The organism is Saprospira sp. CCB-QB6 (genome assembly GCF_028464065.1).
Taxonomy (GTDB): domain Bacteria; phylum Bacteroidota; class Bacteroidia; order Chitinophagales; family Saprospiraceae; genus Saprospira.
Genome location: NZ_CP116808.1, coordinates 2757501 through 2815171, shown reverse-complemented (window position 1 = coordinate 2815171; position 57671 = coordinate 2757501). Strand labels below are relative to the sequence as shown.

Genomic DNA, 57671 nt, shown 5'->3' with positions numbered 1-57671 from the left:
TGTTTCCAAGCTAAATAGGCCAGCTGATAATTGAAGGCTAGGCAATTCAATGCTAGACTGTCCATTTTCGTAAGTATAATCTACTTCTGCAGCCCCATTAATTGTCCCTAGAGCTACTGTTGCATCAGCGCCCAAGGCCAAATCAAAGTTTTCTCCATTTTTGCTGAGTAGACCATCGATAGCACTGACTGTAAAGCCAGGCAATAATTCCATAGCTCCAGTAGAGCTAACATTTATAGTTTCGAAATCAAAACCAGTTTGATTAAACGTAATTCCTGTAGCTGTAGCCTGCAAATCGCCACCTTCTAGCAATTCGCTAGCAGTAATCTGCACTTGGTCCACATTCAACTCATCAGTTTCAGAAGCGTAGCTCACGCCTGTACCGCTAAGGCCGACACCGCCAATTTCTGCATCAATTTGGCCATTGAGCAATTCCATTTCGGTTCCTTCTGAGCCAGCGCTTATGCGAAGGTCTCCAGAAGCTGTAGTATTGGGTACATTCAGGCCAATTGTGCCTTGCGTTTCTGTTTGCCAGCCCGTTTCTGCATAATCAAAAGTAGAACTGGGGTTGCTTACCGTCAAAGCGCCACCAACAAGGCTAATTTCACCAGCCAAATCGAGAGTTCCGCCTTCTACAGCTAGGCTATCGCCTACGGTAATTCCCGTGGCTGTAGCTGTGGCGGCTACTCCGCCAAACTCGGGCAGACTAGCAGAAAAATTCGTTACGCGCAGCCCAGCATCTGTCAATTCCATGCTCTCGCTGCCTGCTACGATATCGCCAGCAGCACCAATATTGTGCACGGTAATTTGAGATTCTCCCAAAGTCGTTTGTCCAGCCGTATGGCTCAAACTTCCCACAGAAATACCCAAAGCGGGATGTTCTAAGGCAATACTTTGGGCCTCAATTGAGCTCCCCGTACTATTGTAATAATACTGCAAACCAGCTACGGTTCCTGTAGCGGCGCCATAAGTCATGGCAATTTGTTGGCCTTCGGCATCAAAGGCAAAGCCTTCTCCTTCTTGGCGCAATTCGCCGCTTAGGCTGCCAACAGAAAGGCCTGGCAACAAATCTACAGGCGCCAAAGTATTCATCTGAATGCTGTCAAAAGCAAAACCATCAGGACCCAAACGCAGGCCATTTCCAGTACCTTGCATTTGAAATTGCTCCAAATCAGCCAATAATTCGGCAGTACTAATATTCAATTGGTCAGAAGTTGTGTCATAAGTTAGCCCTTGTCCAGAAAAGCTAAAAGGACCAACTGTAGAGCTCCAGCTTCCGCCCTCTACAGCCAAATTGGAGGTTTCTCCAGTAGCTGTATAACGAGCCATCAAACCAGTTACCTGATGGGGGCCATCCTGAAAATCAGCTGTAGCGGCTACATCCACCATCCAGCTATCAGCGCTCAAGTTAATGGCGCCAGTAAAGCCAGAAAGCTGAGCCTTTCCACCCAACAACTCCAAAGTCGAATCCTGACGCAAAACGCCAGCCCCCGTTGCTCCCGTGGCAGTGATATTTAAATCTGTAAAATCAGCAGTCATACGCTGCCCCATAATTTCGGGCAACTGCAAGCCAGCACTAGCAATCTGCAAACCTTGAGGAGTCAAACGCCCAGCAGAAAGTTCTACATTTTCGCCACTGACACTATCAAAAGTAGCATCGATAAAATTACCGCTGCTATCCAAATTCATTTGTACGCCAGCCGCCGTAAAAGCATGCCCCATCAATTCGCCAGAAGCGCCCCCAGCAGTCACCTGCCAGTTGCCACCACTGCCCGAAAGGCTAAGCTGTGCATTCGTAATCTCAAATTGTTGGCCCATAGCCAAACGAGCCAACTGCACCTGCAGACTCTCCAGTCCACCACTCCCCACAGCCACATGATTGAGCGTGAGGTTCTCCGTTTGCAAACTTCCTAAGTTCGCCTGCAAAGGATAAGCGCCATCAAAACTAACTCGGTAATCTTCCCCCTCCTTCATCACCTGAAGAACACCTGGAGGAATTTCATTATTATTTTCAAATAAACGCAAAGATGCGCTCATGTTCTCTGTCGGATCTCCCGAAGCAGATTTCAACTCAAATGGACCATAATTAATGTTTATGGGCGCCATAGAGGTTTCCGCTGCGGATTCTTGAATTTCTTCAGCCATAGTATTAGGCAGATATTATAGTGCATGAAAAGTTCGGTTCCAATCGGCTTCTAAATTAGGCTTTTTTTTTAGACTTTTCAATTTTGAAGCGAAAAAATACCCGCTTTGTCAGTTAATCCTCCCCCCCTTTCTTTAAGCTTCGCTTTAGCCCTCAACAACAGCATACAATTACATTATTTACAAGCACTTAGGGCTTTTTTAACTTTATTCAATAGTCTATTCACAAATAGCTTTATGCCCCTTAAAGACTTAACCATAATTTGTTTTTTTAGGGGCTGCCCCTCCCTTCGGTCGGGTCGGGCTGTCTCGCAGCTCGCTCTTCGCTCGGCCCTGCGGCGGCTTTGCCGCCTAGGTCTGGCCTACGGCCACTGCTGCCCATCCCTCAGCCTGCGGCTTCGCCGCCCTGCTGCAAAGGACTAGGGCCAAAGCGCTCTACAGCAAAACAAAAAGGGGGAAGAGCTATAGCTCTTCCCCCTTTGCACAACTAAGGCCCAACTTAAGCCGCTACTTCTCGATTTCCTCTTTTATAGAACAAAAAGTAATAGGCCAACAACAAGCTTAGTGGTACCGCCAAGGTCCATACCCAAAGCAACCAATTGCTCCCCGCTTGCAAGGGTTGGGTTTGGCCAAGCTGCACAAAGGCCGCCCAAAAAGCAGGATGAGCCGACCAACTTTTGCTGTTTTCCAAATAAGTAATTTTGGCCTGTTGTAGGGCCATAGATTTTGTCATTCCCGACTGCAAGCCCTTATAATAAGCTTCCATAATATAGGCTGTACTCTGGTCATTTACCTGCCAAAGACTCATCAATAAAGAAGGGGTGCCCGCATAGCGAAATGCCCGCGCCAAAGACAAACTGCCTTCTCCTGTTTGTAGCTTACCCTCTCCAGTTTGGCAAGCAGAAAGGACCACTAGTTCAGCTCCTAAATCTAGCTCCGCAATTTCATGCGCCTGCAACAACCCATCTTCATTTTTATCTGCACTAAAGGCCATAGCCGAAAGCATAGGGTTTTTGTCATTGAGCAAACCGTGCATGGCCAAATGCAAAATGCGATAATCTTTGGCCTCTTGCTTAAAATCACTTTCCTTAGCTCCTGCATTATAATCGCCTCCCATCAATTGAGCGAGCTTTTGCGCTTCTATATTCGCTGAGGGTAAGGGCGACAAACCTGTTCCCTCATAGTTGGCCGTCATGGCCCAAAATAGTTTCTGGGCCGAAGAGGCATAGCTTTGCTCGGCCTGCATCCACAACTCCGCCGAATAGCTATAGCTAATGGGGTAGTTACGGACCAAATAAGAAAGCTGCTCAAAATCTTCTCCCTTTTGATCGGTCAATAATACCTCAAAGGGTAAAAGAGCAAAGCTTCCCTCATTCACAAAAATGAGTTCTTGGCCTGCAGCGGGCATCTGCTCAGGAAAAAGAAATTGGTAAAGTGCATGCGCCCGCTGTTTAAAGAGCTGTATATCCTGCGATTTCAAGCCGCTATAATCGGTCAGCATCTTGCGCAAAGCCATAATCTGCTGCTCCAAGCTATCCTGTATAATCGGTAACCGGACCAAAGAAAGCCGCTTTTGACTCAACTCCATACGGTAAGCTGCAGAATCCGATTGAAGGAAAATCATCATTGTTCTATTAGGCCCTAATAAATTTTGTATGGCCTCTACAGAAATACTAGCCTCACTATAATTTAGTTGATGATAATCTGGAAATTGTTCTCTGAGCTCATCTTGAAATTGACTATAGGCAATTTGGGCCTGATTATAAGCCTTTTGAGCGGCATCTTCCTCTGCTCGACCAGCATTGATAAGCGCTAGTTTGGCTGCTTTTTGCGCCTGACGCAAATCGTCTTCTTTTTTGGCCCAATCTGCAGGCAGTTGCAACAAGCTAAGCTGCTCATTTTTACGCAACTTGCTGCGCAGAAGTGCAGCCAGGCCTTCTTCCGCAAAATAAAGCCCTTCTTGGAAAGGCTTAGCAGATTTCTTTTTAGCATAAGCTTCCGAAGCTGCCCATAGGCCTAAATTGGCCCACTCTCCTTTGTATTTCAAGGCTGTATAAAGGTCATTTTCATCCTCAAAGCGGAGCAAATAACGATTCTGCATGGCCATAGCAGTTTGCGCTATTACTAGCTGCCCATCTGGGTTAATGCCTTTCAAAGCATAATAATAGGCCTCTAATCCATCCCATACTGGTACCTCTGAAATATAATCGGCAGTTAAAATAGCTTCCTTCCAGTTTTCATCCAACTGATCACTCAACTGAGGGAGCTGGCAATCTTCTCGAAGACAGCGCAAGGCATAAGCCGCAGCTTTTTCACTATTCCCCAGCTCGTTCTCTAAGTGGGATAAGTTGTAGAGAATAGAAAAATAGAAAGAATAAGGGTCAGCCTTATCATAGGCTAAGCTATCGCTCTCTAAAGCGAGTAGAAAGTATTTTCGAGTGTTCTCAAAGTCTTTTTTGGCATGATAGGCACGGCCTAGATTCAAGTAATATAAGGGAAGACTTTTGTAGGGATCTTTATGGAATTTCTCAATTTCAATGGCTTCCAAATAGTTTTTAATGGCCTTATCCCATTTTTTCTGATCATAATAAACCAAAGAGATATTATTGAGTCCCACAGAACGGCTAAGACTATTGGATTTTCCTTTTCGGGCTTCTCGGTCCAGATACTCCTGATAATAAAGCTCTGCCGAAAGTAGATCTTTCATAGAGTGATGGACCCCTGCCAAGCCATTTAGAATGTCTAAGTACCGATCAGAGGCTGTTCCATTAGGTTGGCTAGCCACCAAGCTACGGGCCTCAAAATAAAGTTGTTTGGCTTTTTGGTACTCAAAAAGGCAAGCATAAACTCTGGCTAAGCCAAAAATGACATCTTGATATAAATCTGGCTCTTCTTCTGCTTTGACCTGCTTTAAAAGTTGAAGATATTCTTTTTCGGCAGCTTTGCATTCCCCGGCCCAATAAAGGGCATTAGCTAGGCTATCGGGGGTGGTTTGGGCGGAGAGCGAAGAGGATAGGCCAAAACACAGAAAAATGCCTAGCGCTAGTTGGCCTAGCGCTGCGGAGCGGGTGCCGCGAAGCGGCAGACCGAGCAAAAAAGCTGCGCTTTTTTGTGAAGGGCCGAGCGAATAGCGAGCCCCGTAGCATAGCGCCCGACAGCTGCTGAGTAGGCCTTTAGGCCGTAGGAGGCAGCTAGGCGGGAGGCCCATAAAACCAATAAATAAAAGTGTGGAGATTTTTTATACATAAAAATGATTTCACTAAAGGGGGTTAAACAATAGGCCTTAAAAGAAGGCGGCCAAAAATGCGTACCTTTGGTTAATACAGTACTAACTCAAAAGTTATTATTTTTTTCTACATACAACTACTTACTTATGTTAAAACAATTTTTATTCACCTTCTTGCTACTTTTTGTGGGCTGTAGCTTGATGGCACAGACTACAGATTTGGGTCAGCCCAAAAGTTGGAACCAAAAAGTAACGGCTTTGCAGACCGTCCCCGTATATAGTATGCCTGCTTTTGATCTAGAAGAGCAGCATAGAATTGATGCCATCAATGAGGCCGAAAAAATTGGTCCTTGGCGCTTTGGTTATGAATTTCCAGTGAGTTATGGCCTAAATCAAGGCGGAATTTGGACGACTTTACCCAATGGTGATCGCATTTGGCGCATTAGCTTCCGCTCGGAAGGTGCCTTGACCATGAACCTCATTTTTGATGACTATTTGCTTCCTCAAGGTGCTCAAGTGCAACTCTACAGCCTAGATCGTAAAACTCGACTGGGGGCTTATACCGCCAAAAATAATCATCCTGATGAAATGTTGGGAACAAGTCTGCTTAAAGGCGAGTCGGTTGTAGTGGAATACTATGAGCCCGCTGCTGTTGCTGGACAAGGGAAACTGCATATCGGGACCTTGGTGCATGGCTACCGCGATATTCGTCCCTATGCAGAAGAATTGATTAAGGGCCTTAATGGTTCTGACAAATGTAATATTGATGTCAATTGCCCTCTAGGCAACAACTGGCGCAATCAAATTAACGCTGTAGGGATTATGATGACGGGTGGATCTGGCTTTTGTACTGGGGCCCTTATCAATAATACCGCTCAAGATGGCACCCCCTATTTCTTAACGGCCAACCACTGTATGAGTGGTAGCCCCGCCGCTTGGGTATTTCGCTTCAATTGGGAAAGCCCCAATGCCGTTTGTGCTCAAAACCAAGCTAGTACAGACCCTGGCGCTCCCTATAATGAAGTGAATGGAGCAACCCTTCGCGCAAGTAGTGCTGGAACTGACTTTGCCCTTCTTGAGCTCAACAGCCTACCCGCAACCCCCTACTATTTAGCTGGCTGGGACCGCAGCAGCACCGCCTCCAATGGCGCTATCTGTATCCATCACCCTAGCGGAGATGTGAAGAAGATTTCTAAAGAAAATCAAACCCTAACTGCCTCTACCTTTAGTAGTGCCGATACTTGGCAAGTCCCCAACTGGGACGAAGGAACAACTGAACCAGGCTCTTCTGGCTCTCCCCTATTCAACCTCAATGGACTAATCGTTGGACAACTATATGGCGGGAGCGCAGCCTGCTCTGGCTTAGTCAATAACGGCTCAGCGGATTACTATGGCCGCTTTGATCTCTCTTGGGATGGTGCTGGCACAAGCAGTAGCCGCCTAAAAGATTGGCTAGACCCTAACAACCTCGATCCACAAACCCTTAACGGAGACGGCCCCAATGCAGTTGTTCCCGTAGCCAATGATGCCGGATTGAACAACGACCCCGCTATTGCTGGCGTTGTTTGCGGAATGACAAGCATTAGCCCAGCTATCGAAATTTATAACAATGGAAGCAGCCCCCTTACTTCTGCAACTATTCTCTATAACCTAAACGGAGGAAGTAACCAATCTTATAGCTGGACGGGCAACCTAGCTAGCAACAGCAGCGAAACGGTCAACCTCAGTAGCCTAAACATCACTAGCCCCGGTACTCAAAACTTTAGCGCTACAGTGACCGTCCCCAATGGCCAAGTTGACTCTAATAGCATCAATGATATTATCAGCGCGGATTTCTATGCGATTACACAGCCAATTAGCTTCCAACTAGACCTCAAAACAGACTGCTTCGCTACAGAAACCTCTTGGGAAGTTCGAGCTGCTAACGGTTTCCTCCTCTACAGTAAAGACGACTACACAAGCAATACCCCTACTCTTCATAGTGAGCAGCTCTGCCTACAAGAAGATGATTGCTATGATTTTACCATTTTTGACGCCTATGGCGATGGTATCCAAGGAACCCTCTACAACTGTGCAGAAGATGGCGATTACCATATTATTTCGCCAGCAAATGATACTGCAGTCAGCATGAGCAGCGCCGCCTTTGGAAGCAGTAGCACACATAATTTCTGCGCCTCTTTGGTCTCTTCGGTCCAAACCCAAAGTCTCCTACGCAATGTTCAGCTCTATCCCAACCCGACTAAGGGCCAAATGCAGCTAGAACTTAGCCTAGAAGCCGCTCAAGAGGTCCGCCTAGCCCTCTATAATAGCCTCGGCCAAATTATCTGGCAACAAAATTATGGCGAACTAATCGAGCAAAATATTCAACTCGATTTTAGCCAGTTTGCCGCCGGTGCTTATTACCTCCAAATTCTCCTCCCCCAAGAACAACTGGGCCAAAAAATTATCCTACAAGACTAATCCTTAGGATATCATCCATCTACTCCCCTTCTGTATTTACTGCTGAAGGGGAGTTTTTTTTGGGGCCTCCGCAGCAAAGCTGCGGCGCTACGCTTTGGGGCTCGCTATTCGCTCGGCCCTTCGCCAGCAAGCTGGCTCGGTCTGGCCTGACGGCCACCCCGCCGCATCGCTAGGCCAAAATGAGCCCACAGCCCAATGTTGGAGAGTGGTTTTAGGCCTGTGGCCACCACAGCCCAATATTGAAGGGAAGGGGCAAAATATCAGGACAAAGGAAGGCATAAAAAAAGGGCTGTCGGGAATGCCGACAGCCCTTTTAGGTGCTAAGTTCCTGCTAAGCCTCTTGGGCCAAGCGTTCTGCAATGCGAACGATCAGTTTAGTTGCTAGCTCCATAGATTCTAGGGCGACATACTCATATCGGCCATGGAAATTCATTCCACCAGCAAAGATATTGGGACAAGGGAGGCCCATATAAGAAAGGCGAGAGCCATCGGTTCCCCCTCGGATGGGTTTAATTTTAGGGGCAATATCCAAATCTTTCATAGCGGCCTCAACAAGGTCTACAATATGCATAACGGGTTCAATTTTCTCGCGCATATTATAATATTGGTCCTTCATTTCAAGGCTCAGGCAGTTATTATGTTGCCCGTTAAATTCGGCGACCTTCTGCTCAAAGAACTTTTTGCGTTCTTCAAACTTTTGGCGATCATGATCTCTAATAATATAGAGCATTTCGGCTTGGTCTACAGAGGCTTGCATATTATTGAGGTGATAGAAGCCCTCATAATCTTGGGTATGTTCTGGCGTTTCCTCTAGTGGCAGGCTCAACATAAATTGGGCGGCCAAATAGTGAGAATTGACCATTTTGCCTTTAGCATAGCCGGGGTGGACGCTTTTGCCTTGTACAGTTACCTTAGCGTAGGCGGCATTAAAATTCTCGTATTCGAGTTCGCCTACTTCGGAGCCGTCCATAGTATAGGCCCAATCTGCGCCAAATTTTTCCACATCGAAAAGGTCGGCTCCGCGGCCTACTTCTTCATCGGGAGTAAAGCAGATGCGGATTTTACCGTGTTCGATTTCGGGATGTTCGATCAGGTAGTGCATAGCCGACATAATTTCGGTCACACCGGCCTTATCATCTGCGGAGAGCAAGGTATTTCCGCTAGTTGTGATTAGCGTTTGGCCCTTATACTGTAGCATTTCGGGAAACTCTTCGGGAGAGAGGTAAATGCCTGCTTCTTCATCGAGGGCAAGGGCTTGGCCTTGATAATTGGGCCATACTTTGGGGCGGACATCATCCGAGATAAAGTCGGGGGAGCTATCGATATGGGCGACAAAGCCGATAGTGGGTAGGCTTTTGTTGCTATTGCTGGGGAGGGTAGCCATTAGGTAGCAGTGTTCATCTAGTTCTACCTCTTGCATGCCCATGGCTTTGAGTTCGGCCTCGAGGACCTTAGCCATATCCCATTGTTTTTCGGTACTGGGAATTTTGTCTACGCCAAATTCTGACATAGAATCGATTTTCACGTAGCGCAGAAAGCGCTCTAAGATTTGCTCTTTCATTAAGTTGTTTTAAGTGTATTCATTAGCAAGGCGGCTGAGGGGCTCGATGCCCTTCAGCCGCCTTATGGCCTAGCGATGTGCAGGGGTGGCCGTAGGCCAGACCGAGCAGGCGAAGCCTGCGAAGGGCCGAGCGAACAGCGAGCCCCGGAACGTAGCGCCGCCGCAGGCGGCAGGCCCCAAAAAAGGCTAGGCAAAAATATCGTCTTGTTCCAAGAAGGCGTCAAGCGTATCTATTCTGTCGATAACGATGCGGCCTCGTTCATCTCTTTTAACGGTAGCGGCTTCGGCAGATTTGGCATGTTCAAAGACCAAGATCCATTCTTCGGCCAGGGCTCTTTCTAGGAAATAGGCCTTTTCGATTAGGGTTTGGGCTGGGTGCATATCGTAAGCCATCACGTAAGGGATGCGGATATGGCTGGGAGAGGGAATAAGGTCGGCGCAATAGACCACCTTTTTGCCGTCGATCATGAGGTAGGGCAAAATCATTCCGTTAGTGTGGCCATAGGCGAAGAGGAGATTGAAATTGCTAAACCAGCGAGTTTGGGCATCGTAGGGGGCGGCCTCAATAAATTTGAGTTGGCCGGAAGCCTCTAGGGGGAGTAAATTCTCGAGTAAGAAAGAGGCTTGTTCGCGGGGGTTAGGCATTGTTGCCTCGGCCCATTGTTTATCGCTACACCAGTAAGTGGCGTTAGGGAAACTGAGGACGGGATTGCCGTCTACATCATGTTTCACGGCACCGCCTACGTGGTCAAAATGCAAATGCGTAAGCAAGACATCGGTAATATCGTGCGGGGTGAGGCCGTGCATAGCCAAAGAGCTATAGAGCGAGGCATCGCCATGAGGTTGATAATGGGAGAAAAACTTCTCGGATTGCTTGGTCCCGATGCCGGTATCGATCAGGATATTTCGGCCGTGTTCGGTTTGGACCAAGAGGCAGCGCATCGCCCAGGTGCAGAGATTATCTTCATCGGGTTCTTCTAGGCGTTGCCAGATTGTTTTTGGGACAACGCCGAACATGGCGCCTCCGTCTAGTTTAAAGAAGCCCGTATCGATTACACGGACAGTCATTTTTAAGCTCATGAGTATATTTGTTTAAAGTCCAAAAGAGAATCCAATCTTCTTTTCGGTGCTGCTCAAGTTTTTGCGCAGTGCGGCCATTTGGATAGCGGTAACGGCGGCTTCAACGCCTTTGTTACCATGTTGTCCGCCGGCTCTATCTAGGGCTTGTTGCATACTATTGGGGGTAAGCACGCCAAAGATAAAGGGTTTGGCTGAGGCGATAGACAATTGTTGCAGGGCCATGGCCACAGATTGGTTAATATATTCATTGTGGGAGGTTTCCCCCTTAATTACGCAGCCCAAACAAATCACGGCATCCACTTTTTTGGCTTGGGCCAAAAGGCGGGCGGCGGTGGGCAATTCAAAGGTGCCGGGTACCCAGACCGAGTGAATTTGTTCGGCAGAGCAGCCATGCTCTAGAAGTGTATTTTTGCAGCCCTCATAAAGAGCGCCTGTAATATCTTGGTTCCAGGCAGCGGTTACAATACCAAAGCTGAAATTCTCGGCCGAGGGGATTTCCTCGGGGCGGTAGTCGGATAGATTTTTATCTGCACTGCTCATATACAAAAATTTAATATTTAGGGGAAAAGATACAAAAACTAGGGGAAGATACCAGCCTTTTGGTGGGAAATCCCTTTAGGCGGAACAGAGGGGCGGGGAGATTGTTTTAGGGACTAGCTTCCTTAGGTGGAACGAAGAAAAAAATAGAGGCTGCCGACCAAAAGTCGGTAGCCTCTATGCGTTTATGGGTTGCGGCTAATTAGCCTTGCATTTTTTGGTAAACCAGATCTGTATTTTCTCCGGTGAAGAAAGGGCCAACATGTTGGGCGGTGAGGTAGATGGCTTTAAGTTGTAGTGCGCGATCATCCTTGCCATCGAGTTGGCGGTAAGCGATTGCATTTTTCAGGCTTTGTTGCATGATGGCTACTTCTTTTTCGGTAGCGGCTCGCTTTTCTTTTTTGAGGAAATAAGCTTCGGCTAGTTCTTGGGCTAAAGACTTTTTGTTCTTTTTGACAGCTAGGGCGAGTTTAGCCATTTCTTTGGCCTGGCCTTCTAGTTGTTGAAAAGCCGAGTTAAATCCCGCTTGCACCTTTTTGTGGGCGCCTTCATAATCCTTTTTAAAGGTTTGGAAAGCGGCTTGGGCGGCTTTTAGTTGTTTGATGGCTTTATTGCCTGCTTTGCCTGCTTTAAACTTGGGCAAAACTTCTTTTTTCACTTGTAGGAACTGTTCTTTGAGTTTGAGGAGGCTTTCTTTCAGGGTTTTTCCTTGGCCTTCTAGGGCTTCCTTGGCTTTTTGCATTTTGGCGGCTGCTGCGCCAGCGCCAGCAGCGGCTGTAGCGGCTGTAGCGGCTACGGCTTCTTCGGCTCCGAGGTTTTCGCTCAACTCTGGATTGAGTTTTACCTTTTTGAAGAGGACCTTATCTGCAATTTTGAGGTGCTTGGCGGTGAGTTTACCGTCATTTAGTTCAAAGTGAAAATTTTGCAGGCCATTTTCGGTAGCGCCGAAAGAGACTTTACCTTTGCTAAAATCTTTATTGGGGCGTTTTTTGGCTTCTGTTTTATAAAACTTGGTCCAGCTACTGCCCAAGGTACCGACAACGATAAAGGGAATCTTTTTGCCTTTGAGGTCGGCAAATTCAAATTCGCTTAGCATGAGGTATTCGGTTTGCTCTCCTTGAGGAAAGCCATCTTTCATGCGTTTGAGTTCTTTATAGAAAAGTTTGCGATAGTCTGCGAACTTTAAGCCTTCGAGGATTTCTGGTTGTAATTTCGGTTTCATAAGTATAGTGAACTAGGGTATTTGTACTCTTTTTGACCTTTGAATATAAGTGCTTTTTATGGCTTTTACAATTTGTTGCCTAGTATTTTGGCTCAATTGCGACTTGCTGTAGTATTTATCTTGTTTAAAGCTTATTAATGGGGTCTTCAAACATCTTCTTCAGGGCGGGTTTATTGACCTTTCCCATAGCGTTTCGGGGAAGCTCTTGGAGCAATAGAAAGCGGCGCACGAGTTTGTAGGCGGGTAGTTTTTGGCGCAACCATTCGTTGAGTAGAGGTTGTAGAGTTTCTGGTTCTTGAGTATTGGGGATGACGGCTGCTGCTACAATTTCGCCCCATTCGATATTTTCTAGGCCCAGTACGGCGCAATCTTTTACGAGGGGATGTTCTCGCATAATTTCCTCTAGTTCTAGGGCTGAAATTTTATATCCACCAGACTTAATAATATCGATTGATTTGCGGCCCATAATGCGGTAGCTTCCATTTTCTAGGATAGCGATATCTCCGGTTTGGAACCAGCCATCTTCTGTAAAGGAGTTGCTGGTATATTCGGGGCGGTTCCAGTATTCCTTAAATATAGTTGGTCCTTTCACTTGAATTTCTCCGGCTTGGTTTTCAGTAGTGACGACGGCTGTATTTTCTTCATCCCAGAGGCGGAGTTCTACGCCGGGCAGGGGTTGGCCCACATGTCCAGGCACTCGACTTTGTTGGGCGTAGGGATTAGATAGGGCCATACCTATTTCGGTCATGCCATAGCGTTCGAGTAGGCGGTGGCCAGAGATTGTTTGCCATTCGTTGAGTACTTGTACGGGCAAGGCGGCAGAGCCAGAGACCATTAGGCGGAACTTGGCTAATACAGAGCTGATATTCCGCTGTTGATATTTGTGGAGTTCCTTGTACGTACTGATTAACTTGTAATAAATAGTGGGTACAGCCATAAAGACATTAATTCGGCCAGCCTCTAGGGTAGAAAAGACTTTACGTTCATCAAACTCCTCTTGGAAAGTACAGCAGGCTCCGACCCAAAGCGGGCAAGCCAGGGCATTAATGAGTCCGTGCACATGATGTAAGGGAAGAATATTGAGAATATGATCTGTTTTTTGCCATTCCCAGGCCTTGACTTGAGCTTCAATTTGGGCTTGAATAATCTCGTGGGTACTTAGGACGCCTTTAGGGCGGGAGCTGGTCCCGCTAGTATAGATAATCAGTGCATTTCGCTTGGGGGAGATAATGGGGAGGGCGCATTCTTTAAGGTCATTGAGAAGTTCCTCAATCGTATAGACTTGAATATTTAGTCGATCTTCTAGGCCTTCCAATTGTTTTTTGTGGCTGCGGTCTACAATTAGTATTTCGGCTCCAGTATCTTCTAGTAGAAATTCAACGGCGGGTAAGGGATAAGATAAATGGATCGGGACGGCTACCCCACCGGCTCGCCAAATGGCCCATTGGGAGGCAACAAAATAGATACTCGGGCTAATCATGAAGGCTACTCTAGCACCAGCTAGGTCTGCTCGGCCATTGAGTAGGTAGGCGGCCAAAGAAGCAGAGGCTTGCAAAAGATAGTGGTAAGTATAAGAGCCATTCTCATCGGTAATGGCTTTGCGTTGGCGATACTTTTCGGCTTGTTGAACAAAAGGTAGCTGGATCATCTGAATATCTAGAGTTGTTAACAATTTGGCAATCTGAGAAAGCGGAAAAATAGCGGATTAGCGGCTATTTTTGGCCCTGATCCCAGGATATTGCCCCCAAAAATAAAATTCCGAGACTGAAAAATTCTATTTTCGATGACTGTATTCCAAATTAAGCATTTTTTTTATGCTTTGGTCCTATTTAGCCTTTCGGCTTGTCAGCCTTCGGGGCCATCTCAAGTTGGCAAAGCGGCAGATTCTAAAGTGCAAACCGCTGTTCCTCAATTTTATAAAATTACGGGTTCTAAAACCTTGGGGGCGGAGCTTATGCCAGCCTTACTGGAGGGTTATTTGGCCCAAAAGGGCATTCAGCTCAAGCAGAAAGAGCGTTTATCTGCTGGCAATATTTATAGTTGGGAGCAAGCTGGGAAAAAGCTGCGTTTAGAGTTATTGCCCAAGGGATCTCAGGCGGGTTTTTCGGCTTTGGTGGCTGGGCAAGCGCAATTGGCTATGGCTTCTAAGGCAATTGATGATAGCCTGATAGAAAAAATGCCTGAATTAAAGAAAGAACAGCAACTGATTTTGGCTTATGATGCCTTGCGGGTTTTGGTCCATAAAGAAAAGGCTGGCATTAAGAACTTGAGTAAGGCGCAGCTAGCCAAAATATTTAGTGGGGAGATTAAAGATTGGGCGGAGATTGATGCTCATTTTTCTGGTCCTATTCGGCTTTATTTGCGCAATGAACATTCGGGTTCTTTTCATTTTATACAAAACATTTTGGGAACATTGGGTGCAGAGCACAAGCAGCAAGAGAACTTCACTTATTTACTACGTGATTTAGCGAATGATCCCAATGGATTGGCCTTTGCGCCTTATGAGTTGCCTGAGGGCCTAGCGATTTACAGTTTGCAGGTAGATGGGCAGGGGGCTAATTTAGAGAACAAGGATTATCTCTTTCGTCGTCCGCTCTATTTGTATTTAGATAGTTTGGCCTTAGAAGATCCTTTTTGGATGGATTTCATGGCATTTTGTCGTTCTGCAGCAGGGCAAAAAATTGTGAGCCAAGAAGGTTTTGGGCCATTGGACTAATTTTTTGCCGCCTACAAAGGAGCGCAGCGACGCGGCTGAGGGATGGACAGCAGTGGCCCGAAGGGCCAGACCCAGCCGCCGAAGGCGGCGCAGGGCCGAGCGAAGAGCGAGCTGCGAAACAGCCCGACCTGAACGAAGTGAAGGGCAGCCCCTAAAAAAATCACGGCTTTTTGGGAAGCAATAAATAGCAATAAAAGAAGGCGTATAGATTGGCGCCAATGGTAATAAAGAGTGTATTTTCGCTAAGAAAAGAAACAGCGATAAGCAGCCAAAAGAGTTGAAAAATGGCTGTTTTTTCGGTGAAAAAGGGCCAAGAAAAGAGGCCAAGAAAAAGCAGTAGACCAAGGACTCCCATAGCCGCAAGGCTGCTAATATATTGGCTATGTGGTGCCATTACCCTTTGTTCTGGATAGTCTTTTTGATAGATTAGTTTTTGCTCATCTTTTAAGTCGCCTAGGCCCACGCCCAAAATGGGTGATTTGGCCCAAACTTCTAGTGCAACTTGAAAAGAGAGCATGCGCTGTGTATCAGAATAATTGCCAATATGGCCTGCTTGATAAAGGCGAATATTCTTCTCTGTCAGCAATATTTTTTCTCGGAAAGAGGGAATTGTTTTATAGGCCAAAAAAGGGAGTGACAAACAAGCTAACAGGCCTAAACTGCCTATCAAAAAGCGTTTTGTTTGCCAAAGCCAACGGAGCAAAAGGTAAAAGCTAGCAAAATAAAAGGCAAGGATGCCTGATCGTGCGCCAAAAATGTGCATTGCCAAAAAGAGAAAGCTCCCCAAAAGTAGCCAAATCCAAGGCCATCGGCCTAGACGCCAAACGAAAAGCTGGCCAGATAAAATAGTTGCCCAACAAATGAGCAGGCTAAAGCGGACATGATCATTAGCTGGATTGGGCATGCCCTTACTATGCTTTAAAGAAGCCTGAATAGCTGTGTAATTTAATCCATAGTTAATGAGCACAGCCGCCACGGCTATACTCATAATCAAGACAAAGCTGGCCAAAAGCCAGCGCCATTGTTGCTTTGGCCAAGGCGGCAAAATTGCCATGCTAATTGGGAGCAAAAGTAGTGGAAGCATAACGCGAACACGATCCATGAGCTCCACTTTATTTTCACTATAAAGGGCGGTACTGGCCATTAATATGAATAGTAGCGCAGGGCTCCAAAAAAGAGGTTGTTGTTGAAGCCGTTGCCAGTTTTTTGCCTTAAAGACATAAGGCAGGGCGGCCAAAACAAAAGCCACAGAAGCAATAGCAATCAATGCTTTAGAAGCAATAAGACCAACAAACATAAGTAGGGCGGCCAAAAAAGGCAGCCCCTTTTGGAAAAGCAAAAAGTAAGAACGAATTGGCATTTTATCTTATTTAGTCCAACCTAAAACGAGCATACTTAATCGTGGCGCCCTTGCCTCGGTGTAGCTGCTCATAATAGGTAGTAATCCCCCAGTTTGGATCTTGTTCGGCCAAACTATAAATATCGTCATGGGCAAACTCTAGGGGAAGACCTAACTCCTCAATTTGCTCCATGGTATATTCATAAAGCACGGGAGAGTCTGTTTTAAGATGGATTTTACCGCCTTTTTTCAAAATTTTCCGATAACGCGACAAAAACAAGGGGGAGGTCAGACGCTTTCGTGGTTTTTTGACTTGTGGGTCGGCAAAGGTAATCCAAATTTCGTCCACTTCTTCAGCAGCAAAAAAGGACTCGATAAAATCAATTTGGGCACGGAGAAAAAACACATTGTCCAAACCTTCTTCTAGGGCAGTTTTGGCCCCATTCCAAATGCGGTTTCCCTTTAGGTCAATGCCCATGAAGTTGGCTTCGGGATACATCTGGCCCAGGCCTACGCTATACTCTCCTTTTCCACAGGCTAGCTCGAGTACCAAAGGTTTATCTTGGCCCAATTGCGCCTTCCATTGACCACGCATATCCTGCTTTTCGCCAGTGGGCAATTCAATAATTGGCGAATTAACCCCAAAGTTAAGGTAGACATTAGGCAGCTCGTGCAGCTCCGCAAATTTCTGTTGTTTTTTGTTCCGTCCCATCAAAAACTTATAACAAATAATATAAAATAAGGCCTAGCAGCAGGCTCCAACTCAATGAAATCATCATCATTTGGATCCCCTCAGCTCTGGCTTGGGGCGCAAAATTAAGAACTTTTCGTCCATTGGGTAATAATCGCCGATCAGAATAGTAATGATAGCCCCAAAAAAGGCCTAATGGCCCCAAGAAAATCGCACTTAAATAACCATCTCGTCGCTCTTTGGCCGTCAATTTCCGAGGTTGACGCAACTCAATCATCCGATGTTGCCGCATCAACTCCACCTCTTCTTCTGTAATATTGTGGCCTCTTTCATTGAGCAAATACCGAGCGGCCACCACATCCAAAACTTGCCAGTCCTCTGGCCGCTCCAAAATCTCCATTAATTCCTCATCACTATATCGCCGCAAATGATAATCCGCCTCTTTATAAATGCTTTGCGCCTTGGCCTCCTCTCGCAAAAGCGCCTGCGTAGACTCAAAATCAACCAATCGCAAATAAACATAAAAGGCACTATCCTTCAAAGCAGGCGCCCTAGCGTAATCTTCGCCAGGATCCTGCTGCTTTTCCCAAATTTTGTAGGGAATCTTTTGGGCATCCAAAAACGCACAAAGATTATCAAACATCTGCCGATAATCAAATTCCGCAAAAATCTCATAGCGCTGCCCTTCTTCCTGCTCTTTCTGCAGTAAAACAGCCAGATTTTCAGCCGTCTCTTCGGTCAACAATAACTGCCCATCTTCATAATCATAAGGCAAACTATACTCTTCTAAAAGTAAAATTTTAGCCAATTCATCTGGGGAATATACAGGGGATTTTTTCATTTCTTTTTTGTTTTATGTTCTGTTTTTTGGGGCTGCCCCGCCTTCTAGGCGGGTCGGGCTGTTTCGCAGCTCGCTATTCGCTCGGCCCTGCGCAAAATTTCGCTACGCTCATTTTGCTGGGTCTGCGGCTTCGCCGCCCTGCTGTCCATCCCTCAGCCAGCTCGCTACGCTCGCTCCAAACCGCTAAATAAGGTTCAATAAATTAGGGAAACTCATCAAATTTAGCTAAAATAGATAGCTCTTCTTTTTAGAAGATGCAAAAAACGCTGAAGAGGAATAAAGAGAGCCAATTTTTTTTAGTACTTTTGAAGCAACAAGCAGAGAAAGGCAGGCGGATAAAGTCTACTTTCTCTATTCATTTTTTTCATTAAATTACTTAGTTGTTTGGCTAGAAGAATTAACAGAAACCGAGGAAAATACAATCGGAGAGATACACCAGGTTCTGAATACAGAATCAATGATAATATTCGCGTACCAGAAATTCGCTTGGTAGGCGACAACTTTGATGAGATTAGCGAAATCGCTGGCAAAGAAATCGAAAGCGGTTCCGTAGTGAAAACGCGCATCGCCGCTTCTTGGGCCAATAAATTGGAATTGGACCTAGTAGAAATTTCGCCTAACGGGAAGCCTCCCGTTTGCAAAATCATCGACCTGAAAAAATTCCTTTACGAGCGCAAAAAACGCGAGAAAGAACTCAAAGCCAAACAGGTTAAGGTCGTCATTAAAGAAATTCGCTTTGGTCCCAATACCGACGATCATGATTTTGAGTTCAAACTCAAACATGCCAAAAGCTTCCTAGAAGATGGCGCAAAAGTAAAAGCTTATGTGCAGTTTAAAGGACGCTCTATTGTCTTTAAAGACCGTGGCCGTACCCTACTCAAACGCTTTGTTGAAGAACTAGGCGAATTGAGTGTGACTGATTATCCCCCAAAAATGGAGGATCGCCGTATGCATGTAACGCTTAGCCCGAAAAAATCGGCTAAATCAAAATAGTAGGCTAGTATATTTGCCCAGAGCCTCTCGCTTTGCCGCAAAACTACTGGCTAAAAAGGCTGTCTCTCAACAGACAGCCTTTTTTTGCTTTGTTTCTTAACCTCAACATTTATGTTTAGCAATAAAAATAAAGAACGAGCCGCCCGAACTGCCGCCGTTTCTCATAATAGCCTAGTCCGCGACTCTATTGTAAAGGGAAATGTGCAATCTGTTATTGACATCCGTGTAGATGGACGCATTGAAGGGGACCTTCGCTGTAAAGCGAAGGTGGTTTTGGGCCAAACTTCTGTTATCAAAGGCAACATTCATTGCCAAAATGCCATCATTGAGGGCCAAGTTTTAGGAAACGTCTATTGTCAACAATTACTAGATATTCGAAAGTCGGCCAAAATTCAAGGCGATCTAGAAACCTCTAAACTTGCCGTAGAAGATGGGGCCCAAATGAATGGCGCCTGCAAAATGAATCTACAGCATGGCATCCAATCCCCAAAATAAAAAGGGCCAAGCCCTCAAAAAGAACAAAAAAGCCATAGAGAGCTACATGAAGTACTCTGGTATGGGCGTGCAAATGGCCTTGGTCATTGCCGCGGGTTCTTTTGCTGGCGTATATTTAGATAAATACCTAGAAACTAAGCCCCTATTTGTCGTTATTGGCTCTTTGGGTGCTGTATTTTTGGCCCTCTATCTGTTTATTCGCCAAATCTTGGCCGAAAGTCCCCCAGAAGATCCGGAAGAAGAATAGTCATGCAGTTATCACAGTTTTATTCTAGCCTACTAGGCGTTTCGGCCTTTGTGGCCCTTAGTCTTTTGGGCCTTCAGTGGTTTTGGCCCCGCTTTGCCGTCTATGGTGGCCTCGCTTGGGCTAGCTATCTTTTTTTTGTGCTCTTTAGCTGGCTTTGCTTTTTTTGGGCCCGACAAGCTAGCCAAAGTAAAGACCAATTGCAGTTTAGCCGAGTCTTTATGATGCAAACTAGTATCAAAATGCTGCTCAGTCTTTCGCTGGTCTTAGCCTATTTTTATACCTTTAAACCAGCCGATCAGCTTTTTGTATTGCCCTTCTTTTGGGTATACTTCTGCTTCACGCTTTTTGAAATTTACTTTTTGACTCAGCTCGGAAAAGCATAGTACTATGTACCAAATTAAACATCAATCTAAAGAGGACTTTCTAGAATTGGATCCCAAAGACTTTAACTGGGACTTGGTCCAACTAGAAGAGCAGGCCTTTCATATCCTTTACCAAAATCGCTCTTATACGGCTAGAGTAATCTCAGCAGATTATACTAGCAAGAGCTTTGAAATCCGCATTGGACAAAACACCTATACCCTAGCCGCAAAAGACCGTTTTGACCTTTTGGCTGAACGCCTTGGCTTTGAAAAAGTAGGAGTCGCTAAGGTCAATGATATTAAAGCGCCTATGCCTGGCTTATTACTCGATCTGATGGTGGAAGTTGGCCAAGAAGTGAAAAAAGATGAGGCGGTCCTCATCCTTGAAGCCATGAAAATGGAAAATGTGATTAAGGCCCCAGCCGATGCCATAATTAAAGCCATTAAGGTGGATAAGGGCGCAGCGGTAGATAAAAATCAAGTGCTTATTGAACTTGATCCCTTATAGGCTCAAGGCCCATAATAATACAAAAGCAGGAAAAATGAAGTCAATCATTTTTCCTGCTTTTTTTTTGGTCCAAACTCCTGCGTTCTAGAGGAGCGAAGCGACTGGCTGAGGGATGGACAGCAGTGGCGCAAAGCGCCAGACCCAGCCGCCTTTGGCGGCGCAGGGCCGAGCGATCAGCGAGCTGCGAGACAGCCCGACCCGAGCGAAGCGAGGGGCAGCCCCAAAATATCATTATTATTTTCACTTTTTTTTAAAAAAAATATTTAATATATCTAAAATCCACCTACAAACACCACAATCAGTTCAATCCTATGAAAAATTATATTCTAATTCTGCTCTTAAATAAGGTACTGTTTTGTACTACCGTATTGGCTCAGCTGCCAGCTCATGAAATCGACCAGATTCTTACAGCTGATGATAAGCTACCTACTATTGATGAAGTAATAAGCCATAGGAAAGAAGAAATTATGGCGACTAGCATGAGGAAGTACAGCATCAAAAATCACTTTAAGTTTTTTTCTGAGGATACCCTGAGATATCAAGGGCAAAAGCAGGTGACGATGTACCCTAAAACGCTTAATGACAGCTTAGATGCTAGTACTTATATGATTTTGGATACAAATGTTACAAAAATTATCAGGCCTGATGCGGTTATTTTGGGTTTTCACTCTAGCATCAGCTATGCATTTTATGATACTCCTGAAACAATGGACGAACACAAAGAAGATAAGGCTATATTCAAACCTTATCAATTTGCCTTTTGGGAGAATTTTTTAAAAAATGTAGACTCTTTATGGATTGAAAAAGCAGATGAGCCTCATGCATTTACGATACATCGATTAACAAAAAATAGTGGCGAAATTTACAACATTCATACTACCGTCACTTGTGTTATGGCAGATTTTATTCCCATAAAATATAGTTTACGATTAGAATTTGAGAACATGTCTCAATATGAGGAAGCTAGTATCCAAGAGGTTGAGATCCATAATACGAGAGATGCTGTTGATAGCATTGCCCTTGCAGAAAAAGAAATTTTAAATAAGTATTTTCCACATAAGCCTAAAGAGGTTGATCCTGAAAAGTTAGCGCCGACGCTTAAAATTGGACAAACCGTTAGCAATTGGAAAGCTCATGACACAGATGGTAATATAGTAGAGTTATCGAAACTCAAGGGAAAAATAGTACTACTTGACTTTTGGTATCGAGGATGTTATCCCTGCCTAAAATCAATGCCTGTTTTGGAGCGGCTACATCAAAAGTATAAAGAAAAAGGGCTTTGTATTATAGGCGTAAACCATGTAGATCATCCAGATCAGATAAAAAAACATATGGAATATAAGCAGATCAGTTACCCTACATTAGTTGATAAAGACCTAGCCAAACAGTACAATATAATTTCTGCTCCAACATTTATTTTATTAGATGCCAAACAGCAAGTTATAGCCATTGAAATAGGCTATAGTGAAAGCCTTGAAGAAGTATTGGAAAAACAAATAGAATCGCTTTTACGATAATTTGAACTAGTTCAAATTCCTCTTATTCCTATAAGATTGCGCAGCAATACCGCTTCTAAACGGTTTTGCAGGCGCGAAGCCGCCGCAGGCTGAGGGGCTGAAGCAGGGCCGCCGCAGGCGGCAGACCGAGGCGCTTTGCGCCGAAGGGCCGAGCAGACCTGCGAGCTGCGAAATGGCCCGACCCGCCCAAAGGGCGGGGCAGCCCCAAAAAAAACTACTTAAACGCTTTAATGGCCAATATGGACCAGCCGCCAATAAAAAAGAGGCCGCCAACAGGGGTTAGTGGGCCAATAACGGCCAATAAACTGCCCGAAATGCCGAATAAATCGCGTAAAGCCAAAAGATAAAGCGAGCCCGAAAAAAGTAGAATCCCCATGGCAAAACTGATGCCCGCCCATTTTAGTGCTGGGGCTGCAGCCAAGCGCGCCCAAACGCCAGTGGCCAAAAGAGCCAAGGCATGATAATACTGATAGCTCACGCCCAACTGATAAATCTCTAGTCGATCGGGTGTAATTTGCGCCTTGAGTGCATGTGCCCCAAAAGCGCCTAAAATAACGGCCAAAGCGCCAAAAATGGCCCCAAGGCCCAATATCCATTTTTCTTTTGTCATGACTTATAAGTTCAATTCACCCAATCCTTGGCGGATCAATTCGGGCGGGTCTTGTGTACAATCCACTACCGTAGAGGGTTGATTGCCACCAATGCCGCCATCAATGACCAAATCGACTAGATGTTCGTATTGTTCATGAATTTCGTAGGGGTCGGTAGGATATTCGATAATATCGTCTTCCTCATCTAGGTTTTTGATGGAAGAAGAAAGCAGGGGCTGGCCAAGCCCCAATACTAGGTCGCGGACAATGGGACTATTCGGTACCCGAACGCCCAAGGTTTTCTTGCGATTTTTGAGCAATTTGGGCAAGCTACTATTCCCTTCTAAGATAAAGGTAAAAGGGCCAGGCAAAGCCGACTTCATTAACTTGTAAATTGAAGTAGAATAAGGGCGGCAATAATTAGAAATATCGCTGAGATCGGCGCAAATAAAAGATAAATTGGCCTTTTTGGGTTGAATGCCCTTAATGCGGCAGATTCGTTCCACGGCCTTTGCATTGGTAATATCACAGCCTAAGCCATAAACGGTATCGGTGGGGTAAATAATCACGCCCCCATCTTTTAGGACCTGAAGTACCTGCTCAATTTTTCGAGCTTGGGGATTCTCGGGATGAATTTCTAATAACATAATTCACTTATTCTAAATCTACCTGATTGGCTGCTTGAGCCATCAGTTCTAAATTTTTGAGCGCCGCTTTATACATTGGGCTACTCAGTTTTTCTTCTTCTAAAGCCTGTAATTGTTGAGCAAAAAAGCCAATAAAAGCTGGAAGTTGTTCGCCTGCATTTCGGTCCTTTTCCAAAATAATTTCCTTATAAGGCTCTAAATCTTCAGGCGTTTCCAAAACGATCAGTTCGGCTTTAGCGGCTTTTTTTAAGCGGCCTTGGTTCCAGCCTTCCAAACGAAAAACATAGTGGTCCAAAGAAGCCCGCAAATGGCTAAAGGCAAAGGGAGAGCGCAGATCTCGGTTTTCGAGTCGGCGCCAAAAAATGAGCGCTTCCTCCTGAGTCCCCTGTTCTTCAATAAAGCCCAAAGGGAGCAAGAGTTCCCGCAATTGTTCGGCATCTATATAGTTGGCCATAATGCTATTGGTTATCTGATAATGAAACAGGGAAAAGCCTCATTAAGTTGAATAATTTTTTCGCTTACGCTACCCAGCCAAAGGGTTTTGAGGGCGGTATGTCCCTTCGCCCCTAAAAAGATGAGATCGGGTTGTTGGTCCTCGGCCCAATCGTAAAGATGTCCAGCAGTACTCAGCCGTTGTCTTTGAATTAGTTGCAGCTTAGGGCGTTGAAAATCATTGGGCAGGTATTTATCCAAAAAGCTGGCATAAGCCTCTTGCGTACTGTCCAAAAGTAACTTTTCAAACTCTGCCTGCGTTTGATTAATGTTATAAATATGTGGATCGGGCATGCGATAAACATGCACACAATCTATCTGTGGCAACTGAGGCAGGCGACGCGCCAAAGCGCAGGCCGCTTGTAGCGCCAAACCTGAGTTTTCTGAAAAATCGAGCGGCACCATAAAGTGTTCTAGCTTGAGCTCTTTGGCCAAAGGCGGCACAAAAAGCAAAGAAGAAGGTGATCGACGTGCCAAGTTTCGGCTAAGCACTCCGGCCCCTTCGGCCAAAGGCTTTTTGCCCAAAATCAACAGTTCGGTCCGCTGCTCCTCCAACTCTTCCAAGAGCTCCTCCAATGGCTGTCCATCTTCCACCTCATAAGCCAACTGAATGTTCGTTTGGCCCAAATAACTTTCCGCCAAAGCTTTCATTCGCTCTACTTGCTCGGAAGCAGAAGGAAAAATTTTCCGCATTCGCTCGGCATCTCCACCAAAAAGTTGTTCAAAAAAGCCTGACTTTTTGACGACATGCATTAATTCTAGGCGATCAATGCGCACATATTGCTGCAAAAATTGCAAATAGCGCAAACATTGCTCGTCTGCAGAAGAGTAATCTAGGGCCAAAAGCCCTTCTGGAATACGGAAATTTCTACTTAACATCTTTTTTCTATAAAAAACTTGGGTCAAATAAGAGAGGTAAGAGCAACTTTGTCGATGCAACTCGATAAATATCCCCTTTGTCTCCCTGCAATAATAATTGTATCGGCCGTTCTTGTCGCCACTCAAATTCAAATAATACTTGTCGGCAAGCGCCACAAGGAGAAATAGGGCGCTCCACCCGCTCTCCCGCTGTTTTTACCCGAATGGCCACCGCCTGTATGGCTACCCCTGGGAATTGGGCCGCAGCCGAAAATAATGCCGCTCTTTCAGCACAAATAGTAGATGGATAAGCAGCATTTTCCTGATTACTCCCCAAAACAATCTCTCCATTTTCTAAAAGTGCAGCAGCCCCCACTCTAAATTCACTATATGGCGCATAAGCCGTGTCGCAGGCGTCATGCGCCCTAGCCAAAAGAGCAGCCTCTGGGGCTGGCAACTCTTCAGCAGAAGAAAATAGTTCATAGTCGGCCCGAATCTCAATCTTTTTGCCCATCGTCTAATTTTCCTTTAGCTTGAGCCCAAAGCTTAATCCGCTAATCGCTCAAGGTCGTTCACAATAGAAAAGCTTGTAAAGATAGGCTTTTCGCTAGGCTATGCAAAACTATTTTTGGCAACAATCTAGGAAGAACTAATACTTATTTTTTGGGGCCTCCCGCCTGCGGCGGGCGCTACGTTTCGCAGCTCGCTCTTCGCTCGGCCCTTCGCCAGCCTTGCTGGCTCGGTCTGGCCCTGCGGGCCACTGCTGCACATCGCTAGGCCAATCTCAAAGGGCCAGTTATTCTAATAAGCAAAACAATTAGTTACAACAACTTCACCTTATTAAATGATTATGGGAAAATAATATTTAAGCTTTCCTTAAAAAAAAAGTGGCCGCTATAATTTGAAAGCCTTATATTTGGTTTTGTTCAATCAAATGAGACAGTTTACAACCCATGTTTTGAAGCCCCTGGGCTGATTGCTCCAGTACAAAAGCATTGTTCTAATTGTGCTCAAACCCTATTTAATCTTATCATTTTTAATTCTTACAATTATGCGTTTATTCAGCAGCAGCCTACTTCTAGCCCTCATGACTAGCTTTTTCCTCCTATCTTGTGGAGGTGGTGACCCCACTGCTAGCAATCCCGATATCGCTAAAATGAGCGATGAAGCCAAAGCCGAAATGGACAAAATGTCTACTGGCGCTTGCGAATGCCTTAGCCAACATGGCGAAGAACTCAGCGCTTTTGTAGATGAAGCTCTTCCTATGCTCAAAGAAGCTCAAACTAAAGAAGATGCTAACCCTATGGAAGTAATGGGCAAACTCATGGGCTCTATGGCCAAAATGAAAGCCTTTGGCGAATGTTTCCAAAAAGTGGGAGACAACGTTAATGAAGAACTTCTAGACGGAGAAATGAAAAAAATTATTGGTGAAGACGCTGACTCCAAAGTAAAAGAAAAAAAGCAAATGGAAATCATCAATGCTTTCTTGGGTAAAAACTGCCCCAACGAGCAGAAGGTATTCCAGAAGTTCATGGACTTTGGTAAAGAAATGGAAGCTCTTCAGAATAAAGGTAAATAATAAGCTTAGCTATAAGCCTCATGCCTAATCCTATAGGGCCTGCAGTTCCCGCAGGTCCTTTTTTTATTTCATATTTTAACTCTTACTCTTATGCGTTTATTTAGCAGCAGCCTGCTTATCGCCCTCATGACTAGTTTTTTTCTCCTATCTTGTGGCGGAGAAACTCCCGCCTCCAAAGAAGCAGCAGACAACAAAGAAGAACCTAAAAAAGAGGTTAAAGAAGAACCTAAAACAACAGAGGATCCAACCACAAGCAATCCTGAGATTGCTAAAATGAGTGAGGAAGCCAAAGCCGAAATGGACAAAATGTCTGCTAACGCCTGTAAGTGTCTTAGCCAACATGGCGAAGAACTCAGCACTTTTGTAGATGAAGCTCTTCCTATGCTCAAAGAAGCTCAAAACAAAGAAAATACTGACCCCATGGAAGTAATGGGCAAACTCATGGGCTCTATGGCCAAAATGAAAGCCTTTGGCGAATGTTTCCAGAAAGTAAGTGAGGGGATTAATGAAGAAATGCTCGATGCTGAAATGAAAACAATTCTTGGAGAAGATATTGACCCTAAAGTAAAAGATGAGAAACAGATGGAAATTATCAATGCTTTCTTGGGTAAAAACTGCCCTAAGGAACAACAAACTTTCCAAAAGTTTATAGACTTTGGTAAAGAAATGCAAGCACTACAAAATAAAGGTAAATAATAAGTTTAGCGATAAACCTTATACCTAATTCTATAGGGCCTGCAGAAATTGCAGGCCCTATTTTTATTTCATCTTTTAGCCCAAAACAGCTATGCGTTTATTTAGTAGCCACCTATTTACGGCCCTAATCATTAACTTTTTCTTGCTGGCCAGCCCAAAAGAAGCCTTGGCCCAAAAAGAGGAAAGCTCTTCTGTTGAAGCCGATATGGCTAGGCTAAGTCCAGGCGCCCTAACAGAACTAGACAGCATGGCCCTTGACATTTGTAACTGCCTGCAACAAGAAGAAAAAACGCTACGGCTGTCCTTAGATAAAGCCATTGCCTTGCTCCAAGAAGCCCAAAACAAAGAAGATCTAAATCCTAAGGAGAGGCTGCTAGAAGTACGAAAAATTATGCTAAATACTCGACCCTTTAGCCAATGCTTGGGAGATGCAAAGAAAAATAATCTAAGCGCTGCCTCTACTCAAGAACTACTAGAAATAGCTGGCGAGCCTGCAGTAGAAAGACAAAAGTATACAGATATGCTCAATAGTTTATTGGCCAAAAACTGTCCCGATAACCATGGGCAAGATATCTTCCAGAAGTTTAATGACTTTGGCGACGAAATGCAAGCCTTTAAAAAAAGGACTAAAGAGTAAGCCAATCAACATTTTCGCTTTGAACTCGGGGCTGCAAGCATTGCAGCCCCTTTTTTTTTGGCCTAGCGATGTGCAGCAGTGGCCCGCAGGGCCAGACCGAGCCAGCAAGGCTGGCGAAGGGCCGAGCGAAGAGCGAGCTGCGAAACGTAGCGCCCGCCGCCCGCCCTTTTAGGGGCGGCCGCGGGCCCCAAAGCCCCTATCTACTTCTTATAGAAATTTGTATCTTTGAAAAGCCAATTTGGCTGTAAGATTGAAACTCATCAAAAAAAGTAGTGGATAAAAATAGTATGGTACAGATTTCTAAAAAAGCCCTCTTTTGGGGCAGCCTCATGGGCCTTGCGCTGATGGGAACGAGCTGTAAAACCAGCTCGAAAGTAAAAAAAGACGAAGTTGTAGAATATATTGACTATGAGCTAGAGCCCGTAGAAGTGACTGCCAATCGCTTAGATTTTAAGCGGGCCGTCTACAACCCTAGCTATACGCGCCGCAATGATTTGCTACATACGGATTTGGAAGTTCGCTTTGATTGGAATAAAAAGCATCTTTTGGGCAAAGCGAGATTGAAAATCAAACCTCTTTTTTATCCTACTGATTCGCTTCGCTTAGATGCCAAGGGGTTTGATATTCAGAAAGTGGCCATTTTGCAGGGCGGGCAAGAAAAAGCGCTAAGCTATAAATATGAGGACCAAAAGAATCTATTTATTCAATTGGATCGTAGTTATAGCCGAGAAGAAAGCTATCAGATTTTGGTAGAATATACGGCCAAACCCGATGAATTGCCGATTGGGGGAAGTGCTGCTATTACGGCGGACAAAGGACTTTATTTTATCAATGCTGATGGGAAAGATCCCGATAAGCCTCAGCAGATTTGGACCCAAGGCGAGACGGAATCTAGCTCTTGCTGGTTTCCTACTATTGACCGTCCCAACGAAAGGACCACCCAAGAAATTAAAATTACCGTTCAAGATCGTTTTCAGACCCTTTCTAATGGCTTGCTCATTAGCTCGATAAAAAATGCCGATGGCAGCCGAACGGATCACTGGAAAATGGATCAGGGCCATGCGCCCTACCTCTTTATGATGGCTATTGGAGAATTTGCCCGCAGTACAGAAGAATGGAATGGCAAACTGCTCGAATATTATGTAGAGCCCAAATATGCAGAACATGCGCAAGCTATTTTTCCACAAACGCCCGAAATGCTCAGTTTCTTTTCGGCCCGTTTAGGCTATGATTATCCTTGGCCCAAATACTCTCAGGTGGTTGTGCGCGATTATGTTTCTGGCGCTATGGAAAATACGACAGGCGTTATCTTTGGCGAGTATATGCAGAAAACTAGCCGAGAACTGATTGATAATACCACCAATGAAGGCGTAGTGGCCCATGAAATGATGCACCATTGGTTTGGCGATTTGGTGACCTGTGAGAGCTGGGCCAACCTCCCACTCAATGAGTCTTTTGCCAATTATGGTGAATACCTTTGGTTTGAACATCGTTATGGCCGCGACTTTGCCGACTACAACCGCATGAATGAGGTCCGTGGCTATATGAACCAAGCCGTTTTGCAGGATGATGCCCATCCGCTTATTCATTATGGCTATGAAGATAAGGAAGATATGTTTGACGCCCACAGCTATAATAAAGGGGGTGCCATTTTACACATGCTTCGCAAATATTTAGGGGATGATGCTTTCTTTGAAGGCCTCAAGCAATACTTACACAAAAATGAATACAGCGCTGCCGAAGCAGATGAGCTTCGCCTCGCCTTTGAAGAAGTGACTGGCGAAGACCTCAACTGGTTCTTTAATCAATGGTTTTATAAAGCGGGACACCCCAAACTCAAAATCAAACGCAGCTATTCAGATAGTAGTAAAACTTTGGTTCTAGAACTTGAGCAAACACAGGATTACACCAAAAGTACGGTCTTTATCTTGCCTATGGAACTGGCGATTTATACCCCTTCTGCTGGAGATTTGCCCCTAATCAAGCAAATCCGTATGGACCAACAAAAACAGCGCTTTGAGTTTCCCTTGAAAGAAGCCCCTACTTGGGTCGCTGTAGACCAAGAACGCATGCTCTTAGCCGAACGGACTGAAGAACAAACTAAAGAAGAATGGGCAGCTCAATATAGCCTTTCGCCTCGTTTCCAAGATCGTTATGATGCTTTGCAAAAAATCAAGTACGACCAAGGCGAAGAAGCCATGCGCAAACTTTTCTGGACTGCCCTAGAAGATCCTGCTTGGCCCATTCGTGCTATGGCTTGCGATTATGTCAAAGCCCAATCTGAAGAAGAGACAAAAAACCTAATTGCCAAATTGAGCAAAATGGCCGAGGAAGATCCTCACTCTCAAGTGCGCATGGCCGCCCTTCAGCAGCTTGGCCGTTTGGGCGACGCTAGCATTTTGCCTACTGTCAAAAAAGTAATCGCTAAGCAAGACGAAGCCTATAGCGTCATTTATGGCGCCTTCAAAGCTATTCAGCAAATTGACCAGAACTTGGCCCTTGAATTAGCCAAAGAGCTAGAGCAAGAACAAAACCCAACCCTACTTATGGGTATTGCCGAGCTTTATGGCCAAACTGGAGAGCGCAAATATTTGCCTTTCTTCAGCGCAAACTGGAAAAAAACCGAGAATTATGGAGCCATTAGCTTCTTTGGCCAATACCAAAAACTCTTGGTCGCCATTGCTGATGATAAACTAACTTTGGATAAAGTAAAAGAGCTCCAACAAATTGGAGGCAACAAAGAAAATGACCTTTGGCATCGTTATGCGGCCACCAATGCCCTATACGATTTGCAAAAAGCTTATTTTGAAAAAGCGCCTTATGAGGAAATTCAAAAGGCCCTACAAGCGGTTATAGAGAAAGAAGAAAATAGTAATTTGAAGAATCTCTATCAAAACTGGAAAGTCAATTAAAACCATAGCCCCTTGGGCCCGCAGGAGCTGGCCACTCAGCCTGCTCCTGCTCTTTTTGGCCTGCCAACCAACAATGCCTGCCGAGCCCGTAGCTCTGGTGGAAGAACCAAGCACTTACCAATATCCAAAGGATAGCCTTTGGAGAGGGCACCCTTTGCGCCCGGATCATCCTGACTACCTCAATAATGCCTATCCCAACTATAGCGATAGCATTTTTGCCCAGCTCGAAGGACAAGAGGGCTTCAATTATCCTTATGGCAAAACGGAAGAAGAGGTTCAACTATTCCTCTACCAACTAGAACGCGATCGCAAAGCGCGAATCCGTTACCTTATGGGCCTTAATATTCCCATGAGAGCCGACGCTATGGCCGAAAAACGCTATCTCAATCTTTCTAGCCGCGGATTGACGGAAATCCCCCAAGAATTGGGAGGCCTACAAGCACTAGAAGAACTACTGCTGAAGTACAACGAGATCAAGCATTTTTCTACGGCCCTTTATCAATGCAAATCCCTAAAACGCCTAGACCTCAGCTCTAATCAGCTGGAGACGCTCCCTAACAGCATTTATAGGCTGAATAAACTCGAAAATCTCAGCTTGCGCGATAACAAACTGAACTTTCTCCCCACGGGCTTTTCCCAATTAAGAGAATTGCGCAGCCTAGACCTCAGCAATAGCCACCGCTCTATGGCTGGTGCCTACAATAATTTTCGCTATCTTCCCAGCGCCGTTTATCGCCTCCCCAAATTAGAAAAGCTCCTTTTGCAACGCCTACCCTTACAGCAATTTGCCCTGAATATTCGGCAAATGAGCTCGCTAAGAGTACTGAGCATTGCTGGCTGCTACCAACTTCCCCTAGATGACAACCTTAAATTATTGGCCCAATTGCCCAATCTAGAGGTACTCGATATCTCTTTTTTAGGCCGCCGAAACCTCCCTAAAAGTATTGAGCGCTTCAAACATCTGAAAGTGCTCATCTGGCAAGAGGAAAATGGCGTCAATGAACAAGCGATTAAGGCCCTAAAAAAAATATTGCCCAACACCCGTATCTATTGGGGAGCCCCAGGCGAAAAGCGCCCCTTTTTACGAGCTAATTCTATCGAAACGATTATTCAATAATGAGTCTGTCTGCCTTTCTTCAAATCCAAGATTATCAACTGCATTACCAAATTATAGGCAACTTTGCCCCCGAAAAGCCCCTTTTGGTCCTCTTGCATGAGGGCCTAGGGGCTTTGCCTCTTTGGAAGGGCTGGCCCGATGAATTGGCCCAAGCCCTAAATTGCCCCATTCTACTCTATGAACGCCGAGGCTATGGACAATCTGATCCCTTGCCCCTCCCCCGCCCCAAAAATTATCTGGAAAAAGGTGGGGTGGAAGAACTACATGCCTTGCTCTCTCATCTTCAGGTCCAACAGCCTATTCTTATCGGTCATAGCGATGGCGGCAGCATCGCCCTAGCCTATGCCGCCCAATATGCCGTTAAGGCCCTAGCCGTTTTGGCCGCTCATATTTATGTCGAGGAAGTGACACTGGCCGGTATTCTTGCCGTAAAAAACAATCCCCAGCTCCCGAAAATTATTCAGAAACTGGGGAAATACCATGGAACAGAAAGTCCTCGTATTTTTTCGGCCTGGGCCGATACTTGGCTGCGCGCCGATTTTAAATCTTGGAATATCGCTCAGCTTTTACCGCAAATTCAGGCTCCCGCCTTTGTTTTGCAAGGCGAAGCAGATGAATACGCTAGCCCCAAACACCTGAGCGATATTTTTGAGGGTTTGGGAAGCACCGACAAAGAACAACATCTTTTGCCCAACTGCGGCCATAGCCCACATATTCAAGCAAGAACGGCCCTAAATGCCCTTATCCTCCCCTTCTTGAGCCGACAAATCAGTTTGTAATTGCCGCAAAAAATGGCGAATCTCCTCTAGTTTTTCAATCATCTGCTTGTGGCTATGATCCAAATTTGCCCGCCGATGAATCTCCTTTTTGGCCCCTTCCACCGTAAAGCCTTTTTCGTGCAAAAGGTACTTAACCACCAACATGCGTTGCACGCCATGCTCCGTATAATCCGTGTCCTTACGCCCCTTTTTCCCAAGAAAAAAGGCAAACTCTCTGGCCCAATTACGCAAAGTGGCCGTCGATACATCTAACTGTTCTGCTAATTCTTTGGGCTTCATCCTAATCGTTTTTTATGGGGATTTTTTGGGGCCTCCGCCTCCCTTCGGTCGTCGGCGCTACGTTCTGCAGCTCGCTATTCGCTCGGCCCTGTGCGGGCTGCGCCCGCTTGGTCTGGCCCTACGGGCCACTGCTACACATCGCTAGGCCTGCGGCCCTAAAGGGCCTGCAAAACCGCAAAAAGCAAACTTACTGATGAATAGAAAGCGCTTGGTTTTGCTGCGAAGCGTATTGGATAAACTCCTTATACTCTTGATTATCTAAACCATCTCGGCAGAAGGGCAAGGGATTCACTTTTTTGCCTTTATGCACCACCTCATAATGAAGGTGTGGCGCCGTAGAAGCCCCTGTATTTCCTACTCGGCCAATGATTTGGCCTCTTTTTACCTTATCGCCAGCGGTTACCTCTACTTTCGACATATGTGCGTAGAGGGTTTTATAGCCATGTCCATGATCAATAATAACATGACGGCCATAGCCTGTCCGCTTGAGGACCACCTTGGCCACTTTTCCATTTCCTGTAGCATAAATAGGCGTTCCCGTAGGCGCACCAAAATCAATTCCCGTATGCATCTTCAATATCTTGTAAATAGGGTGCTTTCTGTAACCAAAACCAGAAAGATACTCGATGCGGCGCTGTAGTCTGCGCACGGGACGAATTGAGGGAATAGCTTGTAAAAGTTCTTGTTTTTCTTTGGCGGCTAAAAGAACTTCTTCCTGAGCCTTGGCCATAAGCGCCAGCCGCTGGCGCATTTGTAAGACCCGCTCTGAAAGTTCTTTAATGAGTTCTGAATCAGATAAATTTTCTAGGCCTGCATATTTATTGCTTCCGCCTCGTCCCCCTGTCCAATAGGCTTCATCATTGGGGTCTAGCTCTAAAACTTGGCGATAAATGGCCACATCTCTTTCATGCAGGTTTTCTAGGGCTTCCTCCATCAGGTCCAATTGGCTAGTCATTTCTTCATAGCGTGACTTAATGAGCTGCAACTCATGGGCCTCTTGCTTATCATCTGTTGGTTTGGCCGAAGCTAGGTAAACAATACCCACAGAAAAACTAACAATCAGGAGAATAGAGAGGGCCAACTGCAGATAACGCTTGCGTTTAGAGACCTTTACCTTCTCGTAACGCAGCGTATGCGGGTTGTATATAAACTTATCTTTAGACATATCATTTCTAATTTTGCGAAAAAGCCAAGCAAAATTAAGAATATTCACTTAAAGGACAAATTTTAGCGCTTTAAGGCAGGGATTTAACTACTTAGGGCATTTTTTGAGTTGAAAAACCCTATCTTTCGGCGTCTTTTTTTAAGGTCTAGCAGGGCGCGAAGCGCCCGCAGGCTGAGGGATGGAAAAGGGTGGCCGAAGGCCAGACCAAGCGGGCAAAGCCCGCGCAGGGCCGAGCGAATAGCGAGCCCTGGCACAGCCCGACCCGAGCCAAAGGCGAGGGGCAGCCCCCAATCATCCTGCAGATCATTTGAATCCGAAAACTTAGTACTAGTATTTTAGAGCGTTTATGAAAACAGCAAAAGCCATCCGACAAGAGTTTTTAGACTTTTTTGAAAGCAAGGGCCACCAGATTGTGGCCTCGGCTCCTGTCGTTAACCAAAATGACCCTACCCTGATGTTTATCAACTCAGGCATGGCGCAGTTTAAAGATTACTTTTTGGGCCATCAAGATAGTCCTTTCCCTCGTGTAGCCGATACCCAAAAGTGTTTGCGGGTTTCGGGCAAGCACAATGATTTGGAAGATGTGGGCCGTGATAGTTACCATCAAACTCTTTTTGAGATGTTGGGCAACTGGTCTTTTGGCGATTACTTTAAGCAAGAAGCCATTGATTGGGCTTGGGAACTGCTGACAGAACGCTATGGCATTGATAAAGAGCGCCTTTATATTACGGTTTTTGCTGGCGATGAGGAAGATAATCTCCCTGCCGATGAGGAAGCCGAAAAAATGTGGGCCAAATGGGTGCCCAAAGAGCGTATTCTCCGCTTTGACCGCAAAGATAATTTTTGGGAAATGGGCGATCAGGGACCTTGTGGACCTTGTGCCGAGATTCATATTGATTTGCGTTCGGATGAAGAGCGGGCTGCTAAGGATGGCAAGGAGTTGGTCAATATGGACGATCCTATGGTCATTGAGATTTGGAACCTGGTCTTTATGCAGTTTAACCGCATGGCCGATGGCAAATTGGTACCTCTCAAAAACAAGCACATTGATACTGGAATGGGCCTAGAGCGCCTTTGTATGGTGCTTCAAAATAAAACCTCCAACTATACTACCGACCTTTTCAGCCCCATCATTGAAAAAATTGAGGCGTTGAGTGGTTTTGAGTATAAGGATGATTATTCGCCCAAAGCACTTAGCGATATTGCCATGCGTGTTATTGCGGACCATATTCGGGCCGTAGCTTTGGTTATTGCCGATGGGCAGCTGCCGTCTAATACAGGAGCGGGCTATGTCGTTCGCCGTGTTTTGCGCCGAGCCGTACGCTATTACTTTAGCTTCTTGGATCGCCAAGAACCTATGATTCACTTATTGGTGCCTGTGGTTGCCGAAATGTTCAAAGAGGTATTTCCCGAGCTGGCTGCTCAAGAAGACTTCATCTGCAAAATGGTTAAGTCGGAAGAAGAATCTTTCTTGCGCACTTTGGCCAATGGACTCAAGCGAATTGAGCAATTGGAGATTCAAAATAACGAGATCCCTGGCGAAACTGCCTTTGAACTCTTTGATACTTATGGTTTCCCTATCGACTTGAGCTTGTTGATTGCCCGCGAAAAAGGCTGGACCGTAGACCTCAAAGGATTTGAAGCCGCTTTGGCCGAGCAGAAAAAACGCTCGCAAGAAGATGCCGCCAAAGATGTAGCCGATTGGGTGGTCCTGGAAGAAGGACAGGCCGAATTTGTAGGCTATGAACAAGATAGCTGCCAAAGCCGCTTGCTCAAATACCGCAAAGTGGTCGTAAAAAAGAAAACTCAATACCAATTGGTCTTGGAACAAACGCCTTTTTATCCAGAAGGCGGGGGACAAGTAGGCGATACCGGCCTACTCTACTTTGGCGAGGAGAAAATCCCCGTCATCAATACCCTTAAAGAAAATGACCTAATCATTTCGATTACGACTAAATTGCCAGAGCAACTGGATCAAGTCGTACGAGCAGAGATCAATGCGCCCAAACGTCGCCTAACCGAAAACAACCACTCGGCTACACACCTTGTACATGCTGCTTTGCGCCAAGTATTGGGCAATCATGTACAACAAAAGGGATCTTTGGTCAATGCCGATTTGCTCCGTTTCGACTTCTCTCATTTTGAGAAAATGACCGCCGAACAGCTTGTAGAAGTAGAGCGCATTGTCAATAAAAAGATTCGCGAAAATATCAACCTCAAAGAGCAAAGAGATTTGCCCATTGAGCAAGCCAAAGAAGAGGGCGCGATGATGCTATTTGGCGAAAAGTATAGCGATCATGTCCGTGTAATTACCTTCGATGATAGCTATTCAAAAGAGCTTTGTGGCGGTTGTCATGTTTCTTCTACGGGAACTATTGGCTTATTCAAGATTCGAGAAGAAAGCTCTGTGGCTGCTGGTGTTCGTCGTATTGTGGCCCTAACTGCTGATGCTGCGGAAGAGTACTTGCGTGCCGAAAGTCAAGAATTGGCTGAGGTGAAAAGCCGCTTTAATAATCCTAAAAAGCTTTTGACGGTTATTGACAAACTCCTTGAGGACCAAAAAGCTCTACAAAAGGAACTAGAACAGCTCTTGCTACAAAAAGCACAGGCTGAAAAGGCAGATCTTTTGGCCCAAGCCCAAAAAATTGGCGATGTGCAGTTAGTCAGTGGACAACTTTCCGTTTCTGATAAAGATGCCATCAAACAACTTTGTCAAGAGATCGGCCAACAACTCCCCAGAGCTGTAGTCGTTCTAGCCGCTGCCGATGGCGCAAAAGCCAGCCTCACTATTTCTATGAGCAGAGAGCTCGCTCAAGAAAAAGGCTGGAATGCGGGCAAGTGGATCAAGCAAGCTGCTAGCCACATCAAAGGTGGTGGAGGTGGACAACCTTTCTTCGCTACTGCTGGCGGACAAAAACCAGAGGGAATTCCCGCTGCTTTGGCCGAAGTTAAAAGCCTAGTAGAAGAAAACTAAAGCCATACAGATATAGTAAAGGGGCTGTCAGATGATCCGACAGCCCCTTCTTTTTTAGTATTAACCTGAACTAGCGATTGAAGTAATAACTCGCGCTAATATTCAAATTCAAGCTATTAAGATTCAATAGCTCAAAAGTATTACTAGTGATCTTATCATCTCCACCGTTAACTTTTTCTACCTGATTCTCATAAGAGATAATATTCCCCAAGCCCATTTCTAGACCAATTTTAGGTGTAGGGAAATACAACAAACTAGGAGCAATTCCTACAGCTACTGTATTGATGGGATCATCTTCTACAGTTATATTCCCTGTTTTTGTTTCTCCAGTTTGGCTCATATAGCGAATATTCAAATCTCCAACGATAGCAAATTTTTCTTCTTCGCCCAAACCAATCGCATAACGACCAAATACCCCCACACCAACAATCGATGAAGTAGTTTTATCATCGTCTAGTGATGTATTCACACCTGATACCATAAGCTCTAGCCCTGCACCAATGTTATCTGTAAAAAAGTATCCTACGCGTGGAGAAAAAGAATAGCCCGTAGTTGTAGGTCCATCTATGGTTACATTACCAAATTCAGACTTACCACTTTCAACAGTAATTCCCAATCCTCCGCCAGCAAATAATCCCTGGCCAATTTGTGCTTGTGCCTGTACAGCAAATAGTGTCAATACAAAAAACAATAACTTTTTCATGTTTGCTTTTTTAATTAAAGAATTACTCTGCCATAGGCAAAAATGATGCTAACAAAACAAAAGACCGACAAGTTGTCAGTTCAACTCATCGGCCCTATTCTGTGCTATACTAGCTAAGTCCTACTGTTCCAAAGGAGTAGGCTGATCCTCTAATTGTATTTCCATTTCATCTATAGGACGCTCTGGAATTCGGCCCTTTTCATCAAATAGATTAGGTACTCCTTCTTCCAAATTGTAAAAGCGAACCTGTACCCCATCTAGCTCACAAGCCAAATCGACCAAACGGTTGCCCTCTACCCACAAATATCGCTTACAATAGTTGTGTACAGGCAACTCAAAAGAAGGCTTGCCATACCATTCATCAAATAGGTCGGCGGTTACGTTCAAAACATCAGCGCTATTTTGCCCTTCTTCTAAACGAATGAGCCCTTTTCCTGCATAAAGTCCAGATTCTTCACTGTAGTCAAAATCAAAAATGATCGGCAAAGCATCTCCAGCCACAGGCAACTGATAGGCATAAGCTCCTTCTTCTCGGCTTTTACCCGACTTAAAGCGCTCGGCCTTGCCCTTACGGGCCAATTTCTTATGCACTTTCTTAATATCCTCGGCTTGCATACCAAATTGATATCCAGGAATAGCTTCCTTAAAGCTTTTTCCACTGCTCAGGCCCTCTTTTATCGCTGTTTGCACTGCCATGGCCGTTGCCTCAGCCTCCGTCATGGGCTGCTCTCCTCTTTGCACTGATTTATCTGTATCAACCAATACAGCAGGCTTGCTAGTCGGTTTATCAGAATTACAAGCACTAAAAATCAATAGAGCCAGGGCTAAATAAAGATAGTTTTTCCACATAATATTTTTCCTTTAATGGGATTATTGGGGGAATATTGCTCTTTGCGCTAAAATAGTTCCAATCTAGCCGCTCTGCAAGTTTTATCTCTTTTCTCTTTCTCCCCGCTCCTATTTAAGGACGCTATGATTTAGTTGTTTTTTGGGGCCTCCCGCCTTTGGCGGCGCTACGTTCGGCATCTCGCTATTCGCTCGGCCCTGCGCGGGCAATGCCCGCTTGGTCTGCGGCTTTGCCGCACTGCCTACCATCGCTAGGCCGTTTACTGTGGGTTAAAACCCTCATTGAATTAAGCCTTTAGACCTCTAAGGTGCAGATAGCCTGCAGCTTAAACCCCTCGGCCAAAAAATAAGCAACTAGCCATAGAAATGACTAATTGCTTATCTAAAACTAGCGCCTAAACGGCTCATTTTGCTTAGCATCTAAAACTTGGCGGCTAGTACACAGGTCTTCTTTTCGACCTTGGTATCTCCAGAAGGCGAAACCAGCTCGGCAATAATGATATAGGGACCCACCAAGGCTTTTTCCCCAGCCTCATTGCTTCCGTCCCATTGTAAAAAGCCCTCTTGAAGTAAGCTTTCGCCTTGAATCAATTGCTTGATGAAACGGCCATTAGCGTCATAAACAGCTACCTCCGCCACATAATCAGGTCCTGGCAAATTATAGTTAATCAATAAGAAATCCTCAAAACCATCTCCATCAGGAGAAAAGGTATTGTTGGGCAACTCAAGTAATTCTTGGCCCAAAATCTCATTGCGCAAAGCGCTGCTATTTTCATAAGTCGGCGTCGCAAAACCAGCCGCCTGTGCTGCAGAATGCCAGTTATTAGGATCATTACTTGGAGCATCTAAATCAATGCGTTCTAGTGAAACACCATCCACCTCATCGAGCAAGGCATTATGAAAATCCTCAGAATAGTCGAATTGGTCCACAAATTCCGCTTGATTATTCCTAACACTATAAATCAAAACTGTACCCTCATCATCATTATAAGAAGGTAAGTCGGTTTCTAGCATTTTACTCAAATCGGGGGTTGGTTGGCCTACTGGACGAGCATATTGACGGGCTAAAGGAGCTGCAGCTTCTGTTAGTACAGCATAATGGCCTGGAAAGATGAGTAAGTTGCCCACTACACGATTCGCTTCATCTAACAAACCACTCTCTTCTGTAGTATTCGCAATCCATAGATCGCCCAAGTTGAGGACCTTATCTGAAGCATTGTAGATTTCTACAAAATCATTACCGCCTGTGGCAGGATTGAAAAGGACCTCATTCAGTTGTAAATCGCCTGCTTCTATACTTTCGGGCAAGGCAAATTGCGTGCTGTTGATTAGACCAATAGGATTACCTACACAATCAGTTAGACCATTCGTCAAGCTAATAGTATAAATAGTATTCGCTGATAACCCCTGATTAGTAATGATAACCAAAGTATTATAGTTGGGAGCTTCCAAGTAGGCTTCTTGGACCATCAGGCCATTGTCTAAGCTAAAGTTGGCCAAGTTTACGGCAGTAGTATCATCCAAAGCCTCAGAGAAAAAGAGGCGGATGCTATCCCCATTGGCCGCAATGCTGGCCCCAAAAGGATAGGCACGAATTAAATCTGGTGCAAATTGGTCCGGATTGTCTTGATAGACCGAGTTTTCTTGTCCAGGAGTTCCTCCTACTGTGCTATACGTTGGCGGTTGAGCAATAGACCCCATCCAGTTGCTAGCCCCTTCACAAGGACGGTTAGGGTTAATGCGCTCAAGGGTCCAGCCACCCTCTGCTTTACTACTTTCAGTATACCAGTCAGAGCTGAAATCTACAGCATCAATAATATTTCCGTTAGCAGCAGTTAGCGTAATGAGCTCTCCTCCTGCATTTAAGTCAGGAAAAGTACTGAAAGCTAATGCTGCACCAAAATCGCTATAAGATTGGCCCTGCTCTTCTCCACTAATAATGAGGTATTCGCCTGGAGCCAAAATATAGAAGGGAAAAACGGCGTCTCGGCTGCTGGTCCCATCACTAAAGCGATAATTGAGGAGATTGATATATTTATCGGAGCGGTTGTAAAGCTCTACAAACTCGAGTTCTGGTAAGCCTACCGAAGGCGAAGCATCAGCTAGAATTTCATTGATGAGGATATCATAATGCACTGCCGCTTCTACTTCATAATAGACAAAGCTAGCTGTTCTAGTGGCCAAGTTCCCTACACAGTCGCCCACATTGCTAGCGGTAATGGTATAGGTATTTTGGCTTTGCATATTGCTATTAAAGGTCAGCTCTACGGTGTACTGATCTAAAAGCTGGGCAAAAACGACATTCAAACCATTATCTACCGTATAGTTAGCGATATCTGTAGCCACTAGGGCATCCAAAATATCATCAAAAACCAAAACAGCCTGATTGACTGAGGCCTGTCGAGCTTCGATAATGATGGGGGCCGTAGTATCTACGGTATTATCCAAGACCGAATTGGCCGCCCCAGGAGTTCCACCATTCACATCATTAGACGCCAGCCAGTTGTTGCCCCCTTTACAGACCAAATTGGGGTTGATTAGCTCTAAGGTCCAGCCTCCAGCATCTTTACTCTCATCTTGATACCAATCGCTGCTATACAAAATACTATCGACCATTTGGCCCGCGGGCGTTTTGAGTAGCAAATAGGCGCTGGTATTGTTTAACGAAGGAAAGCCTGGAATTTGTTGCTGGTTAGCAGCTGTCGTATAGGCCACATCATTATGTAAAATTAAATATTCATTGGGCAAAAGGATATAGCTGCCCAATGTACGGCTGGTTTCGGTGCCGCTGCTGGCACTGCGGTGGATCAGCTCGTAATTGCTGAGGTCCACCGCTCCCGTTCCTCGGTTGTAAATTTCAATAAATTCCGCCTCGGGTAGATTTACTACGGGAGAAGGATCAATCATCAACTCATTAAAAATGAGATCTTGATAGGCAGGAGTTACCAATTGTACATAAGTGAAAGTAGTGCTTTGGTTGCTCAAGGCATTGCCCGCAAGATCCTCCACATTATTGACGGTTAGCTGATAAGTGGTCTGAGACTGTAGGCTGCTTACCGTCAAATTCACCTGATTGGGATTTTGCCCATCAATTTGTGCCGCCGAGACGCTAATGCCATTATCTAAACTATAGTTTGCCGCATTATTGGCCGTTGTGGCATCCAAAGGCTCATCAAAAAGAACGGCTAGGCTAGTAGCAGAGGCCGCTGAGGCCGAAAGTAAACTGGGCGCCTGCTGGTCCACAAAAAGAGGCGAAATCGAAATATCATCATAGGAAAAACGATCGCCTTGAGTAGAAGAGTAATAGGTCTGAATAGCAAAAAAACTGCCTGCATTATGACTATTATCTTGGGCCGTTCCCTCAGCAACAAAACTAGTTCCTCCGCTATAATCAGCGCTGAGTTCCCAGTTGCCCGAATTGTCTCGACTGATGCGAACACGGACATTATTGCTGGGCCCCGCCATCTGGCCATCTGTTCCACGAATTAAGCTGCTGGAAGAACCATTGCTAATGCGGAAAAGCTCTAGGGCATCATTGCTGCCGCTTTCACCAAACTCTAAATAATAACCATTGAGGTTGGCACTGACATCCGCCTGGTCAATTTGAAGATAAATCCGCACCTTATTAGAACCCGAAGGTCCCGAAGTCGAAAGATCCGTCTTAATCAAGAACTCCCAAACGGTGCTATCTTGCATATTCGCCCCCACATAAAGGCTACTATTGCTGCTATTACCAAGGTCGTTGATCGCTAATTCATTGTTGGCATTGATGGTATACTGGGCTTGGTCTCCGGTCCAGCTAGGATTAGAAGTAAAATCTCCATCGCTAAAATCATCTGTAAGGCTTTGGCCTGCTAAACCCAAAGGAAGCAGCAGGAGGCCAAGGAGTAGTTTTTTCATCATCGTTATTTTAAGGTAGGTGCTTGTAGTTTTGACTAAGATAGTGAACTCAAGATACTAAGCTACTATTAACTAGAGGTTAAAGGCAACAGTAATTTTAAGGGAGAAAGGAGCTTGAAGGTTTTTATTTTGGGGCTGCCCCGCCCTGCGGGCGGGTCGGGCCGTTCCGCAGCTCGCTGCTCGCTCGGCCCTGCAGGCTTTTTCGCTTCGCTTCAAAAGCCTTGGGTCTGCCGCCTGCGGCGGCCCTGCTCCAGCCCCTCAGCCACGGGCCTTCGGCCCTTTGCAGGCGGCACAGCCGCCTGTCCTGGACCAAAATGCCCAGCTCCCCAAGGGATTCCCTAAGGAATCCCGTAGAGGGGTGGGTGGGCGGGTCATGATAACAAATGACGAGCACAGCGAGGAATACCATTGAAAGGGACGGCCAAAAGGGCCGAAGCAGAACGATAGCAAAAGGACAAAGGATGAGCGGCCCAGCGCTGCGCAGCCGTGGCGCGCAGCGCCAGACCAAAGCCCGCAGGGCTGCAGGGCCGAGCAGACCTGCGAGCGGCGCAGCATAGCGGCGGCCAGCTTTGCTGGCCGCGGGCCCCAAAAGAACATAAAAAAAGCCCCTCCACAAATTGCGGAGGGGCTTAGTTATTTAATGGCTTAGCGAGCAAAAGCTACGGCCCGCTTTTCACGGATGACCGTAATTTTGATCTGGCCAGGATACTGCATTTCGTTTTGAATCTGCTGAGAGATGAGGAAAGACAGTTCGTCGGCTTTTTGATCGCTTACCTTATCGGCTTCTACGATTACGCGGAGCTCGCGGCCAGCCTGCATAGCGTATACTTTCTGTACGCCATCATAAGAGAGCGCACGCTGTTCCAACTCATTGATGCGTTGGATGTAGCTCTCTAGGATTTCGCGGCGAGCGCCAGGACGAGCTCCAGAGATTGCATCACAAGCTTGGATGATGGGCGAGATGATAAATTTCATTTCGACCTCATCGTGGTGGGCTCCAACAGCATTGATTACAGCTGCTTTTTCGCCATGTTTTTCACAAAGCTTCATACCGAGAATAGCGTGAGAAAGTTCTGTTTCTTCCTCAGATACTTTTCCGATATCGTGCAAGAGACCAGCTCTTTTAGCCATTTTAACCTCTCTAGGCGATAGGCCCAATTCGGCAGCCATGGTAGCACAAAGCTTGGCCGTTTCAATAGAGTGCTTGAGTAGATTTTGTCCGTAAGAAGAACGGAAGCGCATGCGACCCACCATACGGATAAGCTGGGGCTGCATACCGTGGATATTGAGGTCAATCACTGTACGCTGACCGATTTCCATGATCTGCTCTTCAATCTGTTTGCGTGTTTTGGCCACCACCTCTTCAATACGAGCGGGGTGGATACGTCCGTCAGCAACTAGGCGCTGTAGCGAGAGGCGACAAACCTCACGGCGAACGGGATCAAAGCTAGAAATAATGATCGCTTCGGGCGTATCGTCTACAATAACTTCTACACCAGTAGCGGCTTCTAGGGTACGGATATTTCGGCCTTCTCGACCAATAATTTGTCCTTTGAGGTCGTCAGAATCCAGGTGGAAGACAGAAACAGTATTTTCGATCGTGTGTTCGGCCGCCATTCTTTGAATGGTTTGAATCACAATCTTCTTTGCTTCTTTATTGGCAGTCAATTTAGCCTCTTCGATACGATCTTTAACAAGAGCAATCGCTTCGGACTCGGCCTTATCGCGCATATTTTTGATTAGTTCTTCTTTTGCTTCTTGGGCAGACATTTTCGCTACCTTTTCAAGAGCAAAACGGAACTCTTCTTCTTGCTGGGCCATAGCTTCCGCTCTGGCCGTAGTATCTTGAATTTTCTGTTCTAATTCCTGGCGAAGCTTAGCATTCGCTTCGGCATCTTGTTTAAGTTGAGTCTCTTCTTTACGAAGTTGATCTTCTTTCTCTTTTGCCTTGCTTTCGGCAACTTTTAGTTGTTGATCGCGGCGGTTGGCCTTAACGTCAAATTCAGATTTCTTTTTATTGTAGAGGTCTTTGGCCTCTTTAATTTTCTTGCGTTTGATGTTTTCGCCATTGCGCTTAGCATCTTCAATGATTTTGGAAGCAGCTTGGCGAGCATTGGCTTCCGCCTCTGCTTTTTTCTCTTTTGCTTGTTGGAGAATCTCTTGGATTCTAGATTCCAAGTCCTCTTCTTTGTCGCGCACCGTTTTGTTCAAAACCTTGGTACCGAGGTAGTACCCTAGGCCAGAACCGATGGCAAGGCCCAAAAGGGCTATGATGATTTCCATTGTCGTTATAGTTTAAAAAAGAATAGTAAAAGTATGTAGGGCCCAGCAAGCTGGGCAGCAAAATGCGATACAAACTTTTAGACAAGGGAAATGCTACAAAAAGTGCTTAATCTTCAAGGGGGATTTCGGATAAAAGATTTTGGAGTTGATTGATTTTATCTTCTATGGAGGGCAGGCTACTACTTTCTTCTAGCTCTTGCAATTTTTTGCCATAAGTGAGTAATAGCATTGCCATAATATCCTGTTTAACTAGGCTATTGGCATAGCGAGCATGCAGATCGTTAATCTCTTCGTTAATTTTTTCTCCGAGCAATAGGACGGCCTCTCGCTCTTTGTCGGTTACAAAAAGCGGGTAGCTGCGTCCAGCTATTTCTACTTTGATGCTATGGAGATTTTCTTTCGACATAGTTTAATCGAGTGCTTTCAGCCATTCAATGGCAGAATCAATATCCTCTATATATTTCGAAACCTGTGATTGAAGTTGTTGTTGGGCAGCGTTTTGGGCCGACTTCGCTTGCAACTCTTCTTGCAAGCGATCTTGTTGGGCCCGAAGCTCCTCGTTTTGTAGACGAAGGCGCTGCAGCTCCTGTTTTTGCAATTGATTTTCTTGCAACAAGAGCTGAACTTTTTGTAGAACTTCGCTTAATTTCTCGTCTAAAAGACTCATAATGATAAGGCTAAGAGGTTTATCGACGAATAAGCGCTGCCAGTTGTTTTTCGTACTGTTCAATCAGCTGCTGCATCACCTTATCCACCTCTTTATCTTTCAAGGTTTTATTTTCATCTAGGAAAATGAAGCTCACGGAATAAGACTTTTTGCCCTCTCCAAGTTGGCTTGCATTCTCATAAATATCGAATAAATTTACAGCTTTTAGCCATTTTTTTGCCTGCTTTTCTGCAATTTTTACAATTTCAGCAAAGCGAACAGTTTTATCCACGACTAGCGCCAAGTCTCTACGCATGCTAGGGAACTTACTGATGGGCTGATATTTCACCTTTTTCTTGGCGACTACCTTCATCAAGGTCTCCCAATTGAGACTAGCAAAGTATACCGGCTTTTTAATGCCAAATTCATAAAGCAACTCAGGATCTACACGCCCCATAACCAGCAACTCATCTGCCGTTTTGCCTAGGCGAATGCTTGCCTGAAGTGCATAAGCCCAAGGCTTTTCATCTTCAATAACTTCTTGCTGAATGTTGCGCGCATTAAGATCAATACCCAACTTAGCGAGGCTGTTTTCTACTACCGCCTTGAGATCGTAATAACTCAAGTCCGTCTGCGCTTGCAACCAATTCTCCTCTTGTTTCTTTCCAGTAAGGAAGAAAGCTAGACGTTCCGTTTCTACAAAAGCTCCTTGCCCATCTCTCTGATAGGTTTTGCCAAACTCAAAAAAGCGAAGGTTATCTTGTTGGCGATTTTGGTTGTGCAAAATCGCTTCTAATCCCCCCATAAGCATAGATGGGCGCATTAGGCTAAGCTCTTGGTTAGAGGTATTGTGAATCTCTACCAATTTCTCTGCAGCAATAGGATAGAGGGTTTCATAGTAACTATTTTTAGATAGCGATAGGGCCATCATTTCCGTATAACCAGCAGCCGCTAGGTTTTCGGCCAAACGATGACGAAGCTTTAGGCTTTCTGGCTTTTGCGGAAAGCTAAGGTTGTAGGCCACCTTATCCGAATTGGGCACTTTGTTGAACCCATAAATGCGGAGAATCTCTTCAATGATGTCTACCTCTCGCAATACATCGGTCTTGTTTGTGGGCACAGCCACTACCAATTGCTCCTCATCCTCACTGATAATAGGCATATCCAAAAGAGCCAATACTCTTTTGACCTCGGCTTTGGGCAATTCTACCCCAATCAAACCGTTAAGACGCTTATAACGCAACTTTACTTCCGGACGAGCCACTGGCTGCGGATAGTAATCAATCAATTCACTAGCAAACTCGCCACCCGCCAACTCTTTAATCAATAGAGCCGCACGCTGAAGCGCATAAATCGTCGCATTGGGATCACTGCCTTTCTCATAACGAGTAGCCGCATCCGTACGCAAATTGTGCTTCATGCTCGATTGACGAATGCTTTGAGCATCAAAACAAGCCGACTCCAAAAAGATGTTTACCGTTTTTTCGCTAACACCAGAATCCTTCCCCCCATATACACCCGCCATACAAAGGGCCTTCCCCTCTGCATCACAAATCATGAGATCTTCGGCCCGAAGCGGATACTCCTGAGCATCTAAAGCCAAAAAGGGCGTGCCAGCCGCTAGACAATCTAGCTGGATTTTGGCCCCTTTTACCTGATCGTAATCAAAGGCATGCAATGGCTGCCCTATCTCATGCAAAACAAAGTTAGTAATATCAACAATGTTGTTTGTCGGCTGAATGCCAATGGCTTTGAGATGCTGCTGCAACCATTCAGGAGAATCTTGAATGCTAACGCCCTCAATGACCAAACCCGAATAACGAACTACTTTCTCTGTCGCTTTTACGTCTAAACCCATCGCCAATTTTGAACTCCCTAAGGCAAAGTCAGCCACAGAAGGTAACTCCAATTTTGCACTTCCTTCCTCTTCAAAATTTAAGGCTGCTGCCAAATCAAAGGCAACGCCATAATGGCTAGTGGCATCCGAACGGTTGGGCGTCAATCCAATCTCAATTAAGGCGTCAGTTTCGGCTTTTTTGCCCTTATACCCCCCAATTCCATTGATATAGTCTGCCATGGGGCTACCAACGGGCGCATCTTGGTCCAAAACCATAATGCCCGCATGAGATTGACCCAAACCGATTTCATCCTCGGCGCAAATCATTCCCATAGATACCTCTCCACGGATTTTCCCCTTCTTAATTTTAAAAGCATCTCCCTTTTCAGGATATAAAGTAGTGCCAACGGTGGCCACAACTACTTTCTGCCCCTGCGCCACATTAGGCGCTCCACATACAATAGGAAGCAATTCTTCTGCCCCTACATTGACTTTTGTCAAAGAAAGCTTATCCGCATCCGGATGTCTTTCACAGCTTTCTACATAACCAACAACTAGGCCTTCCAAACTACCCGGAATCGTTTCTGAGGTTTCTACCCCATCTACTTCTAACCCAATATCTGTAAGTCTTTCGCTAATTTTATCTAAAGATAGGTCGCAACTTAGGTAACGCTTCAACCAGTTAAGTGAGATTTTCATGTTTATATATATTCTGCAGCTCAATGAGCGGTTTTGCAATAGAATTTGGGCGCAAATATAAGGCTTGTTAAGCAAAAGCCCCTTTTGTTGAGCGACTTATTTTGAGGTTTTTGGGGCCTCCGCAGCAAAGCTGCGGCGCTATGCTACGGGGCTCGCTGTTCGCTCGGCCCTTCGGCGGCCTTGCCGCCTCGGTCTGGCGCTCTGCGCCACCCACTCCGCAGCGCTAGGCCAATACTTAGCTTTCTAGAAGGAGTTCCCCAAGTATTGGCCAGATAGATATGAGGTATAAAGCAACAATATGACAATCAAGCTAATCACTCATCTTGGACATTCGCCAAGAGAGCAGACGCAAACTATTGAGCACTACAGAAACTGAACTGAAAGCCATAGCCGCTCCAGCTAACATCGGATCCAATAAATAACCTGTAAAAGGATAAAGCAAACCTGCTGCAATTGGAATACCTAGCAAGTTGTAAGCAAAGGCCCAAAATAAATTTTGTCGCAAAATTTTCATACTAGCTTGACCCAAATCGAGCAATTGCACTAGCTGCCAAGGTTCATTCTTTAGCAAAAGTGCTTCTGCAGCTTCTAGGGCCACTCCTGTTCCTGCGTTTAGGGAAACCCCTAAATCGGCTTGGGCCAAAGCAGGAGCATCATTTAAGCCATCGCCTAGCATTCCTACCCGTTGGCCTTGGGCCTGCAGGTCCTTAATAAAATTGATTTTATCTTCTGGTAAAAGTTCTGCTTGGGCTTCGGCAATACCTAATTCATTAGCGAGACGATCCACCACCACTTTTTGGTCCCCACTCAACATATAGGTTTTGATGCCACGAGCTTGTAGGGCCGCTACAGTTTCCTTGGCCCCTACTCGCAAAACATCAGAGAAGGCAAAAGCGGCAATAAGTTGTTGCTCAACGGCTAAAAAGAGGACCGACTGCCCTTCAGTCTCCCAAGCGCGCCAAGGGCCTTCGGCCAAGTCGCTCAGAGAGAGCCCTTGTTCCAAAAGTAGTTTACGGTTACCCACGGCATAAGTTTGTCCAGCAATTTGGCCCAAAATACCTCGGCCAGAGAGCGCTTGAAACTGTTCTATTTTTGGCAAATCTGTTGGGCGATCACTCAAGCCTAATAAGGCTTTAGCCAAAGGATGCTCTGAATTTTCTTCTAAAGCATAAAGTGCGGGCCAATAATCGGTCATAGGCTGTAGCCATTCTTCTGCTTGAAGCTGCATTTTGCCCTCGGTTAAGCTGCCCGTTTTATCAAATACAAAAGCATCGATCTGTTGGGCTGCTTCTAGACTTTCTGCTCCCTTGAGTAATAAGCCCAATTTTGCTCCTCGTCCAATGCCCAACATAATGGCCATAGGAGTAGCTAAGCCAAGAGCGCAGGGACAAGCAATGACCAAAACGGCCACCATATTATTTAGTGCATGGCTCCATACAGGTTCTGGACCAACAAAAAACCAGATTAAAGCGGTAAACAAGGCCAGAACCAAAATAACGGGCACAAAGATGCCTGAAATCTTATCTACTAATTTTTGGATGGGTGCTTTAGAACTTTGGGCGGTTTCGACCAGCTCAATAATTTGAGCCAAACGGCTTTGGTCAGCTCCTTTTTTGGCTTCTACAACCAAGCGGCCCGTTTGGTTGAGTGTCCCGGCCCAAATGGCATCTCCTTCTTGTTTGTGTTGGGGCAAAGATTCTCCTGTGAGTAGTTGTTCATCGACTTCAGATTCGCCTTCGAGAATGGTAGCATCTAAGGGAATTTGTTCGCCTGGGCGGATGAGTATGCGGTCGCCTGCTTGGGCTGCCGCTAATGGCATTTCGGTCCAGATTTCATATTGCCAAATTTGGACCGTTGGCGGTTGTAGATCCAAAAGGGCATCTAAGGCCTTAGATGCTTTAGCCTTGGCTCGTCCTTCTAGGTAGCGGCCCAAAAGGATAAAGGTTTGGAGTAAACCTGCTGTTTCAAAATAAACGTGGGGGCTGAGGCCTTGGCTACTCCACCAATCAGGTAAGAAAGTGGCGACAACACTGTATAGATAAGCCGTTCCTGTACCCAAAGCCACCAAAGTATCCATATTGGATTGTCCAACTTGCAATTGTTGCCAAGCTTTGACAAAAAACTGTCGACCAGGGCCAAACAAAATCATAGAGGCCCAAAATAGCATGAGGTAATTGCTGCCAGCAAAAGGCGGCAACAGCATAGCGACAACAAAAAGTGGTGTAGCAAACAGACTGGCCAAAAGCAATTGATTAAACAATTTCTTTTGCTTTTTTTGGGCTCGTTCTCTGGCCAAAGCACGCTGATCGGGCGCTGGGGGCAAAAGTTCGTAGCCTGCTTTTTTCAAAGCGGCATTCAGCTCTTCAATGTCTGGAGCTTGTTCTGCTGTAATTTGGACCTTTTTGCTGGCGTAATTTACATTGACCCTTGTCAATTCTTTTCTACGAGAGAGAATTTTTTCTGCACTTTGGGCACAAGCCCCGCAAGACATTCCCTCAATGAGGTATTTTGTGGTTGTATATTTAGACATAAGTTTCGTTATTTAGAATAAATCTAAAGACTTGCTATTTGATGCGCAAAAGTTCTTATGATTTTAAGCTATATTTAATGCATCTCCCTTGGCCCGATTTTGGCCCAAATGGCCTTGGGCTGGGCTTTTCTAGCGGCGGAGCCGCTATGGCCCGCAGGGCCAAATGGCTTAGCGCTGCGGAGGGGTGGCCCAAAGGGCCAGACCGAGGCGCGCTAGCGCCGAAGGGCCGAGCGAATAGCGAGCCCTGTAGCATAGCGCCCGCAGCCCCGCTAAAAAGGGCTGCGGGAAGCCCCTAATTTAGCCTACTTTGTTTATTATTTTTGACAAACTGCAAATACTACTATGAAACACACACTACTTTTGAGTTTATTTTTTCTGCCTTTTTTCCTTTTTGCCCAAGAAAAAGGCTGTACCGTTGGCGATTGCGAGAATGGTAAGGGGCGGTTTATTTTTGACAATGGGGACAAATATATTGGGGAGTTTAAGGAGAGCCAAATGCATGGGCGAGGCAACTACAGCTTTAAGAATGGCAATGTATATAAGGGGCAATTTCGGGCAAATAAGCGGCATGGTTACGGGCATTTTTTTCACATCAATGGGGAGCAGTACATTGGGGAATATGTGAATAACTGGCGAGAGGGCGAGGGAACTTACAAATGGCCCAATGGCGAGAGTTTTAGTGGAATATTCAAGAGTAATCAGATTGTTGGAGAGGGGGTTTATACTTATGCGGATGGGTCTACGGCCAAGGTACGTTGGAATAATGGGCAGTTTGAGACCATTTCGACTTTGGTGGAAGAGGACATAAAAACAGTAACTACGGATAAAGATCCTCTTGCGGGAAGCAACATAGATCCTACGAATATCAAGGGTTTGGTTTTGCCTGCCCTCAGCCATATTCCAGAGGGGAAAAAGCGTTTGGCATTGGTTTTTGGCAATTCGACCTATGAGCACAAGCCGCTTAAAAACCCTCAATCGGACGCATTGGCCATGGCCGAGGAATTGCAGCGTTCGGGTTTTGAGGTCATGCTTTATACCAATGCCAAGCAGGAGGACATGAAGCGGGCGATTCGAGATTTTGGCCAAAAGCTCAAGGAAGAGGGGGGCATTGGTTTATTTTTTTATACGGGCCATGGTTTGCAGGCCGATGGGCGCAACTATTTGGTCCCTGTGAATGCGGATATTCGCAAGGTGCAAGACATTGAGTTTGAGTCTGTAGATTTGGGTCGTGTTTTGGTGGAAATGGATTATGCGGGCAACGAGTTGAACATTGTTATTTTGGATGCTTGTCGAGACAATCCCTATAAAAAAGAATTTAAATCGAGTCGGAACACGCACAATGGCTTGGCCTCCATCAATTCGGCTCCTTACAACTCCTTTATTGCCTTTTCGACCTCTCCTGGGGCCGTGGCCAAAAACAACCCCAAAGGCGAGCACAGCCTTTATGTAGAAGAATTGTTGACACAGATGCGGCAGCCCAATATTCAGTTAGAGGACATCTTCAAAACGGTTCGTAGAAATGTTCGCAAAGCTTCTGAGGGCGTACAGATTCCTTGGGAATTATCTTCAATTGAGGATGATTTTTATTTTAAACAAGAGCAATAGTCTTTAAGTTTTTAATGCCTTTTTTGGGGCTGCCCTATCGGCGGGTTAAAACCCACCGCAAGCTTGGTATCGCTTTGCGAAGATTTATCAATGAGGGTTGAAACCCTCATGAATTTTTGGCTGGGTCGAGCCAGATATTCCTCTTGGTTGTCTAACTACTGCTTTTTGGGGGCTTGCCCGCCCATCGGGCGGGCCGGGCTGTGTCGCAGCTCGCTGTTCGCTCGGCCCATCGGCGCTAAGGCGCCTCGGTCTGGCCCTTTGGGCCACTGCTATCCATCCCTAAGCCAGATTTAATCGCACTGCTTTGGCCATCTTTGTTATGAATTTTCTGCTAGACCAGCTATTTTTTAAGGGCATAGCCTTCGCTATTGCCGAGAAAAATAGGGCCGCCTAGCGGGAAATTGCTGCAAGCTATAAAAGTGAGTGCGTTTAAATTTGGCTATTGCCTGCGGCCCTTTGAGCCTTGTAGACCACAAAAGAATAGGCCTCTACGCTCTAGCGTAGAGGCCTAAATTTATGCTTAGAAAAGCCTTTAGATCATATTTTCTTCGGCTTTAATTTTTGCTTGTCGGTAGGCCAAAAAGCCAGTACCTAGCAAAGCCAAAAGAATCAATATTGAACTAATCAGGGCAATCACCTCTCCCGTATAATATGAATTAGGTTCAAAAATCATTTTGATTTCATGTTTGCCAGCAGGGATTCTGGCCCCGCGCAACAAATAGTTCACCTTAATAAAGTCTTGATCGGCTCTTTGTCCATCAATGTAGAGGTGCCAACCTTTGCTAGCGGGATAATAAATCTCTGAGAAAACCGCGAAGCGTTCATTTGTGGCTTGCGACTCATAGACCAGTTCTTCTGGGTGGTAACTCATTAGACGAATATAGTCGCCAGAACTAGCTGTATTATTCAGACCTTCTAAATAAGCAGCGTTTGCTTTAGTTGTAATAGCTTCTACACGAGGATTAAAAGTAGACAAAGCAGTATAAACAGCATCTGCATTTTCTAGTTGCTTAACTTGCTCTACAAACCAAGCATTACCTAGGTTTCCAATTTGAACTGCATTGTCTGGACTTTGCATCACGTATTTCACATTCAGCATTTCAAGTAAATGGCGCTTATCGGTCAAAATTTCATTGCTTGTAAAATAACCTTCCACCATCTCTTGCAATAAGATAGGCTTCGCAGCATGATATCCCCCAATTACCTTATGAAAATAAGCTCCTTCTGAGTTGGCAAAGGAGTTTGAAGGAGAGCCTCCACGACGAGCCCCTGCAATAAGGTCAAATACACGGAAGTGAGGATCTTTATCGGCAAGCACTTGTTGATCAGCTTTCGTCATGGGAGGAGCTGCAGCTACATCTTTTTTGCGTTGGAAACTTTCCTTATTCACGTAATTAAGATCTACTCCAACCAAATCCACCAAACTCAAAACAGCTAAAATGGCAACAGCAATAAGCTTCTCTTTAAAGTATCCTCTATTAAAGGCCCAAAGGCTGGCAGCTCCTAGCACAACAAATAGCAGTGAACGAAGTGCATCTGAACGCATCAAGCTAGCCCGGTCTTCTCTAAGTGCTTCTAGATATTCAGCCCATTGAGGTGCCTGAGCAATCATAGCTTCAAGACGAGCATCATTAGGGGCAGAGAAATCACCAATAAAACTATAAACAAGAACAAAAGCACAGAGTCCTGCTGTAATTCCTGTAGCGATATAAAGATATTGTTCTCGCTTAGCCTCATCTTCTAAATTAAAAAAGCCTTGTAAGCCCAAAATAGCTAAAAGAGCCGCCAATACCTGAGCAGCAGAAAGTGCCATACTTACTGCTCGGAACTTATTGTACATGGGGAAATAATCCACCATGAAATAATTAAATGCCTTAAAGTTATCTCCCCAGGCCAAAACCGTTAGGAAAAGTAAGGCCAAGCCTAGTCCCCAGCGCAAGGGGCCCTCAGCTAAGAAGAGTCCCAAAATCAGTAGTAGACAAATAATGGCTCCAAAATAGACTGGACCACTAGTAAAAGGTTGAGCCCCCCAATACTGGCTACTCATCTGTAATAACTGATTGGCAATTTGTTGGCTTTGATTAGGATCCTGAACATTTCTCATCATGCTCTGGACCACCTTTCCTGTTGCTGATTCATTACTAAGCTGAATTCCTTGCTTCGATTGGTCATCCGCAAAATACATCCCATTAGCTCCTCCATAAAAATGAGGAACCAAAAGGGTAAAGGTTTCCATCTTACCGTAGCTCCAACCAAAAATATAGTCCTTATTCAAGCCATCCTGTTGTTGGCTAGATGCCAAAGCTAAAATGCGGTCTTTGTTTTCATTGACGAAATCAGGACCAATAACACTCTTAAGGCGATTAAGAAAAATAGCCTCTGTTTTTATCGGCTCATTAAGAATGCGGGCCTGTTGTAATTGAACAATTTTTTCAGCACTCATCCCCTCTTGGGCCAAAACCCGAGCATCACTTTCATCTAAGGTATAAGCAGTCAGTTCAGACTTTCCACGAATAGTTTCCTTAGAATACTCATAAGTAGTCCACAACGAAGATAAATTGGCACTCACCGCTAATACGACAGCAACAACCAATAAACTCCCTCCCTTGATTACTGTTAAGAGTTGCTCCTTTTTAATCAAGGCATTGACCAAAAAAGCCCCGCCAATAAAGGCGAGCATCATAAAAGTATAGTAGGTAATCTGAAGGTGGTTAGCGGCAATCTGCCCAGCCAAGAAAAACCCCATCAAACTAGCCCCCAGCAACATCCGCTTTCCTCTAAGGGCCATAGTTGCCGCAGCCAAAATAGGCGCCATATAAGTCATGGCATGCAATTTTGTCGAATGTCCCGCCTCAAAAAGAACCAAGTTATTTGTCATTAACCCAAAAGCTAGCCCGCCTACTGCGGCCATCCACTTATTCACGCCAAACATGATAAGTGATAGGTAAGCTAACAACATCATCATAAACAGAATAACATGTGGGGTATTTACTGCTGTCCCTAAGCGCACTACATACAAAAATATCTTCTGAATAATGTTTCCATTATACTCTCCATAAATTTGATACGAAGGCATACCTACAAATACTTGATCCGTCCAAAGTGGAGCAGTTCCCTCCTTCTTTTTATATTGTTGGATTTCAGCCTGCATGCCTCGAGCCTGACTATTATCACTTTCAGGCAAAGATTTATTATCTAATGCAACTGGTTTAAAGTAAAGTATTGCCGCAAAGAGCAATATACTTACAATGGCAAAATGCGAAAGTACGTTCGTAATTTTCATAGCAATAGCTGTCTAAACTGAGTTTAATTTTTTTGGCCCACAATGAGCACAGAATTACCAATCTGACCAAATAAACAACGGTCTAATAACTTAATAATCGGTAAAAGTTGATTAAAACGTTTGAGAGGACTGGCAGGTAGTTCTCTTTGTTTACGGACTCGCCCATACCACCACCACCCCGCCATAGCAGCAGCATTCCAATATTGCGCCTTAAGGACCTTTAATCCCAGTTCTTCAAATAAGTGAATCAACTCTTTTTTTGTATAGCGCTTATAATGCCCTAAAGCCTCATCTAAACTATTATAAAGAAACTGATGGGCAGGAACCAAGATAACTAGATTCCCCCCCTTTCGAATCAATTTACAACAGTTTTCCAAAGCCCAACGATCATCCTCAATATGCTCTACCACATTTAGTGCATAAACTGAAGCAAATTGTTCCATCAAAGCAGCATTATCCTCATCAAAACTGTTAGCTACTAAATCTAATTGCTGAACGCTTGTCGTCTCAAATTCTGTAGCCAAATATTCGCAGTAGTGCGGTCGTAAATCCGTTAAACAAATATCTTTTTGTTCCGCAATAAAGTGTCGAGAAATATTTCCCAATCCACTACCAATCTCTAAACAAGGACTAGGACAATAAGCTACTATACTTTGATACATCCAATAATTAAAATCCCTAGCCAATCCAAAGCGCTCCAAAGTTCGCTCTCCTATTGGGTCTACTAATTTAGGATTTGCTCTGGAACACCCCATTTTTAAACATTTTTCGCTTGGCTGTGAAAACATTGTATTTCAAGATACAATAGATAGCTCTAAATCCATCTCGCCAACCAATTTTTTTCCCTTCCTCATAGGTACGTCCATAATAAGAAATCCCTACTTCATAAATTCTAATTTTAGGAATACGGGCTATTTTTGCTGTTACCTCAGGCTCAAATCCAAAACGATTTTCTTTTAACTCAATTTGTTGAATAATATCGGTCCGGAACAACTTATAACAAGTCTCCATATCCGTCAAATTCAAGTTCGAAAACATATTCGACAAAAAGGTCAAAAACTTATTCCCGATGCTATGCCAAAAAAACAAAATACGATGCGGATTTCCCCCCATAAAACGAGAACCATAAACAATATCTGCAAAACCAGAGAGCACAGGCTTTAACAAATCATTATACTCCTCTGGATCATACTCTAAATCTGCATCCTGAATAATCAAATACTCTCCAGAAGCATGTTCAATTCCCGTATGCAAAGCAGCCCCCTTTCCTTTATTTACCTCATGCGCCAAATACTGAATGGGTAAATCAGGATGAGCAGCCTGATAACGCTTGATCGCCTCTTCCGTATCATCCTTCGAACAATCATTTACAATCACTACTTCCTTCTCAATTCCAGAAGGCAAATTTACAGCTCGCACCTTATTCAATATTCTATGAATTGTTCGACCTTCATTGTAGGCAGGAATAATAATGCTCAGCTTTTTAATCTTTGGCTGTGGTTCCATGAGTCTGTTTTTTATATGCTGCTTATGTCCAGCGGTAAGAGGGTTGTTTTCCAATTTATATTTCGCCCTATAGACGAAAAAAAGGCCATAAAGGCCCACAAAAGTATCGATTTTATCCCAATTTTTTGAGTGGTTTTCTTAAATCGGTTCAAAATCAGGAAAGTACTATCGCCACTCACTATAAGTGCTGCTTCTATTTTCTTTTGGGGCGGCCCCGCCCTGCGGGCGGGTCGGGCTGTGCGGGGGCTCGCTACTCGCTCGGCCCTGCGCTCTTTCGCTCCGCTCAACAGCTTGGTCTGGCCTACGGCCACCCCCTTCCATCCCTCAGCCGTTGTCGCTTCGCTCCTTGCCCCTTCGGGGCTTTTGCCTTCCTTTTAAACAAAAAAAAGCCCGTACATTGCTGTACAGGCTTTATAGATTAGGTTGGCGGTGACCTACTCTCCCACTTTCGTAGTACCATCGGCGCTGAGGGGCTTAACTGCTCTGTTCGGAATGGGAAAAGGTGTCTCCCCCTCGCTATGACCACCATTAAATCTTTGTTCATCCCTCTGGATAAACTCTATATCGTTATGACATAAGGAAAGTAATAGAACTTTAAAAGTGCGTTGATTATCGATCTCTCTTTTAAAAAAAGAAAGAAAAAGGAAGCTTTCGAGAAATTAGTACTACTTGGCTCCCTAACACATCACTGTGCTTCCACCTATAGCCTATCTACCTGGTCATCTTCCAGGTCTCTTCAACGAATACTCATCTTAAGGTTGGCTTCGCGCTTAGATGCTTTCAGCGCTTATCCTTTCCAGATATAGCTACCCAGCATGCACCTGGCGGCACAACTGGTACACTAGAGATCTGTTCAACTCGGTCCTCTCGTACTAGAGTCAAATCCTTTCAATATTCGAGCGCCCACAACAGATAGAGACCGAACTGTCTTGCGACGTTCTGAACCCAGCTCGCGTGCCACTTTAATGGGCGAACAGCCCAACCCTTGGGACCTTCTCCAGCCCCAGGATGTGACGAGCCGACATCGAGGTGCCAAACCTCCCCGTCGATATGAGCTCTTGGGGGAGATCAGCCTGTTATCCCCGGAGTACCTTTTATCCTTTGAGCGACGGCCCTTCCATGCAGAACCGCCGGATCACTTAACCCGACTTTCGTCCCTGTTCGACTTGTC

General features: G+C 45.2%; 44 protein-coding genes and 2 rRNA genes (2 of these 46 cut by a window edge). 16 read left to right on the top strand and 30 right to left on the bottom strand.

Annotation, left to right across the window (positions count from 1 at the left end):
- Together PPO43_RS10830 and PPO43_RS10825 are read right to left on the bottom strand one after the other, a co-directional pair.
- Nucleotides 1–2145 carry the 5' portion of a hypothetical protein gene (locus tag PPO43_RS10830; protein ID WP_272617659.1) on the bottom strand. It extends 1758 nt beyond the left edge of the window, so only the first 2145 of its 3903 coding nucleotides appear in the window; its start codon is at nucleotides 2143–2145; its stop codon lies off the left edge, out of view.
- 496 nt (nucleotides 2146–2641) lie between these two features.
- Nucleotides 2642–5236: a CHAT domain-containing protein gene (locus PPO43_RS10825; protein WP_272617657.1), complete on the bottom strand. Its 2595-nt coding sequence runs from the start codon at nucleotides 5234–5236 to the stop codon at nucleotides 2642–2644.
- Nucleotides 5237–5515: 279 nt separating this feature from the next.
- On the opposite strand from PPO43_RS10825, the gene PPO43_RS10820 reads away from it, so the two are divergent.
- A complete protein-coding gene (locus PPO43_RS10820) occupies nucleotides 5516–7828 on the top strand; it encodes a T9SS type A sorting domain-containing protein (protein ID WP_272617655.1) in 2313 nt (770 codons plus the stop codon).
- Nucleotides 7829–8159: 331 nt separating this feature from the next.
- On the opposite strand, the gene pepT is transcribed toward PPO43_RS10820, so the two are convergent.
- The 5 genes from pepT to PPO43_RS10795 form a co-directional block, all read right to left on the bottom strand.
- On the bottom strand, nucleotides 8160–9389 hold the full coding sequence (gene pepT, locus PPO43_RS10815; RefSeq protein WP_272617653.1) for a peptidase T: 1230 nt from the start codon (nucleotides 9387–9389) through the stop codon (nucleotides 8160–8162).
- 186 nt (nucleotides 9390–9575) lie between these two features.
- The gene (locus tag PPO43_RS10810) at nucleotides 9576–10469 is read right to left on the bottom strand and encodes an MBL fold metallo-hydrolase (RefSeq protein ID WP_272617651.1); all 894 of its coding nucleotides are present in this window, start codon (nucleotides 10467–10469) and stop codon (nucleotides 9576–9578) included.
- A 12-nt stretch (nucleotides 10470–10481) separates the two neighbouring features.
- Nucleotides 10482–11009 carry a 6,7-dimethyl-8-ribityllumazine synthase gene (ribH, locus tag PPO43_RS10805; RefSeq protein WP_272617649.1) on the bottom strand — a complete coding sequence of 176 codons (528 nt, stop codon included), beginning with the start codon at nucleotides 11007–11009 and terminating at the stop codon, nucleotides 10482–10484.
- A gap of 199 nt (nucleotides 11010–11208) precedes the next feature.
- Entirely contained in the window at nucleotides 11209–12228 is a 1020-nt protein-coding gene (locus tag PPO43_RS10800) for a hypothetical protein (protein ID WP_272617647.1), read from the bottom strand.
- 124 nt (nucleotides 12229–12352) lie between these two features.
- A complete protein-coding gene (locus PPO43_RS10795; protein ID WP_272617646.1) occupies nucleotides 12353–13876 on the bottom strand; it encodes an acyl-CoA synthetase in 1524 nt (507 codons plus the stop codon).
- 135 nt (nucleotides 13877–14011) lie between these two features.
- On the opposite strand from PPO43_RS10795, the gene PPO43_RS10790 reads away from it, so the two are divergent.
- Nucleotides 14012–14944 (top strand): substrate-binding domain-containing protein, encoded by a 933-nt coding sequence (locus tag PPO43_RS10790; RefSeq protein ID WP_272617643.1) that lies wholly within the window; start codon nucleotides 14012–14014, stop codon nucleotides 14942–14944.
- A gap of 160 nt (nucleotides 14945–15104) precedes the next feature.
- Here the strand turns inward: PPO43_RS10790 and PPO43_RS10785 are convergent, their stop codons facing one another.
- The 3 genes from PPO43_RS10785 to PPO43_RS10775 are packed head-to-tail and all read right to left on the bottom strand — an operon-like array spanning nucleotide 15105 to nucleotide 17815.
- A complete protein-coding gene (locus PPO43_RS10785; protein WP_272617641.1) occupies nucleotides 15105–16304 on the bottom strand; it encodes an O-antigen ligase family protein in 1200 nt (399 codons plus the stop codon).
- 10 nt (nucleotides 16305–16314) lie between these two features.
- Nucleotides 16315–16995, bottom strand: coding sequence for a tRNA (guanosine(46)-N7)-methyltransferase TrmB (trmB, locus tag PPO43_RS10780; protein ID WP_272617639.1), 681 nt, complete (start codon nucleotides 16993–16995; stop codon nucleotides 16315–16317).
- A 7-nt stretch (nucleotides 16996–17002) separates the two neighbouring features.
- Nucleotides 17003–17815 carry a hypothetical protein gene (locus PPO43_RS10775; RefSeq protein WP_272617637.1) on the bottom strand — a complete coding sequence of 271 codons (813 nt, stop codon included), beginning with the start codon at nucleotides 17813–17815 and terminating at the stop codon, nucleotides 17003–17005.
- Nucleotides 17816–18199: 384 nt separating this feature from the next.
- Between PPO43_RS10775 and infC the strand changes: the two genes are divergently transcribed.
- From infC to PPO43_RS10745, 6 genes are all read left to right on the top strand, one after another.
- Complete coding sequence (gene infC / locus PPO43_RS10770) at nucleotides 18200–18808, top strand: translation initiation factor IF-3 (protein ID WP_272617635.1); 609 nt, start codon at nucleotides 18200–18202, stop codon at nucleotides 18806–18808.
- A 111-nt stretch (nucleotides 18809–18919) separates the two neighbouring features.
- On the top strand, nucleotides 18920–19303 hold the full coding sequence (locus PPO43_RS10765) for a bactofilin family protein (protein ID WP_272617633.1): 384 nt from the start codon (nucleotides 18920–18922) through the stop codon (nucleotides 19301–19303).
- Nucleotides 19281–19550: an AtpZ/AtpI family protein gene (locus PPO43_RS10760; protein WP_272617631.1), complete on the top strand. Its 270-nt coding sequence runs from the start codon at nucleotides 19281–19283 to the stop codon at nucleotides 19548–19550. The genes PPO43_RS10765 and PPO43_RS10760 overlap by 23 nt, the downstream gene beginning before the upstream one ends.
- A 2-nt stretch (nucleotides 19551–19552) precedes the next feature.
- The gene (locus tag PPO43_RS10755) at nucleotides 19553–19933 is read left to right on the top strand and encodes a hypothetical protein (RefSeq protein ID WP_272617630.1); all 381 of its coding nucleotides are present in this window, start codon (nucleotides 19553–19555) and stop codon (nucleotides 19931–19933) included.
- A gap of 4 nt (nucleotides 19934–19937) precedes the next feature.
- Complete coding sequence (locus PPO43_RS10750) at nucleotides 19938–20420, top strand: acetyl-CoA carboxylase biotin carboxyl carrier protein subunit (protein ID WP_272617628.1); 483 nt, start codon at nucleotides 19938–19940, stop codon at nucleotides 20418–20420.
- Between the two features lie 311 nt (nucleotides 20421–20731).
- Nucleotides 20732–21937, top strand: a complete 1206-nt coding sequence (locus PPO43_RS10745) for a TlpA family protein disulfide reductase (protein ID WP_272617627.1) — start codon at nucleotides 20732–20734, stop codon at nucleotides 21935–21937.
- 214 nt (nucleotides 21938–22151) lie between these two features.
- Here the strand turns inward: PPO43_RS10745 and PPO43_RS10740 are convergent, their stop codons facing one another.
- From PPO43_RS10740 to cdd, 5 genes are read right to left on the bottom strand one after another with little or no spacing between them, the layout of a single operon-like run.
- On the bottom strand, nucleotides 22152–22547 hold the full coding sequence (locus tag PPO43_RS10740) for a DUF423 domain-containing protein (RefSeq protein ID WP_272617625.1): 396 nt from the start codon (nucleotides 22545–22547) through the stop codon (nucleotides 22152–22154).
- Nucleotides 22548–22550: 3 nt separating this feature from the next.
- The gene (locus PPO43_RS10735) at nucleotides 22551–23174 is read right to left on the bottom strand and encodes an L-threonylcarbamoyladenylate synthase (RefSeq protein ID WP_272617623.1); all 624 of its coding nucleotides are present in this window, start codon (nucleotides 23172–23174) and stop codon (nucleotides 22551–22553) included.
- A 7-nt stretch (nucleotides 23175–23181) separates the two neighbouring features.
- A complete protein-coding gene (locus PPO43_RS10730; protein WP_272617621.1) occupies nucleotides 23182–23628 on the bottom strand; it encodes a hypothetical protein in 447 nt (148 codons plus the stop codon).
- 11 nt (nucleotides 23629–23639) lie between these two features.
- The gene (locus PPO43_RS10725) at nucleotides 23640–24545 is read right to left on the bottom strand and encodes a universal stress protein (protein WP_272617620.1); all 906 of its coding nucleotides are present in this window, start codon (nucleotides 24543–24545) and stop codon (nucleotides 23640–23642) included.
- Between the two features lie 7 nt (nucleotides 24546–24552).
- Entirely contained in the window at nucleotides 24553–25038 is a 486-nt protein-coding gene (gene cdd, locus PPO43_RS10720) for a cytidine deaminase (RefSeq protein ID WP_272617618.1), read from the bottom strand.
- Between the two features lie 537 nt (nucleotides 25039–25575).
- On the opposite strand from cdd, the gene PPO43_RS10715 reads away from it, so the two are divergent.
- From PPO43_RS10715 to PPO43_RS10690, 6 genes are all read left to right on the top strand, one after another.
- Complete coding sequence (locus PPO43_RS10715; protein WP_272617616.1) at nucleotides 25576–26103, top strand: hypothetical protein; 528 nt, start codon at nucleotides 25576–25578, stop codon at nucleotides 26101–26103.
- 90 nt (nucleotides 26104–26193) lie between these two features.
- On the top strand, nucleotides 26194–26799 hold the full coding sequence (locus PPO43_RS10710; RefSeq protein ID WP_272617615.1) for a hypothetical protein: 606 nt from the start codon (nucleotides 26194–26196) through the stop codon (nucleotides 26797–26799).
- Nucleotides 26800–26890: 91 nt separating this feature from the next.
- Complete coding sequence (locus PPO43_RS10705) at nucleotides 26891–27436, top strand: hypothetical protein (protein ID WP_272617614.1); 546 nt, start codon at nucleotides 26891–26893, stop codon at nucleotides 27434–27436.
- 287 nt (nucleotides 27437–27723) lie between these two features.
- A complete protein-coding gene (locus PPO43_RS10700) occupies nucleotides 27724–30348 on the top strand; it encodes a M1 family aminopeptidase (RefSeq protein WP_272617612.1) in 2625 nt (874 codons plus the stop codon).
- A 73-nt stretch (nucleotides 30349–30421) separates the two neighbouring features.
- The gene (locus PPO43_RS10695; protein WP_272617611.1) at nucleotides 30422–31465 is read left to right on the top strand and encodes a leucine-rich repeat domain-containing protein; all 1044 of its coding nucleotides are present in this window, start codon (nucleotides 30422–30424) and stop codon (nucleotides 31463–31465) included.
- The gene (locus PPO43_RS10690) at nucleotides 31465–32244 is read left to right on the top strand and encodes an alpha/beta fold hydrolase (protein WP_272617610.1); all 780 of its coding nucleotides are present in this window, start codon (nucleotides 31465–31467) and stop codon (nucleotides 32242–32244) included. The genes PPO43_RS10695 and PPO43_RS10690 overlap by 1 nt, the downstream gene beginning before the upstream one ends.
- On the opposite strand, the gene PPO43_RS10685 is transcribed toward PPO43_RS10690, so the two are convergent.
- Both PPO43_RS10685 and PPO43_RS10680 read right to left on the bottom strand, forming a co-directional pair.
- The gene (locus PPO43_RS10685; protein WP_272617609.1) at nucleotides 32197–32523 is read right to left on the bottom strand and encodes a MerR family transcriptional regulator; all 327 of its coding nucleotides are present in this window, start codon (nucleotides 32521–32523) and stop codon (nucleotides 32197–32199) included. The two genes, PPO43_RS10690 and PPO43_RS10685, sit on opposite strands and share 48 nt — an antisense overlap.
- 187 nt (nucleotides 32524–32710) lie before the next feature.
- A complete protein-coding gene (locus tag PPO43_RS10680; RefSeq protein ID WP_272617608.1) occupies nucleotides 32711–33688 on the bottom strand; it encodes a M23 family metallopeptidase in 978 nt (325 codons plus the stop codon).
- Between the two features lie 346 nt (nucleotides 33689–34034).
- Here PPO43_RS10680 and alaS point away from each other — a divergent pair, with 346 nt between their 5' ends.
- On the top strand, nucleotides 34035–36662 hold the full coding sequence (alaS, locus tag PPO43_RS10675) for an alanine--tRNA ligase (protein ID WP_272617607.1): 2628 nt from the start codon (nucleotides 34035–34037) through the stop codon (nucleotides 36660–36662).
- Nucleotides 36663–36732: 70 nt separating this feature from the next.
- Here the strand turns inward: alaS and PPO43_RS10670 are convergent, their stop codons facing one another.
- The 8 genes from PPO43_RS10670 to PPO43_RS10635 form a co-directional block, all read right to left on the bottom strand.
- Nucleotides 36733–37341, bottom strand: a complete 609-nt coding sequence (locus PPO43_RS10670) for a hypothetical protein (protein ID WP_272617606.1) — start codon at nucleotides 37339–37341, stop codon at nucleotides 36733–36735.
- A 144-nt stretch (nucleotides 37342–37485) separates the two neighbouring features.
- Complete coding sequence (locus PPO43_RS10665; protein WP_272617605.1) at nucleotides 37486–38214, bottom strand: hypothetical protein; 729 nt, start codon at nucleotides 38212–38214, stop codon at nucleotides 37486–37488.
- A 417-nt stretch (nucleotides 38215–38631) separates the two neighbouring features.
- Nucleotides 38632–42114, bottom strand: coding sequence for a lamin tail domain-containing protein (locus tag PPO43_RS10660; RefSeq protein ID WP_272617604.1), 3483 nt, complete (start codon nucleotides 42112–42114; stop codon nucleotides 38632–38634).
- A gap of 642 nt (nucleotides 42115–42756) precedes the next feature.
- Nucleotides 42757–44394: a ribonuclease Y gene (gene rny / locus PPO43_RS10655; protein ID WP_272617603.1), complete on the bottom strand. Its 1638-nt coding sequence runs from the start codon at nucleotides 44392–44394 to the stop codon at nucleotides 42757–42759.
- Between the two features lie 106 nt (nucleotides 44395–44500).
- Nucleotides 44501–44800 carry a cell division protein ZapA gene (locus tag PPO43_RS10650; RefSeq protein WP_272617601.1) on the bottom strand — a complete coding sequence of 100 codons (300 nt, stop codon included), beginning with the start codon at nucleotides 44798–44800 and terminating at the stop codon, nucleotides 44501–44503.
- Nucleotides 44801–44803: 3 nt separating this feature from the next.
- Complete coding sequence (locus PPO43_RS10645; RefSeq protein ID WP_272617599.1) at nucleotides 44804–45061, bottom strand: hypothetical protein; 258 nt, start codon at nucleotides 45059–45061, stop codon at nucleotides 44804–44806.
- A gap of 19 nt (nucleotides 45062–45080) precedes the next feature.
- Nucleotides 45081–47576: a phenylalanine--tRNA ligase subunit beta gene (pheT, locus tag PPO43_RS10640; protein WP_272617597.1), complete on the bottom strand. Its 2496-nt coding sequence runs from the start codon at nucleotides 47574–47576 to the stop codon at nucleotides 45081–45083.
- Between the two features lie 310 nt (nucleotides 47577–47886).
- Nucleotides 47887–50106, bottom strand: coding sequence for a heavy metal translocating P-type ATPase (locus PPO43_RS10635; RefSeq protein WP_272617595.1), 2220 nt, complete (start codon nucleotides 50104–50106; stop codon nucleotides 47887–47889).
- 342 nt (nucleotides 50107–50448) lie between these two features.
- On the opposite strand from PPO43_RS10635, the gene PPO43_RS10630 reads away from it, so the two are divergent.
- Entirely contained in the window at nucleotides 50449–51711 is a 1263-nt protein-coding gene (locus tag PPO43_RS10630) for a caspase family protein (protein WP_272617593.1), read from the top strand.
- Nucleotides 51712–52243: 532 nt separating this feature from the next.
- Here PPO43_RS10630 and PPO43_RS10625 read toward each other — a convergent pair.
- The 5 genes from PPO43_RS10625 to PPO43_RS10605 form a co-directional block, all read right to left on the bottom strand.
- On the bottom strand, nucleotides 52244–54994 hold the full coding sequence (locus tag PPO43_RS10625) for a hypothetical protein (RefSeq protein WP_272617591.1): 2751 nt from the start codon (nucleotides 54992–54994) through the stop codon (nucleotides 52244–52246).
- 23 nt (nucleotides 54995–55017) lie between these two features.
- Nucleotides 55018–55749, bottom strand: a complete 732-nt coding sequence (locus PPO43_RS10620) for a class I SAM-dependent methyltransferase (protein ID WP_272617589.1) — start codon at nucleotides 55747–55749, stop codon at nucleotides 55018–55020.
- Nucleotides 55724–56500, bottom strand: a complete 777-nt coding sequence (locus PPO43_RS10615) for a glycosyltransferase family 2 protein (RefSeq protein WP_272617588.1) — start codon at nucleotides 56498–56500, stop codon at nucleotides 55724–55726. The genes PPO43_RS10620 and PPO43_RS10615 overlap by 26 nt, the downstream gene beginning before the upstream one ends.
- A 421-nt stretch (nucleotides 56501–56921) precedes the next feature.
- Nucleotides 56922–57030 (bottom strand): 5S ribosomal RNA (gene rrf, locus PPO43_RS10610).
- Nucleotides 57031–57139: 109 nt separating this feature from the next.
- Nucleotides 57140–57671, bottom strand: a 23S ribosomal RNA gene (locus tag PPO43_RS10605); it runs 2281 nt beyond the window's last position.

Coding starts and splice junctions, on each gene's coding strand:
- PPO43_RS10730 (WP_272617621.1), bottom strand. CDS start 23,628: ATGGCCAACTATATAGATGCCGAACAATTGCGGGAACTCTTGCTCCCT.
- PPO43_RS10760 (WP_272617631.1), top strand. CDS start 19,281: ATGGCATCCAATCCCCAAAATAAAAAGGGCCAAGCCCTCAAAAAGAAC.
- PPO43_RS10735 (WP_272617623.1), bottom strand. CDS start 23,174: ATGTTATTAGAAATTCATCCCGAGAATCCCCAAGCTCGAAAAATTGAG.
- PPO43_RS10715 (WP_272617616.1), top strand. CDS start 25,576: ATGCGTTTATTCAGCAGCAGCCTACTTCTAGCCCTCATGACTAGCTTT.
- PPO43_RS10725 (WP_272617620.1), bottom strand. CDS start 24,545: ATGTTAAGTAGAAATTTCCGTATTCCAGAAGGGCTTTTGGCCCTAGAT.
- PPO43_RS10615 (WP_272617588.1), bottom strand. CDS start 56,500: ATGGAACCACAGCCAAAGATTAAAAAGCTGAGCATTATTATTCCTGCC.
- PPO43_RS10630 (WP_272617593.1), top strand. CDS start 50,449: ATGAAACACACACTACTTTTGAGTTTATTTTTTCTGCCTTTTTTCCTT.
- PPO43_RS10795 (WP_272617646.1), bottom strand. CDS start 13,876: ATGATCCAGCTACCTTTTGTTCAACAAGCCGAAAAGTATCGCCAACGC.
- PPO43_RS10785 (WP_272617641.1), bottom strand. CDS start 16,304: ATGCCAATTCGTTCTTACTTTTTGCTTTTCCAAAAGGGGCTGCCTTTT.
- PPO43_RS10685 (WP_272617609.1), bottom strand. CDS start 32,523: ATGAAGCCCAAAGAATTAGCAGAACAGTTAGATGTATCGACGGCCACT.
- PPO43_RS10625 (WP_272617591.1), bottom strand. CDS start 54,994: ATGAAAATTACGAACGTACTTTCGCATTTTGCCATTGTAAGTATATTG.
- PPO43_RS10660 (WP_272617604.1), bottom strand. CDS start 42,114: ATGATGAAAAAACTACTCCTTGGCCTCCTGCTGCTTCCTTTGGGTTTA.
- pheT (WP_272617597.1), bottom strand. CDS start 47,576: ATGAAAATCTCACTTAACTGGTTGAAGCGTTACCTAAGTTGCGACCTA.
- PPO43_RS10690 (WP_272617610.1), top strand. CDS start 31,465: ATGAGTCTGTCTGCCTTTCTTCAAATCCAAGATTATCAACTGCATTAC.
- PPO43_RS10740 (WP_272617625.1), bottom strand. CDS start 22,547: ATGACAAAAGAAAAATGGATATTGGGCCTTGGGGCCATTTTTGGCGCT.
- alaS (WP_272617607.1), top strand. CDS start 34,035: ATGAAAACAGCAAAAGCCATCCGACAAGAGTTTTTAGACTTTTTTGAA.
- ribH (WP_272617649.1), bottom strand. CDS start 11,009: ATGAGCAGTGCAGATAAAAATCTATCCGACTACCGCCCCGAGGAAATC.
- cdd (WP_272617618.1), bottom strand. CDS start 25,038: ATGGGCAAAAAGATTGAGATTCGGGCCGACTATGAACTATTTTCTTCT.
- PPO43_RS10700 (WP_272617612.1), top strand. CDS start 27,724: ATGGTACAGATTTCTAAAAAAGCCCTCTTTTGGGGCAGCCTCATGGGC.
- PPO43_RS10705 (WP_272617614.1), top strand. CDS start 26,891: ATGCGTTTATTTAGTAGCCACCTATTTACGGCCCTAATCATTAACTTT.
- PPO43_RS10775 (WP_272617637.1), bottom strand. CDS start 17,815: ATGAAAAAATCCCCTGTATATTCCCCAGATGAATTGGCTAAAATTTTA.
- trmB (WP_272617639.1), bottom strand. CDS start 16,995: ATGGGACGGAACAAAAAACAACAGAAATTTGCGGAGCTGCACGAGCTG.
- PPO43_RS10665 (WP_272617605.1), bottom strand. CDS start 38,214: ATGTGGAAAAACTATCTTTATTTAGCCCTGGCTCTATTGATTTTTAGT.
- PPO43_RS10745 (WP_272617627.1), top strand. CDS start 20,732: ATGAAAAATTATATTCTAATTCTGCTCTTAAATAAGGTACTGTTTTGT.
- PPO43_RS10695 (WP_272617611.1), top strand. CDS start 30,422: ATGCCTGCCGAGCCCGTAGCTCTGGTGGAAGAACCAAGCACTTACCAA.
- PPO43_RS10800 (WP_272617647.1), bottom strand. CDS start 12,228: ATGAAACCGAAATTACAACCAGAAATCCTCGAAGGCTTAAAGTTCGCA.
- PPO43_RS10635 (WP_272617595.1), bottom strand. CDS start 50,106: ATGTCTAAATATACAACCACAAAATACCTCATTGAGGGAATGTCTTGC.
- PPO43_RS10765 (WP_272617633.1), top strand. CDS start 18,920: ATGTTTAGCAATAAAAATAAAGAACGAGCCGCCCGAACTGCCGCCGTT.
- PPO43_RS10650 (WP_272617601.1), bottom strand. CDS start 44,800: ATGTCGAAAGAAAATCTCCATAGCATCAAAGTAGAAATAGCTGGACGC.
- PPO43_RS10680 (WP_272617608.1), bottom strand. CDS start 33,688: ATGTCTAAAGATAAGTTTATATACAACCCGCATACGCTGCGTTACGAG.
- PPO43_RS10755 (WP_272617630.1), top strand. CDS start 19,553: ATGCAGTTATCACAGTTTTATTCTAGCCTACTAGGCGTTTCGGCCTTT.
- pepT (WP_272617653.1), bottom strand. CDS start 9,389: ATGAAAGAGCAAATCTTAGAGCGCTTTCTGCGCTACGTGAAAATCGAT.
- PPO43_RS10820 (WP_272617655.1), top strand. CDS start 5,516: ATGTTAAAACAATTTTTATTCACCTTCTTGCTACTTTTTGTGGGCTGT.
- PPO43_RS10810 (WP_272617651.1), bottom strand. CDS start 10,469: ATGAGCTTAAAAATGACTGTCCGTGTAATCGATACGGGCTTCTTTAAA.
- PPO43_RS10645 (WP_272617599.1), bottom strand. CDS start 45,061: ATGAGTCTTTTAGACGAGAAATTAAGCGAAGTTCTACAAAAAGTTCAG.
- PPO43_RS10750 (WP_272617628.1), top strand. CDS start 19,938: ATGTACCAAATTAAACATCAATCTAAAGAGGACTTTCTAGAATTGGAT.
- rny (WP_272617603.1), bottom strand. CDS start 44,394: ATGGAAATCATCATAGCCCTTTTGGGCCTTGCCATCGGTTCTGGCCTA.
- PPO43_RS10710 (WP_272617615.1), top strand. CDS start 26,194: ATGCGTTTATTTAGCAGCAGCCTGCTTATCGCCCTCATGACTAGTTTT.
- PPO43_RS10620 (WP_272617589.1), bottom strand. CDS start 55,749: ATGGGGTGTTCCAGAGCAAATCCTAAATTAGTAGACCCAATAGGAGAG.
- PPO43_RS10790 (WP_272617643.1), top strand. CDS start 14,012: ATGACTGTATTCCAAATTAAGCATTTTTTTTATGCTTTGGTCCTATTT.